49 protein-coding genes, 6 tRNA genes and 2 pseudogenes (1 of these 57 running past the window's edge) are annotated in these 57,671 nt (G+C 61.7%); 21 read left to right on the top strand and 36 right to left on the bottom strand.

The window, feature by feature from the left end; all coding sequences use genetic code 11:
* The 16 genes from ruvB to ACRQEG_RS04350 form a co-directional block, all read right to left on the bottom strand.
* Positions 1-76, bottom strand: the 5' portion of a protein-coding gene (gene ruvB, locus ACRQEG_RS04425; protein ID WP_126134827.1) for a Holliday junction branch migration DNA helicase RuvB. It extends 944 nt beyond the left edge of the window; only the first 76 of its 1,020 coding nucleotides appear in the window; it begins with the start codon at positions 74-76; its stop codon lies off the left edge, out of view.
* Positions 73-669 (bottom strand): Holliday junction branch migration protein RuvA, encoded by a 597-nt coding sequence (ruvA, locus tag ACRQEG_RS04420; RefSeq protein ID WP_126134826.1) that lies wholly within the window; start codon positions 667-669, stop codon positions 73-75. The genes ruvB and ruvA overlap by 4 nt, the downstream gene beginning before the upstream one ends.
* Before the next feature lie 22 nt (positions 670-691).
* Positions 692-1,330 carry a crossover junction endodeoxyribonuclease RuvC gene (gene ruvC, locus ACRQEG_RS04415; RefSeq protein WP_274733606.1) on the bottom strand — a complete coding sequence of 213 codons (639 nt, stop codon included), beginning with the start codon at positions 1,328-1,330 and terminating at the stop codon, positions 692-694.
* Positions 1,330-2,085: a YebC/PmpR family DNA-binding transcriptional regulator gene (locus ACRQEG_RS04410; RefSeq protein ID WP_274733608.1), complete on the bottom strand. Its 756-nt coding sequence runs from the start codon at positions 2,083-2,085 to the stop codon at positions 1,330-1,332. The genes ruvC and ACRQEG_RS04410 overlap by 1 nt, the downstream gene beginning before the upstream one ends.
* 106 nt (positions 2,086-2,191) lie before the next feature.
* The gene (locus tag ACRQEG_RS04405; protein WP_274733610.1) at positions 2,192-2,698 is read right to left on the bottom strand and encodes an NUDIX hydrolase; all 507 of its coding nucleotides are present in this window, start codon (positions 2,696-2,698) and stop codon (positions 2,192-2,194) included.
* Positions 2,699-2,707: 9 nt separating this feature from the next.
* The gene (locus ACRQEG_RS04400) at positions 2,708-3,301 is read right to left on the bottom strand and encodes a hypothetical protein (protein ID WP_274733612.1); all 594 of its coding nucleotides are present in this window, start codon (positions 3,299-3,301) and stop codon (positions 2,708-2,710) included.
* Positions 3,298-4,422, bottom strand: a complete 1,125-nt coding sequence (locus ACRQEG_RS04395) for a glycosyltransferase family 4 protein (RefSeq protein ID WP_126134821.1) — start codon at positions 4,420-4,422, stop codon at positions 3,298-3,300. The genes ACRQEG_RS04400 and ACRQEG_RS04395 overlap by 4 nt, the downstream gene beginning before the upstream one ends.
* Complete coding sequence (locus tag ACRQEG_RS04390; protein WP_274778336.1) at positions 4,419-5,426, bottom strand: phosphatidylinositol mannoside acyltransferase; 1,008 nt, start codon at positions 5,424-5,426, stop codon at positions 4,419-4,421. The genes ACRQEG_RS04395 and ACRQEG_RS04390 overlap by 4 nt, the downstream gene beginning before the upstream one ends.
* Complete coding sequence (gene pgsA, locus ACRQEG_RS04385) at positions 5,423-6,103, bottom strand: phosphatidylinositol phosphate synthase (protein WP_274778337.1); 681 nt, start codon at positions 6,101-6,103, stop codon at positions 5,423-5,425. Before pgsA ends, ACRQEG_RS04390 begins: the two co-directional genes overlap by 4 nt.
* Entirely contained in the window at positions 6,103-8,082 is a 1,980-nt protein-coding gene (gene thrS, locus ACRQEG_RS04380; protein WP_435733791.1) for a threonine--tRNA ligase, read from the bottom strand. Before thrS ends, pgsA begins: the two co-directional genes overlap by 1 nt.
* A gap of 246 nt (positions 8,083-8,328) precedes the next feature.
* Complete coding sequence (locus tag ACRQEG_RS04375; protein ID WP_016442663.1) at positions 8,329-8,775, bottom strand: Dps family protein; 447 nt, start codon at positions 8,773-8,775, stop codon at positions 8,329-8,331.
* A 1,060-nt stretch (positions 8,776-9,835) separates the two neighbouring features.
* Positions 9,836-9,910: transfer RNA gene (locus tag ACRQEG_RS04370), tRNA-Val, on the bottom strand.
* A gap of 1 nt (position 9,911) precedes the next feature.
* A tRNA-Gly gene (locus ACRQEG_RS04365) sits at positions 9,912-9,984 on the bottom strand.
* 71 nt (positions 9,985-10,055) lie between these two features.
* Positions 10,056-10,130 (bottom strand) — tRNA-Val (locus tag ACRQEG_RS04360).
* A gap of 4 nt (positions 10,131-10,134) precedes the next feature.
* Positions 10,135-10,205: transfer RNA gene (locus ACRQEG_RS04355), tRNA-Cys, on the bottom strand.
* A 59-nt stretch (positions 10,206-10,264) separates the two neighbouring features.
* Positions 10,265-10,337 (bottom strand) — tRNA-Gly (locus ACRQEG_RS04350).
* Between the two features lie 213 nt (positions 10,338-10,550).
* Here ACRQEG_RS04350 and ACRQEG_RS04345 point away from each other — a divergent pair.
* The 4 genes from ACRQEG_RS04345 to treZ all read left to right on the top strand — a co-directional run bounded on the left by ACRQEG_RS04345 (position 10,551) and on the right by treZ (position 17,310).
* Positions 10,551-10,622 (top strand) — tRNA-Val (locus ACRQEG_RS04345).
* Between the two features lie 52 nt (positions 10,623-10,674).
* Positions 10,675-12,837 carry a glycogen debranching protein GlgX gene (gene glgX, locus ACRQEG_RS04340; RefSeq protein WP_320757469.1) on the top strand — a complete coding sequence of 721 codons (2,163 nt, stop codon included), beginning with the start codon at positions 10,675-10,677 and terminating at the stop codon, positions 12,835-12,837.
* A gap of 10 nt (positions 12,838-12,847) precedes the next feature.
* Positions 12,848-15,463 (top strand): malto-oligosyltrehalose synthase, encoded by a 2,616-nt coding sequence (treY, locus tag ACRQEG_RS04335; RefSeq protein ID WP_320757470.1) that lies wholly within the window; start codon positions 12,848-12,850, stop codon positions 15,461-15,463.
* The gene (gene treZ / locus ACRQEG_RS04330; protein WP_320757471.1) at positions 15,463-17,310 is read left to right on the top strand and encodes a malto-oligosyltrehalose trehalohydrolase; all 1,848 of its coding nucleotides are present in this window, start codon (positions 15,463-15,465) and stop codon (positions 17,308-17,310) included. The genes treY and treZ overlap by 1 nt, the downstream gene beginning before the upstream one ends.
* Positions 17,311-17,344: 34 nt before the next feature.
* Here treZ and ACRQEG_RS04325 read toward each other — a convergent pair whose 3' ends face one another.
* Positions 17,345-18,388, bottom strand: a complete 1,044-nt coding sequence (locus ACRQEG_RS04325) for a lipid II:glycine glycyltransferase FemX (protein WP_320757472.1) — start codon at positions 18,386-18,388, stop codon at positions 17,345-17,347.
* 66 nt (positions 18,389-18,454) lie between these two features.
* Between ACRQEG_RS04325 and ACRQEG_RS04320 the strand changes: the two genes are divergently transcribed.
* Entirely contained in the window at positions 18,455-19,021 is a 567-nt protein-coding gene (locus ACRQEG_RS04320) for a DUF3000 domain-containing protein (protein ID WP_274735724.1), read from the top strand.
* A 104-nt stretch (positions 19,022-19,125) separates the two neighbouring features.
* Positions 19,126-20,343, top strand: coding sequence for an HRDC domain-containing protein (locus tag ACRQEG_RS04315; protein WP_320757473.1), 1,218 nt, complete (start codon positions 19,126-19,128; stop codon positions 20,341-20,343).
* Here ACRQEG_RS04315 and ACRQEG_RS04310 read toward each other — a convergent pair.
* Both ACRQEG_RS04310 and ACRQEG_RS04305 read right to left on the bottom strand, forming a co-directional pair.
* The gene (locus ACRQEG_RS04310; protein WP_435733790.1) at positions 20,340-21,620 is read right to left on the bottom strand and encodes a class I SAM-dependent RNA methyltransferase; all 1,281 of its coding nucleotides are present in this window, start codon (positions 21,618-21,620) and stop codon (positions 20,340-20,342) included. The two genes, ACRQEG_RS04315 and ACRQEG_RS04310, sit on opposite strands and share 4 nt — an antisense overlap.
* Positions 21,617-23,401, bottom strand: a complete 1,785-nt coding sequence (locus tag ACRQEG_RS04305; RefSeq protein WP_493926376.1) for an APC family permease — start codon at positions 23,399-23,401, stop codon at positions 21,617-21,619. The genes ACRQEG_RS04310 and ACRQEG_RS04305 overlap by 4 nt, the downstream gene beginning before the upstream one ends.
* Positions 23,402-23,455: 54 nt before the next feature.
* Here ACRQEG_RS04305 and ACRQEG_RS04300 point away from each other — a divergent pair, with 54 nt between their 5' ends.
* Together ACRQEG_RS04300 and ACRQEG_RS04295 are read left to right on the top strand one after the other, a co-directional pair.
* Positions 23,456-24,103, top strand: coding sequence for a potassium channel family protein (locus ACRQEG_RS04300; RefSeq protein WP_435715980.1), 648 nt, complete (start codon positions 23,456-23,458; stop codon positions 24,101-24,103).
* Positions 24,100-24,822 carry a potassium channel family protein gene (locus ACRQEG_RS04295; RefSeq protein WP_320757477.1) on the top strand — a complete coding sequence of 241 codons (723 nt, stop codon included), beginning with the start codon at positions 24,100-24,102 and terminating at the stop codon, positions 24,820-24,822. The genes ACRQEG_RS04300 and ACRQEG_RS04295 overlap by 4 nt, the downstream gene beginning before the upstream one ends.
* Here the strand turns inward: ACRQEG_RS04295 and ACRQEG_RS04290 are convergent.
* The 4 genes from ACRQEG_RS04290 to ACRQEG_RS04275 form a co-directional block, all read right to left on the bottom strand.
* The gene (locus tag ACRQEG_RS04290; RefSeq protein WP_320757478.1) at positions 24,774-25,472 is read right to left on the bottom strand and encodes a DUF3159 domain-containing protein; all 699 of its coding nucleotides are present in this window, start codon (positions 25,470-25,472) and stop codon (positions 24,774-24,776) included. The two genes, ACRQEG_RS04295 and ACRQEG_RS04290, sit on opposite strands and share 49 nt — an antisense overlap.
* A 29-nt stretch (positions 25,473-25,501) precedes the next feature.
* Complete coding sequence (locus ACRQEG_RS04285; protein WP_320757479.1) at positions 25,502-25,753, bottom strand: hypothetical protein; 252 nt, start codon at positions 25,751-25,753, stop codon at positions 25,502-25,504.
* A gap of 6 nt (positions 25,754-25,759) precedes the next feature.
* Entirely contained in the window at positions 25,760-26,509 is a 750-nt protein-coding gene (locus ACRQEG_RS04280) for a DUF3710 domain-containing protein (RefSeq protein ID WP_320757480.1), read from the bottom strand.
* Between the two features lie 125 nt (positions 26,510-26,634).
* A complete protein-coding gene (locus tag ACRQEG_RS04275; RefSeq protein WP_016442648.1) occupies positions 26,635-26,934 on the bottom strand; it encodes a DUF4193 domain-containing protein in 300 nt (99 codons plus the stop codon).
* 225 nt (positions 26,935-27,159) lie between these two features.
* Between ACRQEG_RS04275 and sepH the strand changes: the two genes are divergently transcribed.
* Positions 27,160-28,407 carry a septation protein SepH gene (gene sepH, locus ACRQEG_RS04270; RefSeq protein ID WP_320757481.1) on the top strand — a complete coding sequence of 416 codons (1,248 nt, stop codon included), beginning with the start codon at positions 27,160-27,162 and terminating at the stop codon, positions 28,405-28,407.
* A 32-nt stretch (positions 28,408-28,439) separates the two neighbouring features.
* Here the strand turns inward: sepH and ACRQEG_RS04265 are convergent, their stop codons facing one another.
* Positions 28,440-29,660 carry an alkaline phosphatase family protein gene (locus ACRQEG_RS04265; RefSeq protein WP_320757482.1) on the bottom strand — a complete coding sequence of 407 codons (1,221 nt, stop codon included), beginning with the start codon at positions 29,658-29,660 and terminating at the stop codon, positions 28,440-28,442.
* A 77-nt stretch (positions 29,661-29,737) separates the two neighbouring features.
* Here ACRQEG_RS04265 and ACRQEG_RS04260 point away from each other — a divergent pair, with 77 nt between their 5' ends.
* A complete protein-coding gene (locus tag ACRQEG_RS04260; RefSeq protein ID WP_320757483.1) occupies positions 29,738-32,170 on the top strand; it encodes a DNA gyrase/topoisomerase IV subunit A in 2,433 nt (810 codons plus the stop codon).
* A 95-nt stretch (positions 32,171-32,265) separates the two neighbouring features.
* On the opposite strand, the gene ACRQEG_RS04255 is transcribed toward ACRQEG_RS04260, so the two are convergent.
* From ACRQEG_RS04255 to ACRQEG_RS04245, 3 genes are all read right to left on the bottom strand, one after another.
* Positions 32,266-33,300 carry an N-acetyltransferase gene (locus tag ACRQEG_RS04255; protein ID WP_320757484.1) on the bottom strand — a complete coding sequence of 345 codons (1,035 nt, stop codon included), beginning with the start codon at positions 33,298-33,300 and terminating at the stop codon, positions 32,266-32,268.
* A gap of 55 nt (positions 33,301-33,355) precedes the next feature.
* On the bottom strand, positions 33,356-35,479 hold the full coding sequence (locus ACRQEG_RS04250; protein WP_435730843.1) for a DNA gyrase/topoisomerase IV subunit B: 2,124 nt from the start codon (positions 35,477-35,479) through the stop codon (positions 33,356-33,358).
* Between the two features lie 306 nt (positions 35,480-35,785).
* Positions 35,786-35,980: a DUF7455 domain-containing protein gene (locus ACRQEG_RS04245; protein WP_026428827.1), complete on the bottom strand. Its 195-nt coding sequence runs from the start codon at positions 35,978-35,980 to the stop codon at positions 35,786-35,788.
* An 81-nt stretch (positions 35,981-36,061) separates the two neighbouring features.
* Here ACRQEG_RS04245 and ACRQEG_RS04240 point away from each other — a divergent pair, with 81 nt between their 5' ends.
* On the top strand, positions 36,062-36,817 hold the full coding sequence (locus tag ACRQEG_RS04240) for a 3'-5' exonuclease (RefSeq protein ID WP_320757486.1): 756 nt from the start codon (positions 36,062-36,064) through the stop codon (positions 36,815-36,817).
* Here the strand turns inward: ACRQEG_RS04240 and ACRQEG_RS04235 are convergent.
* Positions 36,765-38,600 carry an RNA polymerase sigma factor gene (locus ACRQEG_RS04235; protein WP_320757487.1) on the bottom strand — a complete coding sequence of 612 codons (1,836 nt, stop codon included), beginning with the start codon at positions 38,598-38,600 and terminating at the stop codon, positions 36,765-36,767. The two genes, ACRQEG_RS04240 and ACRQEG_RS04235, sit on opposite strands and share 53 nt — an antisense overlap.
* A gap of 251 nt (positions 38,601-38,851) precedes the next feature.
* Positions 38,852-40,138, bottom strand: a complete 1,287-nt coding sequence (locus ACRQEG_RS04230) for a DUF4192 family protein (protein WP_320757488.1) — start codon at positions 40,136-40,138, stop codon at positions 38,852-38,854.
* A 106-nt stretch (positions 40,139-40,244) separates the two neighbouring features.
* Here ACRQEG_RS04230 and ACRQEG_RS04225 point away from each other — a divergent pair, with 106 nt between their 5' ends.
* Positions 40,245-41,285 carry a polyprenyl synthetase family protein gene (locus tag ACRQEG_RS04225; protein WP_320757489.1) on the top strand — a complete coding sequence of 347 codons (1,041 nt, stop codon included), beginning with the start codon at positions 40,245-40,247 and terminating at the stop codon, positions 41,283-41,285.
* A gap of 50 nt (positions 41,286-41,335) precedes the next feature.
* Here the strand turns inward: ACRQEG_RS04225 and ACRQEG_RS04220 are convergent, their stop codons facing one another.
* Entirely contained in the window at positions 41,336-41,677 is a 342-nt protein-coding gene (locus tag ACRQEG_RS04220) for an Rv2175c family DNA-binding protein (RefSeq protein WP_320757490.1), read from the bottom strand.
* 198 nt (positions 41,678-41,875) lie between these two features.
* On the opposite strand from ACRQEG_RS04220, the gene ACRQEG_RS04215 reads away from it, so the two are divergent.
* Both ACRQEG_RS04215 and ACRQEG_RS04210 read left to right on the top strand, forming a co-directional pair.
* Positions 41,876-42,373, top strand: a complete 498-nt coding sequence (locus ACRQEG_RS04215) for a lytic transglycosylase domain-containing protein (RefSeq protein ID WP_320757491.1) — start codon at positions 41,876-41,878, stop codon at positions 42,371-42,373.
* Positions 42,374-42,409: 36 nt separating this feature from the next.
* The gene (locus tag ACRQEG_RS04210; protein ID WP_320757492.1) at positions 42,410-44,125 is read left to right on the top strand and encodes a protein kinase domain-containing protein; all 1,716 of its coding nucleotides are present in this window, start codon (positions 42,410-42,412) and stop codon (positions 44,123-44,125) included.
* A gap of 26 nt (positions 44,126-44,151) precedes the next feature.
* Here ACRQEG_RS04210 and ACRQEG_RS04205 read toward each other — a convergent pair whose 3' ends face one another.
* Together ACRQEG_RS04205 and ACRQEG_RS04200 are read right to left on the bottom strand one after the other, a co-directional pair.
* Positions 44,152-45,510 (bottom strand): class II 3-deoxy-7-phosphoheptulonate synthase, encoded by a 1,359-nt coding sequence (locus tag ACRQEG_RS04205; protein WP_320757493.1) that lies wholly within the window; start codon positions 45,508-45,510, stop codon positions 44,152-44,154.
* A 198-nt stretch (positions 45,511-45,708) separates the two neighbouring features.
* Entirely contained in the window at positions 45,709-46,923 is a 1,215-nt protein-coding gene (locus tag ACRQEG_RS04200; RefSeq protein ID WP_016442634.1) for a pyrophosphate--fructose-6-phosphate 1-phosphotransferase, read from the bottom strand.
* A 69-nt stretch (positions 46,924-46,992) separates the two neighbouring features.
* Here ACRQEG_RS04200 and ACRQEG_RS04195 point away from each other — a divergent pair, with 69 nt between their 5' ends.
* The 4 genes and pseudogenes from ACRQEG_RS04195 to ACRQEG_RS04180 all read left to right on the top strand — a co-directional run.
* On the top strand, positions 46,993-47,502 hold the full coding sequence (locus ACRQEG_RS04195) for an SdpI family protein (RefSeq protein WP_320757494.1): 510 nt from the start codon (positions 46,993-46,995) through the stop codon (positions 47,500-47,502).
* 50 nt (positions 47,503-47,552) lie between these two features.
* Positions 47,553-49,457, top strand: coding sequence for a DEDD exonuclease domain-containing protein (locus tag ACRQEG_RS04190; protein WP_320757495.1), 1,905 nt, complete (start codon positions 47,553-47,555; stop codon positions 49,455-49,457).
* Between the two features lie 109 nt (positions 49,458-49,566).
* Positions 49,567-49,644: pseudogene (locus ACRQEG_RS04185) on the top strand (hypothetical protein); the annotation flags it as partial.
* Between the two features lie 33 nt (positions 49,645-49,677).
* Positions 49,678-49,809, top strand: a pseudogene (locus tag ACRQEG_RS04180) (Fe-Mn family superoxide dismutase); the annotation flags it as partial.
* A 165-nt stretch (positions 49,810-49,974) separates the two neighbouring features.
* Here ACRQEG_RS04180 and ACRQEG_RS04175 read toward each other — a convergent pair.
* Both ACRQEG_RS04175 and ACRQEG_RS04170 read right to left on the bottom strand, forming a co-directional pair.
* Complete coding sequence (locus tag ACRQEG_RS04175) at positions 49,975-50,976, bottom strand: FKBP-type peptidyl-prolyl cis-trans isomerase (RefSeq protein ID WP_320757497.1); 1,002 nt, start codon at positions 50,974-50,976, stop codon at positions 49,975-49,977.
* 64 nt (positions 50,977-51,040) lie between these two features.
* Positions 51,041-52,396, bottom strand: coding sequence for a dipeptidase (locus ACRQEG_RS04170; protein WP_320757498.1), 1,356 nt, complete (start codon positions 52,394-52,396; stop codon positions 51,041-51,043).
* Between the two features lie 191 nt (positions 52,397-52,587).
* Here ACRQEG_RS04170 and ACRQEG_RS04165 point away from each other — a divergent pair, with 191 nt between their 5' ends.
* A complete protein-coding gene (locus tag ACRQEG_RS04165) occupies positions 52,588-53,283 on the top strand; it encodes a DUF3043 domain-containing protein (protein ID WP_320757499.1) in 696 nt (231 codons plus the stop codon).
* A gap of 59 nt (positions 53,284-53,342) precedes the next feature.
* Here the strand turns inward: ACRQEG_RS04165 and ACRQEG_RS04160 are convergent, their stop codons facing one another.
* Positions 53,343-53,756 carry a hypothetical protein gene (locus ACRQEG_RS04160; protein WP_155875934.1) on the bottom strand — a complete coding sequence of 138 codons (414 nt, stop codon included), beginning with the start codon at positions 53,754-53,756 and terminating at the stop codon, positions 53,343-53,345.
* Positions 53,757-53,849: 93 nt separating this feature from the next.
* Entirely contained in the window at positions 53,850-54,164 is a 315-nt protein-coding gene (locus tag ACRQEG_RS04155; protein WP_016442626.1) for a P-loop NTPase family protein, read from the bottom strand.
* A 125-nt stretch (positions 54,165-54,289) separates the two neighbouring features.
* Here ACRQEG_RS04155 and lpdA point away from each other — a divergent pair, with 125 nt between their 5' ends.
* Positions 54,290-55,663, top strand: a complete 1,374-nt coding sequence (lpdA, locus tag ACRQEG_RS04150) for a dihydrolipoyl dehydrogenase (protein WP_320757500.1) — start codon at positions 54,290-54,292, stop codon at positions 55,661-55,663.
* 18 nt (positions 55,664-55,681) lie between these two features.
* Entirely contained in the window at positions 55,682-57,433 is a 1,752-nt protein-coding gene (gene sucB / locus ACRQEG_RS04145; protein WP_320755922.1) for a 2-oxoglutarate dehydrogenase, E2 component, dihydrolipoamide succinyltransferase, read from the top strand.
* Positions 57,434-57,671: the final 238 nt, after the last annotated feature.

Here is a 57,671-nt window from a genome sequence, read left to right as displayed (position 1 = left end):
CCGCTTCGGCGGCGCGCTCTGTTTCGTTGGCTTCCGGGGAGACCAGGCCCGCTTCGAAGGAAAAATCATCACTCATGAGCGGCGGGCCCCTAGTATTTGGAGACTGGCGCGCAGTAGTTGGGCCACGGTGCCCTGGGGTACGTGGGTGCGCGCTTCTTCATAGGCGGCGACGGCGTCGCTTTCCTTCCACCCCAGTCCCACCAGACCGGCCACCACGGCATCTGGATCAGCCCCGGCGCTGGCCACCTCACCCGCCGCTACCGGTGCCGGACCGAGCTTATTGCCCAGCTCCAAAATAATGCGCTGGGCGCTTTTCTTGCCGATGCCGGGGACCCGAGTGAGGGCCGCTTCGTCCTTGGATTGCACGGCAGCGCGCAGGGCGTTCGGGGTATGGACGGAGAGGAGTGTGAGCGCGACTTTGGCGCCGATCCCGGAAACCGTTTGCATGATTTCGTATACGTCGCGCTCGTCCGCCTCGCTAAAACCGTAGAGGGAGGGGAGATCATCGCGGCTGGCAACCAGCGAGGTGTAGAGAAAAGCTTCCGCTCCTTCGCGCAGCGTGGCGAGGGTAGCCGGCGTCGCAAAAACTTTGACGCCCCACCCGCCCACTTCCACCACCGCGAACGTGGTGGTGACACGGCTGACAGTTCCGCGAATACTTGCAATCACTCAGGTCTCCTTCCTCATGACTCTAACCGCTAGCGGAGCGCTGCGGGGAGACCGCGCCGGCGCGCCGACTCATGCGCTCAGCTCCCGCCCACATACGCTGCGCGGGGGTTAAATCCGCACCTTCAGCGCGCGGGAGAGTGCCGGCCCCACCGTGCTGACCGTTATCCACCGTGGCATCCAGGGCGTGGGCACCCCCGCGCCAGGCGTGGGTAATCGCGATGGCGAGGGCGTCCGCGGCATCCTTGGGGCGCGGGAGTTCGGCCAGACCTAGAATCCGCTGGACCATATTTTGCACCTGGAGTTTCCCGGCGCGCCCCGAGCCGGTGACCGCCGCCTTCACTTCGGAGGGCGAATGCAAGCCGAGGGGCAGCTGGGCACGGGCGGCGGCCAGCATCGCGATGCCGGCCACCTGCGCGGTCGAGGTCACCGAGCGCACATTTTCCTGCGCGAAAACGCGTTCCACCGCCACGACCTCGGGGGAAAATTCCGCGATCACCGCGTCAATCTCATCCGCGATAAGGAGGAGACGCCGATGCGGAGCCAGATCCACCGGGGAGCGCGCCACGCGCATATCTACCAAACGCACCCGCCGCGTTACCTCAGCGTCAATGGTCCCCAGCCCGCAGCGCGTGAGTCCCGGGTCAATCCCCAGAATGCGCACTACTCACCCTCGAGCTCAGCGAGGATCTCATCGGCAATATCCGCGTTGGTGTAGACCTCTTGAATATCGTCCACATCATCGAGGGCATCGGTGAGCTTGAGGAGCTTTTCCGCACCGGCCCGGTCAAGGGGAACATTGGTGGAGGGCACAAAGCGCGATTCTGCCGAATTGTAGTCAATTCCGGCTTCCTGAAGCGCGGTGCGCACGGCTACCACATCGCTGGCCGCGCAGTAGATGGTGAAGGTTTCGCCGTCGTCCTCAATTTCTTCGGCACCGGCATCCAGCACCGCCATGAGAACATCATCTTCGGAGTTATCCCCCTTAACCGCTTCCACCACACCGCGACGGTTAAAGAGATAGGAAACCGAACCGGGATCCGCCAGTGTTCCCCCATTGCGCGTGAGTGCGGTACGCACATCCGAGGCAGCGCGATTGCGATTATCGGTCAGGCACTCGATGAGGATAGCCACGCCACCCGGACCGTAGCCTTCATACGTAATGGCTTCGTACTGGATGGAATCATCAGTTTCACCCGAGCCACGCTTGACGGCGCGATCAATATTATCGGCCGGCACCGAGTTCTGCTTGGCTTTGCGGATCGCGTCAAAGAGTGTGGGGTTACCCGCGGGATCGCCACCACCGGTTGCCGCTGCCACTTCAATATTCTTGACCAGACGCGCGAAAAGCTTGCCGCGCTTGGCGTCATTAGCGGCTTTCTTATGCTTGGTGGTTGCCCACTTGGAGTGTCCTGACACGTGTCCTCCCGAGTAGATAAAAACTTCCGGAGCCATTGTACGCGGTTCAAGGGCTAGGAACTATTACCTGGGCCGCAGCGCGCCTTCGCTGTACTGTGCCGGGAGCTTAGTTCTCCCAAAGTTCGTGGCAGGTTCCATCCCAGCCTGCATGGACGTGAGCCGCCAGCTGCGCGAGGCCCGCCGGGTAGACCCGCTCGCGCGGGGAGCCGTTGAGTTGCGCGGCGCAACGCCAGTCGATAGCGTCTAGCAGCTCTTTTTCCGCAGCGGTCCAGGCCCGCCCGCTTCCGGTCACCGCCGCGCGGGCGCGCACCGCGTCCAGGCGCACCGCGAAAAATACTTCGTCTTGGCTGAGGGTGGCACGCGCGAAACGAAAAGTTGCGTGCCGGCGCAACACCGGCCCGATGAGTTCTGTTTCTGTTACGACGACGCCGGTTTCTTCCAGAAATTCCCGCACCGCGGCCTGCCGGGGACTTTCCGTATCTTCCAGTCCCCCACCGGGCGTGAACCACCACCGGTGCGTGGGGTCGTCTCGGTCGTGCCCGCGGATGAGGAGGACTCGACCGGCTTCATCCAGGGCGATAATGCGCGCAGCGCGCCGGGGAGTGCGGGTCATCGGGAACTCTTACTCATCGTCAATATCGATGGTTTGCGGGACCGGGGCGTGCCCGGCGATGGGGAAAATGGAGAGGACTCGGGAGTTGCGCACCCGGCGGGCCTGGTCCACATGCGAATTATGGAAGGAGCGCGTCATACGCACATCGAGGCGGGCCCGCGCGAGCCGCCGGTAAAACTCGCGGGCGGCCGGGTCGGTGATATCGCCGGCATCTAGTTCATCCACGGTGAGGCGCAGGGCGCGGGAAAGTTCGGATTCCACCGCGCGCCGCTCCCGGGCTGCCGCGGCCGGATCGGGAAGATCGCCGCGCATATCACCGGGCAAGGCTTCCAATCCGTCCGCCACCACCGGAAGCATGGAGGCCGATAGGACCCGCTGGGCGCTATCGGTGAGGATAAGCGCTCCGGCCATATCCAACTCCCCGGACATAGCCATATCGTAGGCGGTGCGGGCGCGAGCGGCGAGCGCCTGTTCCACCGCGCGGCGGGATTTGAGGAGGGTGGTGTGGAGGCGGTCGAGGCGGCGGGCCGCCCCGGCCGCACTCAGGCCGAGAAGGAGAAGTACCACACCGGCGACGAGCGCAAGCCACCACCATAGATTCACTGCTCTACCTCCATCTGGGCGGTGCGAACCGCTGTTTCGTACACGGCAAAGACTTGAGAGGCAACCGTGGACCAGTCGTAGCGTTGCGCTTCGGCCTGACCGGCCTGCGCTACCCGGGTCCGGCGTTGCGGATCGCGCAGGGCCGCCACGGCCACCCGGGCCAGATCCTCCGGGTCTTCATTGGCGAAGTGGTCCCCGAAGGTTCCTCCGCCCAATACCGCGCGGAAGGCGGGAATATCTGAGGCGAGCACGAAACCGCCCGCGCTCATCGCTTCGATAAGAATAATTCCGAAAGATTCGCCCCCGGTATTGGGTGCCACGTAGAGATCCACGCTCGCGAGCATCGCTGCTTTATCGGCATCGCTGACCGGCCCGAGGAAAGTCACCCGGGCGCCCGCAGCCCCGAAGAGCTCCCGCGCTGCTTCCTCATCGCCTTTACCGGCAACGAAGAACCGTGCTCCCGGGAATTCGCGCAGGATCAGCGGGGCGGCAGCGGCCAAAACCGGCAGGCCTTTACGCGGTTCGTCCAGGCGGCCGAGGAATCCGAACGTGGGTGAGTCGGGCGTGCCGGTGAAGCGGGCGTCTCGCGGTACTTCGAAATCGGCGGTATAGACGCCATTGGGAATAATAAAAGCGTCCCCGCCTAAATACTGCACCGTGGTGCGGCGTGCTTCTTGGGAGACCGCGATGCGCGCCTGGATCTTTTCCAGGATCGGACGCAGGACCGGAGAAAAGAGGTCAAAGGCCCGGGAGCGATCCATGGCGGTGTGGTGGGTGGACACCACCGGGCATTCCGCGCTCATCAGGGCGAGCATAGAAACGGAAGGAACGAAAGGTTCGTGCACGTGGAGCACATCGAAATTCCCTTCCCGCAGCCAGCGCCGCACCGCGCGATTGACGCGTGGCCCGAAAGAAAGGCGAGCCACCGAACCGTTGTAAGGAATCGCCACGGAGGCTCCCACCGGTACCACGTAATCGGGTAGTGCCTCGTTTTCTTCACTCGGGGCGATCACTGAGACGCTGTGCCCGCGGGCGATGAGCTCCTCGGCCAGATCCCGGATATGGAATCCCACTCCCCCGGGCACGTCCCATGAATAGGGGCAGGCAATCCCGATGTTCACGGCGTTCCTTCCTTCGCGTCGTACTCCGCTTGGCGGCGCGCGAGTTCTCGAGCGGCTTTCTCGCGGTTGGTGCGGTAGCGCTCACCGTCCAAATCAGCAACGAAAACAGGCTGGAGCATATGCCAGTCCTCCGGGTGCTCGGCCAGCACGTTTTCAAAAGCCGCGATCCACTCCTGGGTGATTCGCGCTATTTCCACGTGGCGCTCGCGCGGGGAGGCCGAGGCGTCCACCCGGGCGCGGATAGGTGCGCCGCTGCGCAGAACCATGCGCCACCGGGTAGGTACGTGCCGGGTACGTTCCTTTTTCACGTAGTAGGAAAAGATAGGAACGACGGCGCAGCCGGTATCTATGGCGAGGATGGCAGGCCCGGCAGCGGCGAGCATCTTCTCCCCGAAGAATTCCACTTCCACACCGGAAGCGGTGAGATCGCGATCAGCTAGAACCGGGGCGAGAATGGGGGCCCGGCGGGCATCCTCCGCGAGGCGGTGGATCGCCCCGCCACCTTTAACCACGGGATAGATAACCATGCCAATATTTTCACGAAGCTGAACGAATCGTTCGAATACCTCGGCGGGTTCTAGTTTTTCTACCAGGGTGTGCACAGGGGCGAGGAAATAGCGCGACCACGCGCCGGCCACATCCCAATTGCCCATGTGCATGAGCGCTCCGATGAGGGCGTTGCCGCGGGCGAATTCCGCTCGGGCGGAATCGAGGCCGTCCTCGATAACCCGCGCTGCTAAATCATCGGCTTCCCACGTTGCCAGGCGCAGGGCTTCATAGTAGTAGCGCATATAGGAACGCAGCGCGGCGCGGGTGAGACGGCGGGCGGCCCCGCCGCGCATATCTGGGCGTACCCGCGCGAGGTTGCGGCGCAGCTGCTGGGTTCCGCGCAGTGGCAGGGTTCCGGCAAGCGTCCCGACCGCGGCGAAAAGACCGCGGCCCACCGGTTCGGGGAGTCGAGCCAGCGCCCCGGTAGCGCGAAAAAGAAGATTGCCGAGATTCACTGGCCGCTCCCCTGGCCGGCCCGTTCACCGGCGGCCCGCTCGCCGGCACCGTACTCCGCGCGGGACTGCCGGTACACGGTGACCATGCGCTGGGCCACCGTGATCCACCCGGCTACCGCAAGATAACCGAGTGCCACCAGCAACACCCAGGCGCTGGCTCCGTAGCCGGTTATCAGTGCCCCGAGCAGCACGATCACCAGCCGGTCAGCGCGTTCGCTGATCCCCACATTCGCGGTGAACCCCACCGCTTCGGCGCGGGCCCGCGCGTAGGAGGTGCATAGCGCGGCCGGGAGAGCCGCCAGGCAGGCCAGTGCCAGCCAGTCGGTGAGCCCGGCCCCCGCCCCGATGTTCCAGCGCGTGATCCACAGCAGAATCCCGCAAAATATCGCGGAATCTGCCAGGCGGTCCAGGGTGGAATCCAGGAAGGCACCCCAGCGGGAGGCAGTTCCGGTCAACCTCGCAATTTGGCCGTCAAGACTGTCGAAAATCACGGTGATGCCGATAAGCCAGGAGGCCCAAACCGGGTGCCCGAGGGGATAGAGGACGAGCGCGCACGCCACCACCGCCACGGTTCCGGTGATCGTCACCGCATCGGCGCTGATCCCCGCACGCACGCACAGGCGCGCGATGGGACCGAAAATTGCCTGGGCCAGGGGCCGCCCGCTCCGGGAGAGCATTAGAACTTCTCCGCTTCCGGTTCGTTAGCGCGCCGTCGTACCACATCCACGATATGCGCGATCGCCTCGTCAATAGCGACCCCGTTATGCTGTTCCCCGTCACGGAAACGGAAGGACACGGCGCCGGCGTCGACGTCGTCCCCACCGGCAATGAGGGTGAAGGGGATTTTCTCTTTCGCGGCGTTACGAATCTTCTTGCCGAAACGGTCATCGGAGGTATCAACTTCCACGCGAATATGCTGCTCGCGCAGGCGCCGAGCAATATTTTCGCAGTAGTCGTTGAAGGTATCAGCCACCGGAACCAGCCGTACCTGCACGGGGGCGAGCCAGGCGGGGAAAGCCCCCGCGTAGTGCTCGACCAGCACGCCCAGGAAACGTTCGATAGAACCGAAGAGGGCTCGGTGAATCATGACCGGGCGCTGGCGCGAACCGTCCGGCGCGGTGTATTCCAGGCCGAAGCGTTCGGGGAGGTTGAAGTCAAGCTGGATGGTGGACATCTGCCAGGTCCGGCCGATGGCATCGCGTGCCTGCACCGAGATCTTGGGACCGTAGAAAGCTGCGCCTTCCGGATCGGGCACCAATTCGAGGCCGGAAGATAACGCCACTTCTTCCAGGGTGCGGGTGGCTTCTTCCCACAGGGCGTCGTCGCCAATGAACTTCTTGGGGTCCTTCGTGGACAGTTCCAGGTAGAAATCGTTGAGACCGTAGTCCTTGAGGAGGGAGAGCACGAAGGTGAGCAGGGAGGAAAGTTCCTCGCGCATCTGCTCGCGGGTGGTGTAAATATGGGCATCGTCCTGGGTGAAGCCCCGGGCGCGGGTGAGACCGTGGATGACGCCGGACTTTTCGTAGCGGTACACCGTCCCGAATTCGAAGAGCCGCAGCGGTAGATCGCGGTAGGAGCGCCCCCGCGCTTTATAGATAAGGGAGTGCATGGGGCAGTTCATCGGCTTGAGGTAGTAATCCTGATCCTCATCCACCCGCATGGCCGGGAACATACCGTCCTTGTACCAGGACAGATGCCCGGAGGTCTGGAAGAGCTGGCCCTTGGTGATATGCGGGGTATTGACGAAGTCGTAGCCGGCTTCGATATGGCGCTGGCGAGAATAGTTTTCCATTTCCATGCGGATAATACCGCCCTTGGGATGGAAGACCGGGAGCCCAGAACCAATTTCGTCAGGGAAGGAGAAAAGATCTAATTCGGTTCCCAGCCGGCGGTGGTCCCGGCGTTGGGCTTCCGCAATACGGGTCTGGTAGGCATCCAGTTCTTCTTTACTCGGCCACGCGGTGCCGTAGATACGCTGGAGATGATCGTTATTCTGATCCCCCTTCCAGTAGGCGGCCGAGGCGCGGGTGAGTGCAAAACCATTGCCGATGAACTTGGTGGAAGGCAGGTGGGGCCCGCGGCATAGATCGGTCCACACTACATCGCCGTGGCGATTGACATTGTCGTACATGGTGAGCCCGCCATGGCCCACTTCTACGTTCGCCCCATCCGCATCGTGACCCTTGGTGGTGATGAGCTCAAGTTTATAGGGCTGGGAGGCTTCTTCCTGGCGAGCCTCTTCTTCGGTGACCTCGCGCCGCACGAAACGCTGATTTTCCTTGACGATGCGCTTCATGCGCTTTTCGAGTTCTTTCAGCATATCCGGAGTAACCGGGTCAATATTGCCGAAATCGTAGTAGAAGCCATCCTCAATAAAAGGACCGATACCCAGATTGGCATCCGGGTAGATCTGCTGGACTGCCTGGGCTAGCACGTGGGTGGCAGAATGGCGGAGAATATTGAGCCCGTCCGGGGAATCAATGCGCACCGGTTCCACTTCGGCGCCGTCCAGCGTGGTCAAATCCGTGGCCAAATCCTTGAGTTCCCCGTTTACTTTCAGGGCGATAATCGCGCGATCCGCGGCGAAATAGGCGGTTCCCGGGCACGGTTCGTCAAGGGTGACGAGGGTGCCGTCCACGGATAGACGTGCGGGCATAGTTTTCTCCTTAGTTCTATTTTTCACGGCATCCAAACCGGGGATGCCCGCCCACCAGGATACCTGTTTCACTCCGGCCACGCCCGCGCGGCCCTACCGCGAACACGGCGAAGGGGACGCACCTCACGCCTGGTGAGATGGTCCCCTTCGCTATGAGTCACGGCTGCGGCGCAGCGCGGTGCCGGTGTGCGCTAACGCGGTACAGGCGCGCGCTAGCGCCGACACCTGCCGGTAAGCGCCAGCAATTTAGTTTTCGACCGCGGAGGCCTTCATGAACCAGCCCTGCAGCTCCAGGTTGCGAGCGACCCCGATGAGTAGGTCACCGCTGAGCGGATCGGCTTCGTCCACCTTGGACAGGTCATTCTGAATACGCCGGGACGCTCCGTAGAGCTTTTCTGCCATCACGGTATAAACATCGTCCACATTGAAGGGACCGGTACCAGCATCATCGAGACCGCTTTCCTTGGCCACGGTCACGGCCCGGCCATCCGGGAAACCACCGATGGTTGCGATACGTTCGGCAACCTCATCAAGGTCAGTGCGGGTGACGGATACGACTTCATCAAGAGCGAGGTGCAGAGCACGGAAACGCGCACCCTGAATATTCCAGTGGTACTGCTTAGCCTGCAGGGAGAGGTCAATAAGATCGGTCAGCGTGCGCTGAAGAGCATCGATAACAACTTTTTCGGCCATTGATCCATCCTTTCGTTTACGTATATAGGTCTACCCGCTCTATTGCGGAAAATATAGTCAGGAAGACCTAACGCACGGCCGCGCGCGGTACTTTTTTCACCCGCTTTTTCCGCACGACGACGCCATTTTCCCGCGTGGTTGCGCGCTTTTACGCTCATGGCATGATTGCTTCTAGCCCGAAGCGGCCACCCGGGACTTTAGTCATGCCGTACCCGCATTCCGCGCGCCGCACACCACAGACACGGGCGGGTAGAGAGGCGTCAAAGCGTGTGCGTTGCGGGCTGTTAGGGACGCAGAATCTACGTCGCGAATATAGAACCGCAGAAAAACTGTTACCCACCTACATTCTCTTAGCTGGCCCTACCGTGATCACTCGATCAACATGGGCAAGCATGGATGACGTGAGGTGATGCCCCTAAATAGCAACGCCACGACGTCAAGCCCCGCAGGATGCAACGCGTCGACGTCGGCCCTACAGGATGCGCCCTCCCGGCAGGAGGCCCCACAAAAAGCAACTCCACGACATCAAAACAATTTCTTAATGTAGCTGCCGTTGCGCTTTGATGTCGGGCTGATGCGGCTACCTCCCCACGAGAGTCTCAAGAGCCTCACAAGCTTCAATAGTCACACCGGTACCTGGGAAGGGGGTATCTGTTTTCAGAGCTGTACTGCGCTTGTCGTACATGCGAAGTACATCCCGGAAAAACACACCTTCCTCACCGGCGCGGACGCGGCGGCCCTCAAGCGTCAGTTCAAGCTGGATATTAGACACCTTCCTCACCGGCGCGGACGCGGCGGTGAGGCAATGGCCGATGCGGGGTCCGGTGCAGTGCTCCAGTGCGGTGGTCCGGTGCGGTGCCCCCCCTCGCACTTTGTTCCCGGGCACGGTTCATGCAGCTCCAGACCGGACCCAAGCCAACGCCACAGCGCCATTAAATATTTCTGTCCATTATCCCATTCACGAAGGTCACGAGGGGTACGCCGCAACTTTGGAGCCACCGGGCAGCTGAGGCATGACAGGTGGGAAGCCCTTGAAGTAGCGATCTGTGGGGAATATATGTGGTGGGCGATACTGGGATCGAACCAGTGACCTCTTCCGTGTCAGGGAAGCGCGCTCCCGCTGCGCCAATCGCCCGAGCGGATGACGGGGCTCGAACCCGCGACCTCAACCTTGGCAAGGTTGCGCTCTACCAACTGAGCTACATCCGCACTGTTTCACAGCGAGCCACTATTTTACCCAACCGTGAGAGCCGGGTCAAAATGGCGCTGCGAGGAAATAATGGTGGGCGATACTGGGATCGAACCAGTGACCTCTTCCGTGTCAGGGAAGCGCGCTCCCGCTGCGCCAATCGCCCCGCGAGGTGGGTACGGGATTCGAACCCGTGTACACGGCTTTGCAGGCCGTTGCCTCGCCTCTCGGCCAACCCACCGTCCGGATACGTGAGAGGAGTATGGGCACCGTGTGCCGCTTTGCCTTTCTTCACATCCGAGCGGATGACGGGGCTCGAACCCGCGACCTCAACCTTGGCAAGGTTGCGCTCTACCAACTGAGCTACATCCGCGCGGCCACTCAACAATCACTAACCAAACCTGCCGGCCAGGCTATACCGTGGCGGGAACCGCCGCGGCGACGTCGATGACATCGAAAAACTATAGCGACTTTCCGAGCGCCCGGTCAAACCGGGGCAGTGAGGTGCACACCACGTTAGTTAAATTTGAGTTTCACCGCTCGCCCCCTATAAGCTTGCGTGATGCACGGGCCGTTACGGTCGCCCGGGCGATTAGCTCAGTGGTAGAGCGCTTCGTTCACACCGAAGAGGTCACTGGTTCGAACCCAGTATCGCCCACCGTTTCACTAGATTTTCAGTATATTCCCACTTTCGTATGAGATACTCAGGTATGAGAATTTGGCCTGGACACCCGTATCCGCTGGGCGCTACTTTCGACGGCACCGGCACGAATTTCGCGATCTACTCCTCCGTGGCTGAGAAAATCGAGCTCTGCCTGCTTGACGATAACAATAAGGAAACCCGTGTGGAACTGCGGGAAGTCGATGCCAATGTTTGGCACTGTTACCTCACCTCGATTCGACCCGGGCAGCGCTACGGATATCGCGTGCACGGCCCCTACGATCCGGCCCACGGTCTGCGCTGCGATCCTTCCAAATTCCTTCTAGATCCGTACGCCAAAGCGATCGAAGGTAATATCACGAATGCCCAGGAAGTCTTTTCCTATGATTTCAACGATCCTTCGCAACCATGCACCTTGGATTCGCTGGGCCACGTACCGGTCTCCGTGGTCATCAGTCCCTATTTCGATTGGGGTTATGACCGCCCACCCAAGCATGAATATAACGAGACCATTATTTATGAAACGCACGTGAAGGGCTTCACCCAGCGCCACCCGGATGTTCCCGAAGAATTGCGCGGTACCTACCAGGGCCTGACCCACCCACCCGTTCTCGACTACTTCACCTCGCTGGGGGTGACAGCTATTGAGCTTATGCCGGTGCACCAATTTATCAATGACACCTCGCTCCAGGATCGAGGGCTGAGCAATTACTGGGGTTACAACACCATCGGCTTCTTTGCACCCCATGATGGCTACGCCACCAGGTCGCGCGGGGAGCAGGTCGATGAGTTTAAGGCCATGGTCAAAGCTTTTCACGAAGCTGATATTGAGGTCATCCTTGACGTGGTCTACAACCACACCGCGGAAGGGAACCACATGGGCCCCACCCTATCCTTCAAAGGTATCGATAACCGGTCCTACTACCGCCTGGTTCCCGATGACCCACGGCACTATTTCGATACCACCGGGACCGGGAACTCCCTGAATATGACCTCCCCGCACACCCTCCAACTGATTATGGATTCACTGCGGTACTGGGTGACGGAGATGCACGTGGATGGTTTCCGTTTCGATTTAGCCTCCACTCTGGCCCGGGAACTTCACGCGGTAGATAAGCTCTCCTCCTTCTTTGACATCATCCAGCAGGATCCCATCATTTCCCAGGTCAAACTCATTGCCGAACCCTGGGATGTGGGCGAAGGTGGCTACCAGGTAGGAGGCTTCCCCCCGCTATGGACAGAATGGAACGGCAAATACCGTGATACCGTGCGTGATTTCTGGCGCGGGGAACCCGCTGCCCTTCCGGAATTCGCCTCGCGCCTGACGGGCAGCGCAGACCTGTACGAATCCTCCGGGCGCCGCCCCTTTGCCTCCATTAATTTCGTGACCGCGCACGATGGTTTCACCATGCGCGATCTAGTTTCCTATAACGAGAAACACAACGAAGCCAACGGTGAGAACAACGCGGATGGAGAATCTAATAATCGCTCCTGGAATTGCGGGGAAGAAGGCCCCACGGACAATCCCGATATTCTCGATCTGCGCGAACGCCAAATCCGTAATTTCATCTCCACCCTGCTACTTTCTCAAGGCGTGCCAATGATTTCCCACGGTGATGAAATTGGGCGCACCCAGGGCGGTAATAACAACACCTACTGCCAGGACAATGAGATCGCCTGGGTGGATTGGGATCTCGATGACCGCCAGATGGATATTTTACAATTCACGCGGGCAGCGATTGCTTTCCGCAAGAACCACCCGGTCTTCCGGCGCCGGCGTTTCGTTTCCGGTTTCGATCCTGTTTGTGAAGGATGTCTGCCGGAAATCGAATGGTTCCGCCCCGATTCCAGCCAGATGGAAGATTCCGATTGGGATTCCGGTTTCGCGCGTGCCCTGATGGTTTTCCTCAACGGCGCTGGCATCCGCGAACCTGATGAGCGCGGGAACCCAATTATTGATGATGATGTCCTCCTCATGTTCAATGCGGGCGACGACGAAGTTGAGTTCGCAATCCCCGGCGGCGACTACGCCCGCGAATGGACAGAGGTGGTTAATACCGCGGCGGAGGTGAATCCCCAGCTGATTTTCGCTTCCGGGGATACCACCAGTCTGATCGGGCGCTCGATGCGCGTTTTCGTGCATGAGCCCTCCGAAGAAGATATCGATGATGCCCTGGCCGGTGCTCAGAAAACTACGCCGACCGTGCGCTAAGCTCGAAAGTATGACCGCAATCACTGATACCTCCAGTATTCCAGCTCTACGTTCCCACGTACCCGGCGCCGGGCAGCGCCAACCCGTGTCCACGTATCGACTGCAACTCGGTCCCCATTTCACCTTCGCGGATGCCACCGCCCTGCTCCCCTACCTCGTGCAGCTCGGGATTACCGATGTGTACTGCTCCCCCATCCTCCAGGCAGCCCCGGGATCCACGCACGGCTATGACGTAGTTGATCACACCCGGATTTCCGAGCCGATGGGTGGGCGGGACGGTTTTGAGGCTTTTGCGAATGCGGCGCACGCTGCTGGCCTCGGCATCATCGTTGATGTGGTTCCCAACCATATGGCGATGCCCACCCCGCTCTACCTCAATCGAGCCATGTGGTCCCTGCTGCGCGACGGGCCCGAGTCGCCCTACGCTTCCTGGTTCGATATTGACGTGGAGTCCAGCGACGATGGGATCCTCATCCCGGTGCTGGGCGAACGCGTGGGTACGGCGCTGGCCCGGGAGGCAATTGCGCTCGATCACGTCGTCGTACCAGGTTATGAGGACGACGGCGAAGTTCCGGTACTGCGCTACTATGACCACATTTTCCCGGTCCGGAAAGGCACCGAATTTCTACCGCTGGCAGAACTGCTGCTACGCCAGCACTATCGGCTCGCCTATTGGCGAGTAGCTGAAGAAGAACTTAATTACCGACGATTTTTTGATGTGGATACCCTCGCGGGGATTCGGGTAGAGGATCCCGAGGTATTTCACGCCTCCCACGCGCTGCTGCTGGAGCTCTTCCACGCCGGTTTTATTGATGCATTCCGTATCGATCATCCCGATGGGCTCGCCGATCCGCGCCAGTATATGGAGCGCCTGTACGAGGCAACCGGCGGGGCGTGGATCGTAGCGGAGAAAATCCTAGAAGGTAATGAGAAACTCCCCTCGGATTGGAAATGCGCGGGGTGCACCGGGTACGAAACATCCTGGCGCATTGGAGCACTGCTAACAGACCCGGAGGGAGTGCGCTCCCTCACCGCGAATTTCGTGCATCTTTCCCATACCACCGAGCCGTATCCGGTTCTGGAGCGCGAGGCGAAACATCAGATTATGCATTCTTCTCTCCAGGCGGAAGTAGAACGGATGGCGCGACTCATGGCGGAAGTATGCCACGACGACCTGCGCCTGCGCGATCATTCCCAACGCTCCTTGCACGATGCTGTTTCCGCGCTCGTCATCTGCATGGACCGCTACCGAGCGTATGTGGTTCCCGGCGAAAAACCGCATGCCAGTGCCGAAGCTGCACTCCTCGAAGCCGCGGAACGCGCCCGGGGACTACTTTCCGAGGATCGCTGCGAAACCCTGGATGTTGTGGTGGATATTTTGCTCGGGCGAGAAATTGGCTCGGCCGCAAAACGCCACGACGCCTCCCGGAATGAGGCAATTATCCGTTTCCAGCAGGTATGCGGAGCGGTCATGGCCAAAGGTGTGGAGGACACCGCTTTTTATCGCTATACCGCGCTCACCTCGGCAACGGAGGTGGGATCCGATCCGCGGCGTGCATCGATCACCCCTGATGAACTGCATACCTGGACCCGGCAGATGATGGCCGATTGGCCTGCGATGATGACCACGCTCACCACCCATGACACCAAACGGGGAGAAGATACTCGCGCCGCTATTGCCACCCTGGCGGACTACCCCACCGAATGGATTGAGCTTCTCAAAGGGCTACGTGAACGGCACGCCACCTCCCGCCCGGCTGAGCTCGATGGCCAGATCGAAAATCTCATGTGGCAAACAATTATCGGAACGTGGACGGATAACGGACCGATCGAAGCTGATCGCCTCATTGATTACCTGCGCAAGGCCGCCCGGGAACAAAAAACTTGGACCACCTGGACGGAGCCGAATGAAGCATTGGAAACCGGACTTTTTACCTATGCTCGTTCGGTGATTTCCACCCCGGAATCGGTGGCTGAGCTCACGGCCTGGTGGGAGCATACCCGGCCGGCGCGCCGCGCACGTATCCTCGCCGCGAAGGTGCTGGCTCTCACCCTTATCGGGGTGCCCGATACCTATCAGGGAGAGGAAATTACCCGGAATTTGCTAGTCGATCCTGATAACCGCCGCCCGGTCAATTACCAGCGCCTTGTCGATATTCTCGACCACCTAGATGCCGCGGAGGCGCTACCCGCGCAAGCGAGCGTCGATGAAGAGAAAATGTGGGTGACCTCGCGCCTCTTACGCCTGCGTCGCGACCGCCCTGATACTTTCGTTTCACTGCGTTCAGGTTACGAGCCGCTAGCTGCTACCACCGGGAATATTTTTGCATTTACCCGCACTCTGGACGGAGAGCCGGATGTTATTGTGCTGGTCTCGCGTCTCGCGCACCGCCAGGAACTGGCCGGCGGCTGGGGCGATGCGCATATCGTCCTCCCGCCCGGCCGTTGGCGCAATGTTCTGGCGGACGGCGAGCTCGAGGGGCCTCAGCTCTTCGTCCGGGATGCCTGCGCAAGCCTGCCGGTGGCGGTCTATGCCCGCTGCGAAGCCGAAATTCCGCGCGAAACTGGATCCGGACACCGCACCGAAGCGCATCCCGAAGCCGGCACCGAAAGGAGCGGCGATTAATGGAACCGCTGAGCGTGTGGGCACCGGGACGCGCGAGCGTTGATGCCCTCGTGGACGGGGAACGCCTCCCCTTCCGACCGGTCACAGCCTCAGATATGACGGCAGCTCGCTCTGGGCGCGACGGCGCTGCTCTAGCTAGCGGACCGGGATGGTGGATTCTCGATACCGCCCTCCCCGCCGGCACCCGCTACCGCATCAGTCTGGATGGCGGAACGGGGCTGCCTGATCCGCGTACCCGGCGCCAACCCGAAGGAGTCATGGGTCCCTCCGAAACTGTTGATCTCGACGCTTTCGAATTTTCGCCCTTCCCCGGGATTGATCCGCTCGGCAAAGTGTTTTACGAACTGCATATCGGCACCTTCACCCCGGAAGGGACTTTTGAGGCAGCGGCGCGAAAATTCGGGTACCTGCGCGACCTCGGGGTGGATATCGTCGAGGTCATGCCGATTTGCCCGGTGCCCGGCACCCGCAATTGGGGCTATGACGGCGTGGATATCTATGCGGTCACCGAAAATTACGGCGGCCCGGCGGGTTTCGCACGTTTCGTAGAGACCGCGCACCGCGCCGGACTGGCGGTGTGCCTGGATGTGGTCTACAACCATTTCGGACCGGACGGGAATTTCCTGGCGGAGTTCGGCCCCTACACCACGGATCGCTATTCTTCCGTGTGGGGCCCGGGCGTGAACGTGGACGGCCCGGATTCCGGCCCGGTGCGGCGTTATTTTATCGACAATATGCTCCAGTGGGCCCGTGACTACCACGTGGATATTTTTAGGCTTGACGCCGTCCACGCGATCCGGGACCGTTCCGATCACCACATCCTCGCAGAATTATCCGACGCCGCCGCGGCTTTCGCCGCGGAGAGTGGGCGGCATATCGCGCTCGTGGCAGAATCGGACCTCAATGATGTGAGGATGCTGCGCCCCACCCGTGAGGGTGGCTACGGTATGGATATGCAATGGGCTGATGATATCCACCATGCCCTACATACCTATGCAACCGGGGAAAATTTCGCCTATTACGGGGATTTTGCGTTACCCGGAGCCCTGGAGAAGGCCATGCGCCGCGTCTTCGTGCACGACGGTAATTTCTCTACGTTCCGGAATCAGAATTGGGGTTCTCCGGTGCCCGATGCGCTTGATTCGCGCCGTTTCCTTGTCTATACCGAAAATCACGACCAGGTGGGTAACCGCGCACTGGGAGACCGCCGCTCCCATACCCTGAGCGCCGAACGCGCCCTCGTCGCCGACGCGCTCATGCTGCTCTCCCCCTTTACGCCCCTCCTCTTTATGGGCCAGGAGTGGAGTACTTCCACACCTTTCCAATTCTTCACCGATCACACTCCGGAGCTGGGAGAACGTGTGGACGCGGGGCGGATTGCGGAATTTCGCGACTGGGATTGGGGTGAACACGCCGGTAAAATTCCCCCGCCCCAGGCGCTTTCCACTTTCACCCAATCGCACCTGAACTGGGCAGAATTAGAAGAACCTTCCCATGCTCGTTATCTCGAAGTGACCCGGGAGCTAGTGCGGCTGCGGCGTGAGCACCCAGATTTTGCTTCCCCGCAGCGAGAAGATTCAGAGATTGTACGCTTGGGCACTGCGGGTTATTACCGGCGCGGAGCGAGCTTCGTGGTTTTCCATGTAGGGGCAGCGACCTCCCCGCTCCCCGGCGAAACACCGGCCCGCACGCCGGCCACGGAAACCGCGCTTCCTACCCGGGTGCAGCTACCACCCGAGGCAGGGCAGCTGCATACGCTCCTCATCTGGGGCAGCGTTACCGTGGCCGAATCCTACGTTGATTTTTCCGGTCCTGGCTTCGCGGTTCTCAGCCCCCACAATACCTAGGCCCGAGACGCGACTCGCGCTGAGGAAGCTTTGCCTACCTGCTGCGCCCCAGACGTTCGCGCGCGGCACGCACCGTGCGCGCGACGGCGCGCTTCGCGTGCAGGGCGAACTTGAGCGCCCGGTAGTAGCGCGGACGCAGCGGAACATCCCAGGCCCCGGCCACCTCGGTGAAATCCGGGGCAAATTTTTGTTTGTATCCGGTCACGCCTTCCAGTTGCGGGGCGCGCTCCGAATGTACTCCCATAAGATCATAAGATTTCCGCCCGGTTTCGCGCAGCCACGTCATCGTATGCATATCCATGAACATAGAAGCGTGGCGCTGGCGTGCCTCCGCATTGGTCGCCCCGTAATAGGCCTCCCCGAGATCATCGGTGGCGAGCACAATCTGCCAAGCTAGTGCCCGCCCCTCCGCGCGCGCCACGAATAACCGGGCGTTATCCGGGCCCAGAGATTCCAGCATCGTCACGTACTGGCTCATCGGTGCCGCCCCGAAATCATCACGGGTAGCAGTTTCGGTGAGGATGGCGTACAGCTCCGGGAATACTTCCCGGGCCCGCTCCGTTTCGTCACAAAATTCCAGGCCTTCCGCCTCGGCTTTACGTGCCTGACGGCGTCCCGACTTGGAGAAACTCGCCCGGATCTCCGCATCCGGGCGTGCGACGTCGACCACCACGGTGCGATCATAGGTAACCGTCTGCAGTAATTCGTGCAGATCCGGAGCCCGGTGCCAGGCGTGAATCCTCATAAAAGCGAGACCGCGGTCCGCGCGCCGCACCAGCTGCGCCAGCGCGGTCCGAAACTCCAGTTCTTCGCCGGCCGTGGGCCGTTCCCCCAACCACACCGGGCCTTTTTTCGCCCACAGGTAAGTAAAACCGCGCCCTTCCATCCGGGTGAGAGAAATAAGGGCACGCGGCTGGCCGGCGCTATCACGCCACAGGAAACGCCCGAAAGGTGCGTGACCGGGAAGTGCATCCTCATAGCGATCCCAGGCGGGTAGCTGCTCAAGGGGCAATCCGTGGCCCGCGGCCAGGTCCAGGTAGGTGGTGTCATCGATCCGCGACAGCGAGAGTGTAGACATGCCGCCATCCTACCCGCGCGGCGCGCCTGGCTAAAACCCATGCACCGGCGCATTACGGTAACTAACGTGTCTCAGATTCATGCACCCGAGGACTTCCTCACCGCGCTCGATAGCCTGCGCGGGCACGAGTTTCGTCCCGAGCTGCACATCGTGCAGATACCGCCGCCCAAGCGTATAGCCCCGTGGGCCGTTGCGCTTCAAGCTGAGATTAACGATTCGACAGCGATGGAACCGGATAACTACCGCGGAGGAGCCCGCTTCGTGGTGCTTCATGACCCGGCCGGCCAGGAGGCCTGGCACGGAACTTTCCGGATCGTATGCCATATGGGGGCGCCGATGGATGCGGCCATGGCCGGCGATCCGCTGCTCGGCGAAGTAGCCTGGGCGTGGTTGGCCGATACTTTGGATGCGCACGGAGCTGACTACCACCACCTGGTCGGCACCGTGACCCGCATGTACAACGAAACCTTCGGCGGGCTGGAACTCTCCTCCTCCCTGACCGAAGTGGAATTACGGGCCTCCTGGACGCCGAACAGCCCCGATCTTTATCACCACGTGCGCGCCTGGGCAGATTTTATTGCGCTGGCCTGCGGCCTAGCTCCGGAAGGAACGACGGCGCTGCCAGCTCGCTAGGTGCGATCCCGCTAGGAGGTGGCACTCCTGCGCGTGGCAACCCCGCGCCTGCGCAGTCCCGCTAGTATTAACCGCGATCCCTAGTCTGATGCAGTTGTGAGGTTATGACGTCTTCTTCTATTCGCTGGAGCGAAGATCCCACCCGGGTCCATGTGGATACCCCGCGTGAAGGTATCCCCCCGCTCACCACCGGTTCCGCCTATCGCCCCGCACTTGCACGGTTGCGGCGCGGCAGCGGCCCCGTCGCGGTAGATGTGGAACGCGCCATGGGAATCCGTTATTCTGCCCGGGCCTACCTGATTCAACTGCGCCGCGAGGGCTCGGGAACACTGCTATGCGATCCGGTAGGAAATGAGGAGTACTACCCGGAGCTGGCCGCGATTCTTGGCGATGCCGTGTGGATTTTGCACGCTGCCGATCAGGATTTGCCCTCCCTGGCAGACCTGGGTTTACGGCCGGGACCGGGCAAACTTTTTGATACCGAAGTAGCCGCGTTGCTCTTGGGTGATGAACGTATTTCCCTCCAGGCTCAGCTCGCGGAAAATCTAGGATTGCTCCTCGCCAAAGAACATTCGCAAGCGGATTGGTCAGAGCGCCCGCTCGCCGATGAGCTGCGTTCTTATGCCGCGCTCGACGTGGAATTGCTCGCTCCCCTGCGCCACGTGCAACTCGAGCGCCTGGAGCGGGCCGGGCGCCTGGAATGGGCGGCCCAAGAATTTGAAGAGATCCGCACCCGGCCTCCCAAAGCAGCTCCCGCAGAACCGTGGCGGCGCGCCACCCACCGCCAGGATTTTTCTTCCCGGCGCGATCTCGCCCTGGTGCGGGCCCTGTGGCAGGCCCGGGATCGCATCGCCCAGACCACAGATACCGCCCCGGATCTGGTACTTTCCCGCGCCGATATCGCGGCCCTGGCACGGCGTCGCCCGCGCTCCCTGGCTGATGTGCGTACCTCCAGGCCGTTGCGTACCTGCGGGAAACAGTATTTGGCTCCGGCCTTGTGGCAGGCGGTGGCCCAGGCCTGGGCACTGCCGAGCGCTGAACTTCCCGAACTCGCCCCGGCCCGCCCCTCCCGACGCGCCGAACGCGGAATCCCGCACCTACTTGACCACGTGCGCAGCGCGGTTCAGGAACGCGCAGCGGAGCTGGGAATCCGCCACGATGTACTCCTCAAACCTGCCGTGCAGCGTGAGCTGGCGCGTCTGTTGCGCCGCCGGGTAGCGCATACCGCCCCCGCCATTGGTGATGCGCTGGCCGAGCTGGGGGCACGCCCCTGGCAGGTGGAGAATACCGCGGCCTGGATTGCCGCAGCGGTGCGCTCTTAGCACAGCGCTGTCACCACTTCAAAGTGGTGGGTATTGGGGAAGAGGTCGGCAGCACGCATGGACTCCACGCTTCGCCCGGACTCCACCATCGTGGCCACATCACGGGCCAACGCGGCCGGATCGCAGGAAACGAGAACTATCCGGCGGGCCCGGCTCGCTGCGGCGCGCCGATCCTGGGCCCGGGCCGCCGCGATTCCCAAGCCGCTCCGGGGAGGATCGGCGAGGAGGATATCGGCGTCGTCGATATCACGCGCGGAAATAGCAGCGGTACGGGCACGCGCCCACGGGTAGGGCCGCAGATTCGCCCGGGCGTCCTCCACCGCGGTACGCGCACCTTCCAGGCTTTCCACCCGGCCGGTTTCCCCGACCGCGCGAGCCAGCGGCACGGTAAGCAAACCGGCACCCGCGTAAAGTTCGAGAATATGGTCGCCGGGCTCCGCGCCGGTGGCGCGGGTCACCAGATCGATAAGGGTGGCTGGCGCATCGCGGTGCACCTGCCAAAAACCGGAGGCTCGCACCCGGTAACAGTAGTTCTCCTCCCCCACGTGCACCTCTTCTCGCACAAAGGGGGAGCATTCCGCGCCGGTCGCATCGAAGGTGCGCCCGCCGACGCTCACCGCGAGCGGACTGGCCGAGGGCGCGAGGATACGCACCCGCTGGCCATCGCGCAGCGGGCCGAGGCTGCGGGCGAGCCGGGTGAGGTAACGTCCGTCCCACAGCCCCAGCTCCTCGATCTCCTGGACGGCGAGGGGCATAGAAGTGATGGGCAGAACCTCACGGCTGCCTTCGCGGAACATTCCGAAACGTCCCGAGGTCACAGTCACGTCAATGCGAGTGCGGCTCGCCCAACCGCCGCTAGCGCGGTCGGATTCCAGAGCCGTGACCGCAGGAACGATCCCCTGTGTTTCCAGATGATCACTGAGAGCTTGGCCACCAATCCTACGGAGAGTTGAGCTAAGGACCCGGGTTTTCCACTCGTGCTGGTAGTCAAACACAACGTGTCCCAGGTCTGCACCGCCCACTCCCCCGGGTCCGGCTTCCGGCCAGGGATGGGCCTGGCGGTACGGCGACGGATCGCCGAGGACCTCAATCACATCCCCGCGGGCGAAGCGGGCGCGTTCCTCGGTAAGGGCCACCCGCACGCGTTCCCCGGGCAGCCCGAAGCGAGCCAGAATCGCTTTGCCGTCGGCACGCCCGATGGCAATACCGCCGTGGCCGATATCTTCCAGGGTGATATCGACGGTCGAATAATGAGCTTGAGCAGCGGGTGTGGTCACAGGTCTTCTCCCGAGTGGATTTGGTAGGGAACTTGCACCAGCATGAGGCGCGAGTCATAGGACAGGTCAGCGAAAAGTGGGGGTACGGATCGGCGCAGGTACACCCGATGCCACAGGGTCGTGGATACCACTTTCGGCGCGATAACCAGCACAATATCCTGCGGGTGGGTGTCGAGGAGGAAACGAATGTAGTCCACGAGCGGCCCGCGCGCCCCGCTCGTGGGACTACCCAGCACGGTCAGGCCCACCGGCAATTGGGATTGGCTCCAGGCGGCGCGCAGCGCGGCGGTACGGCTTTCGCTCAGGTCCACGGTGAGCGCGGTCAAGGTGGAGGGCCGCAAGGCCCGCGCGTAGGTAACCGCCCGCAAAGTCGGCAAATTGAGTTCTTGAACCAATACCACCGCGTGGGTACGGACCGGAAGTCTCCGCCCCGCTCCTACATCCAAGGGTTTGAGGTGGGCGCTCATCTTTCCGCGCCCGCGCTGGGCGATGAGCATCCCCGCGGTGGGCACCGCCACCGCCGCGAGCGACGTGAGGGTCCAGGCAGGTTGCATGGCCACCGTGACGAGGAGGACAACGAATCCCGCCAGCGCGAAGAAAGCGAAACCCCAGCGCGAGGCATGCGCAGCCCGGCGTTCCTCCCGCCGCTCCGAAGTTTTAAGGATCTGCCCACCGCGCAGGGAGAGCGCCGCGCAATGCAGCGTAAATATAAGGAAACATACAAAGACAAGGGCGACGACACCGGCGTGCGTCGTCGACAAAAATACCCCGAGAGCGCCAGCGAGAACCGCAACCAGCAGCACAACACCGCTGCGGGCCCGGAAAGCTTCCGGGGCGGCGAGGCGAGCGGGCAGGGCGCCGTCGAATGCAAGTTCCCGCAACAGCCGCGGGAGGCGCTCGTAAACCACGAAAACGCAGACTAACCCGAGGAAGCCGAAGGCAATGGCGGTGACAATACGACCGGTACTTCCCCAAAACGCCGTACCCATAACGATACTGGGTAGGCCCACCGGGACCGTGAGGATATCCAAGCGCATTTCCAGATAGAACGTGCCCGAAAGCACCACCGCGGCAACACCGGCAATGGTGCTCAGGGCGCGCGGCCCTAAGAAACGTTCGCGCCCGGTACCGATGCGCCCACCAACCAGCAGGACCACCGCGGCCAGGAAGCACATAATGACAAAAGTATTTCCGAGCGGGTGGATAGCTTGGGAACCGGGTAGTTCTTCGGCGCGGTTGGTGATGAGGTCCGCGAGGGAGACGGTGCCGCGGGCTTCGCGCACCAGCCCGGTGACAAGGGTTGCGATAATCACCCCGCTCGCCGCGAGCACGGCGAGCAAGGCGCCCGCCAGCGGTAAACGCCAATGCAGCAGCGCGGGCAGGGCGCAGACCACGACCAGCGGGATCTGAATGAGACGCCCGTCCACTGCCAACGGGGTGAGCGCATTCACCGCCATACCTACCAGGCCAGCGGCCAGGACCAGGAGCAGCGCGAAAGCCGCGAAACGTGCGGCAGCGGCAACCGTCCCGAAAGCTGGTGAGATATAGCGTGAAACGACCTGGTGCGCGGCTTTGCCTGGCACCACGCGAGAAGCCGCGATGGTGGCCGCCACCACGAGCGCAAGCACCGCGGCCCCCGCCAGCGCCATGGCGCCCACGAGGGTGGGGTTCGCGAATGGTGCCCCGCGTTGAATACTGCGTGGGAGCAACACCACCGCCAGGCAGACGCAGGTAGCCGCGCCCACGTACTGGGACATCCCCAGGAACGATAATTTTCTCATCACTAGGATACGGTACCCGCTTTGCGGTAGCGTAATGTAGTGCACTTCGTAATTATGGGATGCGGGCGCGTGGGTGCCGCGCTGGCGCTCTCGCTTTCCGCCATTGGCCATTCGGTGGCCATTATCGACCAGGACGCTGAAGCTTTCCGCAAGCTCCCCGAAGATTTCCCGGGGCAGCAGATCACCGGCGTGGGTTTTGATCGCGATGTTTTAGCGCGCGCGAATATCGACGACGCCGCCGGCTTCGCCGCCGTATCCTCGGGCGATAATTCGAATATCATCGCAGCCCGGGTGGCGCGCGAAACTTTTGGCTTGACCAATGTGGTGGCTCGTGTCTACGATCCCACCCGCGCGATTATCTACGAACGGCTCGGAATTGCCACGGTGGCCCCGGTGCGCTGGACGGCGGACCGGGTGCTGCGCGAACTCATTCCGCTGGGACCCCACCACGAATTCCGCGATCCCCTCGCCCGGATTTCCCTGATTGAAGTTGCGGTGGATCGCCGCTGGTTCGGGCGCACCGTGGCGGATGTGGAAGACGAAACCGGGGCGCGGGTCGCCTATATTATCCGTAGCCTGGCCGGGCTCCTCCCCCACAGTGACACCGTTATTCAGGACGGGGATACTCTCAAAGTGCTCGTGGCTTCCGCGGACGCCTCCGGCGTACAACATATGCTGCTCAAATCGGAAGGTGCGCAGTGAATATTCTCATTATTGGGGCTGGCGCCGTCGGGGTGTCGGTGGCCCGCGAACTTCTCAAATCCGAGCATTCGATCTCTATCGTGGATAAAAAGCCCTCCGCTATGCGTATTTCGAGTGCTTCGGATGCGGATTGGCATCTGGCTGACGCCTGCGAAGTTCCCGCATTACGCGAAGCGGGCGCGGCGGAGGCCGATATTATCGTGTGCGCCACCGGGGATGACAAAGTAAATCTGGTGGTGTCTTTGCTGGCAAAAACCGAGTTCGGTATCGCCCGCACCATCGCGCGTGTCAATAACCCGCGTAATGAATGGTTGTTCACCGATGCCTGGGGTGTGGATGTCACGGTTTCCACCCCGCGCATTATGGCTTCCCTGGTGGAAGATGCGGTCTCGGATGGGTCGCTCACCCAGGTCATGCGTTTCCATCGCAGCGGGGCGAGTCTGTGGCAAGTTTCGGTATCCGCTGATGCCCCGGTGGTGGGAAGCGCCATCAGCGATATTGAGCTGCCCTCCGGAGTCGCCATTAACGCCATTATTCGTGATGGTGTGCCACTGACCGCCGATGCCGATTTAATCGTGGATGTGGATGATCAGGTGCTCCTCATTGATGGCGGGGACGATGTGGATATGTCCGCCCTCAAGGGCTATTTCCGGCCCCGCCCGGCCCCCGCTCAAGATGCGGAAGGAGAGGCCGCCGTAGATTCGGAAGGCTCCAGGTAGGTCCTGGCCGGGGGCAGGCCACGCACCAGTAGCCAGGTGGCCCAGAGGATAAGGCAGAAAAGCACCGGGCCGGCAATAATTTTGATAACGCCCAGCGCTGCGGTATTGCCGCTGATAAAGAAGGGCAGTTGTACGACGACGCGGCCGGCGAACATGGCGAGCCACAGCCATGTAATGCGGGTATAGCGCCGGTAGGTGAGCCGAGCGGCCGGGTGGGTGGCGTTGCGCCACGAGGCAATATCCCCGCGCAGCATCCCGATAATATATCCCATGATGGGCCGGCGGATGAGAAGGGAAATAGTCACTCCTACCGCGTAAGCGGCATTGGTGAGGAAACCGGGAAGGAAATAGGTTTCCGCGCGTCCGGAGCGCCAGGCGAAAAAGGCCGAGATTCCAACCACAAAAAGCCCGCCGAGGGCCGGCATCACGTCGATCCGCTGGATGAGCCGCACCACGATAGCCAGAACGGCCATGCCCAGAGGAACGAGGACCGCCAGGGGAATATTGCGGGTAGCTAAATAAATAATCACAAAAACAAGGGCGGGAACATTAGCTTCGATAACGCCGCGCACCCCGCCTATTGCTTTCCAAGCGTCGAATTCTTCCCCGAGAACCGCGCGCAGACCGCCGCCGGGTGTGGTGGTATCCATGTGGCCTCCCGGCTGTTCAGGGGTGCTCGCTAAAGCACGATATATTCCGGGTTATATGCTACCAGCACGCCCCTGCGCCGCAATGGCACTACCCGGGCACGAATACGGTCCCCGACCCGCACGCAGTCGATGGTGCGCCGCCCTTGGAAAATAAGGGTGAGGAGCCCCGCGGTGGTTTCCACAGCGATACGTACTTCCGGGGTATGGGCGCCACTCCCTCCGGGTGCGCCCGGGTACGTGATGGCGATAATATCCCCCGTCACCCACACCGGTGTAGCCATGGGTATCTAGTGGATCTCTTGGATTTCCGGGCCGCGCTTGGGGAGCTCGATTCCGGTATCAGGAGTTTCTGGTTCCGGCTCACCCTGCTGGGGAAGAGCGAGGGGAAGCAGTTCGCGCGGCGGGATAGCTTGAGAACCACGCACCACCACCAGATCATCGAGGACGCGGTGGAGTACCTCGGTACCGCGCTCCGGATCTACCGCCCCGCGCCCGGTCACGGCTACCCGCAGCAGCCAGCGCGGGCCGTCAATACCGATAAAGCGCACCGGTACCCGACCGTTCTCCGCGGGCATCTGGGCCTGGATTTCCGGGCCGTATTCCCCTTCGGCTTCCTGGAAACGCCCGCCCTGGTTGGCGATGGAGGAAATCACTTCTACCCGGATATCCTCCCACAGGCTAGCGGATTTCGGTGCGGCGAATACCTGCAATTGCACCGCGGAATCCCCCATCACGTAGACCACGCCAAGCACGACCTGACGTTCGCGATCCACGGAGAATTGCATGGTGGCATCGGGCAGAATCGGTAGTCGCAAGGCACCGCCGTCAATAAGAGCGGGATTCTCCGGGGCCTCGGATTCATCGTAGGGGCCGCGTTCCTTCGGGCCTACAGCGCGAGCTTCAGCTCCGGCAGCGGCCTCTCCACCACTTTCCACCACGCCGGAATTTTCCGCAGCGAGGTTCTGGCCGGTTTCTTCACGTTCTTCCAGCTGCGATGCCGCGGTCGTGTTTTTCTTCCGCCGTGAGAACCATGCCATAGCTTTATACTCCTCGTCCCGATTCCTTCATTCCCTCTAGTCTAATGAGGGAAGTCGCACCGTGTTGAGATGCGCTGTGGTGAGATACCGCGGCCCGAAGGGCCGCGGCGTCGTCGTACTTCCGGTTAGCCCGCGCAATCCACGCAGACGGGCAGGCCGTCTTCCACGTGATCCAATTGGGAGCGATGGTGAACCAGGAAACACTGTGAGCAGGTGAATTCATCATCCTGGGCGGGAATCACATTGACGGATAGCTCAACATTGGACAGGTCCGCGCCGGGAAGCTCAAAGCCTTCGGCCGCTTCGACTTCGTCCTCGTCAACCGCACCGGATTGCTGGTCCGAGCGCCGCCCGGCGAGCTGTTCGAAAGAATCCTCGCGGAGCTCCTCGTCTTGCTTACGCGGAGCATCGTAATCTGTTGCCATAAAGTCACTCTCCAAAAGTGCCGGGGTCCATGCGGTGGATTCCGCACGAACCGGCGTCCACCCGCGAGAAACGGATCTTTCCGCCCTCGCGTATGGTCCTGACGGGTGGTACTGCGCGCTTAGTGTAACAGCACGCGCGGCACTTGGAAACACACCCGCGCCCAATACCTGCTTTTCGGGCCCGGAGGTGGCACCCTAAGAGTGGTACCAAGAGTAAGGGAAGAGATGAAAAAGCTGGAGCTGCTCGGCTTGCAACCCGACGGTCACAACCTCACGCTCAACGATGAGGAGGGTAATCGCTATTTGCTGCCCGTCACCGATGATCTGCGTGCTGCCCTGCGCAAGGATCCCCATCCCAGCACTCCCGATGAGGAGATCACCCCGATGGGGCCGCGTGAAATCCAAGCTCTCGTGCGTGCCGGCCGTAGCGTGGACGATATTTCCGAGATGGCCGCGCTGCCTCCCTCACGCATCTCCGCCCTGGCGTATCCCATTATTGCCGAACGTAACTACACCGCCGCGCAGGCCCGTAACTACACTCTCGGGCGCGACGTGGGCGGTTTCACAGTTGAAGAACTCGTCACATCCCGACTTGTTGCCCGCGATGTGGATACCGCCTCGATCACCTGGGATGCGGTGCGCGAAGCGGGGCAACCCTGGGCGCTGATCGTCCGTTTTGTATCCGCCGGGCGCGAGCACGAGGCCCGCTGGTTTATCGACACGGATCGCCATACTCTTCAGTCCCGTAATGATGAGGCCTCGTGGCTGTCGGAAACGTCGCTCACGGCCGATGCTGGCCCGTGGCGCCCGGATCACACTCCCGCGGTGGTGGCAGGAGCTGCGGATACTGTTTTTTCCGGTACGACGCCGCCCGCGGCGGTTCCCGCCGCGGTACCGACCTCCCCAGCTGCCCTCCCGAGCGCGGCGGATACTCCCCCGGCCCGGGCCTCTATTGATGAGGTGCTGGCCTCGCTTGATTCCCAGCGGGGTAAGTCACGCCCCATGCCGGATGCCGATCATGATATTGATCCCGATGAGTGGGACGGGGCGCACCGGGCTCCCGAAGATGAGGAGGAGTTGCGGGCTCCGGCCACCATCGTTTCCCTGCCCTCGCGCGAGGGGCAGCTACCCGGTCAGCGGGCGCTGCTGGAGCCCGAGGAACTCACCCAGGCCCCGGTGCTCCGCCCGGCTTCCGTTTCAGATGAGAGCGGGGCCGCTGGCTCAGCCGCGGGCACGGTTTCTGGTGCGGGTGCTGCCTCCGATGCCGATGGCGGACCGTCCGATGCCTCAACTGAGGCGAGCGGTGCGGCTGGCGCTGCCTCGGCTAGCGTGCCGGCTGCCGAAAAAACCGCGCCGGCAAGTGCGCCAGAGAAAACAGCGCAGGCAGGTACCGATGCACGGCGCGGGCGCAAGCGCACCGATCGGCCGACCATGCCGTCCTGGGATGAGATTGTCTTCGGTAAAAAAGACTAGCTTGGGCGGGTACACCGCTACGCATTCCGGCGCTACTTGAGCTCCAAAAGCAAGGGAATAAGCATTTCCGTGGGAGTAAGCGAACCGTGGACCCCGCGCATAAAGGTGGCCCCCGGCTGCATGTGCCCGGTGTGGACCACGCTCAGGTGGCCACGCTGGAAAGCGAGCACATCGCCCATAGCTTCGCGTGACTGCGCGGTAACCTGCCCGAACATGCCGGTCGCGATGGCTTCTTCTTTGGTGTACACCCAGGAGCGCCCCCCCAGGTAGTCCCGCCAGCGCGCCGCCACTTTTTCCGGTTCCCGGGTGTAAAGATGAACCGCGCGTTCCTCCCCCGAATATAGATCCACGCCTTCGCTTAACACGGGCGTGGTGGCCACATCTATACGTTCGCTCGGATCAACCATGCCGTGATCTGCGGTGAGGACCAGCAGAGTATCCGGGGGGAGCAATCGGGTGAGCAGGCGGATACCGGCATCCAGATCTTCGAGCGCCATGGTCCATTCCTCACTGGTGGCTCCCCAGCGGTGCCCGCGGTGATCAACCTCCCCCCAATACAGGTAGGCGAAACGCCCACCCTCGCGCAGGAACCGGGCGGCCAGGTGGACCCGGTCATCGAGGGCCAGCCCCCCGATAGCGGTAAAGCCACGCCAGGCCGCCCGAGTCAGCCCCGAACCGATATGGTCAGGATCTTGGATGGCACCCAGCTGCGTGGCCGTGCCGGGGCGGGCGACCTCCAGGCGCTGCGCCCAGGTGGGCACCGGCTGCCATTCTTCCGGGTCAAGCCCGCTATCCTCCCAGCTAATCAGGGAAAAGTTACGGCCGGTACGCGGGGAACGCAGGGAGTAGGACAGCATCGAGGTACACCCGGGGAGCGCCCCGGTGCCCAGGGTGGTGAGCGCTGCGGCGGTGGTAGACGGTGCCGTGGAGGTGAGTGGTTCGCGCGCGGTCAAGGCACGCAGGGTGGGCGCGTGGCCGATGCGCACCGCCAGGTTTTCCGCTCCTAAGCCATCCACGAGGACGAGGCAGACCCGGCTGGCCCGCGGCAAGTCCAGCACGCTCGCCCGCTGCGTATCAGGCACGCCCTCCCCCCGCGTATGTGGCACGCTCGCCCGGCCCGCTGTGGGGCCATCCACCCGTTCCGTTTCAGCCGCCGGGTTTTCCGTTTCGGGCAGCACCCCGCAGGCGGCCAAACATTCACCCAAGACGGCACGCAGGGAGCGCGCCCCGGGCAACACAGGAAGCTCAGTCATGCCTCTCAGTCTACTTTCCGCCCCGACACTCCTGTGCCGCCGCCCCGCGCGCGGCCAAAAAGCGGGATAATTGAGCAATGCCCAAGAATACGAGCCCCGCGGAACATATCGTCGATATTAACGTGTCGGAGGAGATGCGCACGTCCTTCCTCGAGTATTCCTACTCGGTGATTTACGCGCGTGCCCTGCCCGATGCTCGCGACGGTCTCAAGCCGGTGCAGCGCCGTATTCTCTTCCAGATGGGGCAGATGGGCCTGCGCCCCGACCGCGCGCACGTGAAATCTTCGCGTGTGGTGGGTGACGTAATGGGACGCCTCCACCCCCACGGTGATACCGCTATTTATGATGCGATGGTGCGCCTCGCCCAGCCTTTCACCATGCGGCTACCGCTGGTGGACGGTCACGGTAATTTCGGATCGCTCGACGACGGGCCAGCTGCCTCGCGCTACACCGAGGCACGCCTAGCTGCCCCGGCCATGGCAATGATTTCCTCGCTCGACGAGGACGTTGTCGATATGGTCCCCAATTATGACAACACGCTCCAACAGCCCGAGGTACTCCCGGCCGCGATCCCGAATTTGCTGGTCAACGGCTCTTCTGGCATTGCGGTGGGAATGGCGACCAATATTCCGCCGCATAATCTTATTGAGGTTATTAACGGGGCGAAGCACCTGCTGCGCCACCCGGATGCGAGCCTCGACGACATTATGCGTTTTATCCCCGGTCCGGATCTGCCCGAAGGCGGCAAAATTATTGGCCTGGACGGAATCCGTGAAGCATACGAAAGCGGGCGCGGGATTTTCCGAACCCGGGCGACGGCGCGCATCGAAAAAATCACCGCGCGTAAGCGCGGCATCGTTATTACGGAGCTGCCCTATCTTGTGGGTCCGGAAAAGATCATTGACAAGCTCAAGGACGCCGTTAACGCCAAGAAAATCCAGGGCGTCTCCGGGGTCCAGAACCTGACGGACCGGCACCATGGTATGCGGCTCGTCGTCGAAGTAAAAAATGGGTTCCACCCCGAAGCAGTACTCGCCCAGCTGTACCAGCACACTCCGCTCGAGGATTCTTTCGGTATTAATAATGTGGCTTTGGTTGACGGCCAGCCGCAAACCCTGGGACTGCTGGAGCTGCTGCGGGTGTGGATTGCGCACCGTATCACGGTGACGCGCCGGCGCAGTGAGCACCGTTTACGGGCCGCGCAATCTGATCTGCACCTGGTGGAGGGCCTACTTATTGCCGTCCTCAATATTGATGAGGTGATCGCGGTTATTCGTTCTTCGGATGATACCGCGGCGGCCCGCGAGCGGCTCATGGCGGTTTTTGATCTGTCCGAGGCTCAGGCTGATTATATTTTGGAGCTGCGGCTGCGCCGCCTCACGAAGTATTCGCAGATTGAGCTGGAAGGGCGCCGTGAGGAGCTGGAACGCACGATTGCGGAGCTGGAAGAAATCTTGGGGTCGCCCGAACGTTTGCGGGAGGTAGTGGCAACTGAGATGACGGAAGTGGCCCAGCAATTTGGGACTCCGCGGCGCACCGTGCTCCTGGAATCGGATGGGGCGGCCAGCGCCGCGGCCCCGCAAGCTCTCCCCCTGGAGGTTTCCGATGATCCGACGTGGGTGTTACTTTCGGGGACCGGGCTGGTGGCGCGCACCGCGGGTGGCGATGCTCCCGAACGCGGCGGCCCGCGTCGAGCCCACGATGCGATTATTTCGCGGGTTGCCACCACGGCCCGCGGGCATATCGGAGTGGTGACAAGCCACGGGCGCATGATCGACCTGGATGTACTTACTGTCCCCGCACTTCCGGATACCGCGGGGGCACCCTCGCTAGCCGGGGGCACCCCGGTGGCCGATCTTGTTTCTCTGGACTCCGGGGAACGCATCATCGGGCTGGCTCCTCTCACCGCCGCAGAGGGTGATCCAGTGCTCACCCTCGCCACCGCGCACGGGAGGATTAAGCGGGTGAACGGTGCTTACCCGAATAGGGAGAGCTGGGAAGTTATTACCCTGGCTGAAGGCGATAGCGTGGTGGGCTGCGCGCTGGCCCGCGATACCGACCAGGTGGTACTTATCACCAGCGATGCGCAGTTATTGCGCTTTGAGGCATCATTGGTGCGCCCGCAGGGCCGGGCCGGCCAGGGCATTGCCGGGATTCGCTGCGCGGAAGGTGCCCAGGTCATTGCCCTCGGGGTGGTGCCCGGTGATGATCTTGCCGGTTCCCTGGTGGTCACGATTGCCTCGAATGCGCAGGCGCTCCCGGGTACCGAACCGGGTAGTGCCAAGGTCACGCCCCTGGATCGTTTCCCCGCAAAAGGCCGCGGTACGGGCGGGGTGCGCGCCCAGCGTTTCCTGCGCGGGGAAAATGTTGTGGCACTGGCCGCTATCGGCCCAGAGCCGCTGCGCGCCATCACGGCCTCCGGCCAGCCGGTTGAACTACCCGCGGTTGAGGAGAAGCGGGATGCTTCGGGCAGTGCCCTGACGGTCCCGGTTGCGGCTATCGGAAGCTAGCCACGCGGCGCGAGCGCCCGCCTTAGTGTACGTGCCTTCGTACGTGCCTTCGCACACGCGGCTAGGCACCGCGCGCCGCCGCGGAACGCGGCTTCTTACGACCGCGCTGGCATATCCGGGAGCGGGTGGTGGACTACCCGGGTGCGTTCGGTAACCTCGAAACCGAAGCTTTCATACAGGCTCAGGCGCGCCGCACTGTCGGGGGTCAGGCAGGTGCCGTCCGGCTCGTAGTGGACGGTGAGATCCAACGTGGTGGCATCCATGCCGCTATCTGCCTGGGCGGCAATACTGGCGGCCAGCAGGCGGGCATTGACCCCGTCCGGGCTTTCGGCCCGCACCGCGAGCTCATCAACATAGCCCTCCCGGAATCCCAGCCCGGGCCAATCCTGCTCATAGGCGGCGGTCATAATGCACCCGAGTACCCGGGGCCGATCCCCGCGGGTATCCACCGCCAGGAAACTCCATTCGCGGCGCATAAAAGCACATTCGATGCGCCACTGCTCCCGGGTGTAAATCGGGTAATTCAATTTATCTGCGTAAAAAGAATTATGGGCAAGAAGTGCGGCGTCGTCCCAATCGGGGGTCAGGGGAACCAGCTCCACACCATTGTTTTCAGCATGCGCGGAAGGCGGCAAGGGCAGCGGTCCGCGGGTGAGCGGCCGACGCATTTGCAGGTAGGAAAGCCGGTCGGTGAAGCCGGCAGCCGCCAGGGCCATCCCCCGTTCCGGATCCCAACTTTCCACATTCGCCACGGCCACGGGGTGGAGAGTTCCGGCCGCCAGGGCCGGAGCTCGGCGCAATTGTTCGGCGAGCACCCCGCGAGCTGCCTGTTCGCGCAGCTCCGGGCTCAGCCCGGGGTGCACACTAGCTGAAAGGGTAACCGTGGGATGCGCGGTGCGCGCATCGTAGAGGCGCACGATACCGAAAGCAAGGAGGCGCCGGACCGGTGCTGCGTCGTCGTACCACCCGAAAACACTATGCGGAACCGAGGGCTCAAACATGAGATCAATTTCTTCGCGCGAGGTGCGGAAGCTGGAGTTCACGGCACTCTGGTGGGTATCGAGCAGCGTGAAAATCGCGCGGCCATCCGCCGCTGTGAGATCGCTCCACAGTATCGCGCCGTTACCCATGAGCCCTCCTTTACGGGTATGACTCTCAAGTGTAGCGAAGCGCGGGCCCGGAATCTTAGGCATCGATCTTGTCGTAGGAGATATCGTCGGCGCCCTCGACAATAAATTCGCGACGCGGAGCCACCTCGTTACCCATCAATACTTCAAAAACGGACTCGGCTTCCCGCAGCGCGGCCTCGTCCTCGATGCGGATGCGCCGCAGGGTGCGGTGGGCGGGATCCATGGTTGTTTCGGCGAGCTGGTGCGCGTCCATCTCCCCCAGGCCCTTGTAACGCTGGATGGGTTCCTTATAGCTTTTCCCGGCGCGTTCGAGCTTCTTGAGTTCCCGATGCAATTCCTCTTCGGAATAGGTATAAATATACGAGCCCTTTTTCCCGCCACGCCCGGCCACCTCGATGCGGTGCAGTGGCGGCACCGCGGCGAAAACCCGCCCGGCTTCCACGAGGGGACGCATATAGCGGAAGAACAGCGTGAGCAGGAGGGTGCGGATATGGGCGCCGTCCACGTCCGCATCCGTCATCATAATAATTTTCCCGTATCGCGCCGCCGCGAGGTCAAAAGTGCGCCCGGAACCGGCCCCGACCACCTGAATAATGGAAGAGACCTCCTGGTTACGCAGAATATCCGCGGGCGAGGCACGCTGGACGTTAAGAATCTTGCCGCGGATGGGCAGCAGCGCCTGGAATTCCGAAGAACGCGCCAGTTTCGCGGTGCCCAGCGCCGAATCACCCTCGACGATAAAAAGCTCGGTGTGCTCAATATCATCGCTGCGGCAATCGGCGAGCTTGGCGGGCAGGGTGGAATTTTCGAGCGCGTTTTTCCGCCGCGAGATTTCCTTATGGACGCGCGCGGCCACCCGCGCCCGCATTTCCGCCACGATTTTTTCGAGGAGCCTGGAGGTTTCAGTTTTTTGGTCACGTTTCGTGGACGCGAGGATACTGTGAAGTTGTGCGGCGACGACGCGCGCCACGATGGGGCGCACTGCCGCCGTCCCCAGGATCTCCTTCGTTTGCCCCTCGAATTGGGGTTCGGCTAACCGGACCGTGACAACAGCGGTCATCCCGGCCAAAATATCGTCTTTTTCGATTTTGGCGTCTTTGGCGGTGAGCTTGAGACGCCGCGAATTGGTATCGATCAGGGCCCGTAGGGTTTTCACCACGCCCTGTTCGAAGCCGCTCTGGTGCGCCCCTCCTCCGGGCGTGCGAATAATATTCACAAAAGATTCGGTGGTGGTGTCATAGCCGGTTCCCCAGCGCAGAGCCACATCTACTTCGCAGGTGCGTTCAACTTCCTGGGCGCGCAAATGCCCGCTTTCCGAATCGAGGACCTGCACGTTTTCGGTGAAGGTTTCACTGCCCGTGAGGTGCATGGTGGCGGTGAGGGCCGGATCGGTGGCCAGGTAGTCCACGAAATCGACGACGCCCCCCTCGTAATGGAACACTTCCTCATAGGGGCCGTTCTCCCCGGGGGTGCCCGCCAGGCCGCGTTCATCACGAATGGTGATGGTCAGGCCGGGCACCAGGAACGCGGATTGGCGTACCCGTTCGGTGAGCAGATCATAGGAGAATTCTGCTTCGGCCAGGAAAATCTGGGGATCAGCCCAGTAGCGCACGGATGTGCCGGTATTCTTCTTCGCTACTTTCCCGACCGTGTCAAGTTCACTGCCGTGGGTGAAGGCTTCAAAAGGAGCCTCCGGGGAGGGCTGAGTACCGTCCTGGAAACGCCCCGGTTCGCCGCGCTTGAATTGCATCTGGTAGACCTTGCCGCCGCGCCGGACTTTCACATCCATGCGCGCGGAGAGTGCGTTAACTACCGAGGCACCCACGCCGTGAAGGCCGCCGGAAGCGGAATAGGATCCGCCTCCGAATTTCCCGCCGGCATGCAGGCGGGTGTACACAACTTCCACTCCGGAAAGCCCCACTCCGGGGACGGTATCCACGGGGACACCGCGGCCGTCGTCGGTTACCTCAACCGAACCGTCGGCGTAGAGGGTGACGGTGATATGGGTAGCGAATCCTTCCAGCGCTTCGTCGATACCGTTGTCGATGATTTCCCAGAGGCAGTGCATGAGTCCGCGCGAATCCGTGGAGCCGATGTACATACCGGGGCGTTTGCGCACGGCTTCCAGACCTTCGAGGACTTGGAGATGGCGAGCTGAGTATTCTTCGGAAGTTGACACACCGGTAGTTTACGCGAACGGTTGTTCGCGAGCCGGTGCGGCGCGCGTGAAAGTACGTGAAAGTACGTGAAAGTGCGTGAAAGTGCGTGAATCCCACGGTTCACACCAGCCCCAGCGGGGGTTCTATGCGTTTTCAGAGCTGTAGTGCATTTGTCGTACACGCGCAGTACACCTCGGAAAAACACCCCGCCACCCCCACGCAGCCGGCGACGAGGGTGCCAGCCGGCATCAGCTGAGAGCCACAGTAGGAACGCGTTAACTCAAAAGCGGCCCGGGTGGGCCGCTGGTGGTGAGATCGAAGAGAAGCTAGGCGATATTTTCGCGTTCGTCTTGAATCTCAAGGGCATCTTCACGCAGCTTATCGAGATGCTGGGAAGCATGATGGCCGCAGAAGAAAAGTTCTCCATAGGGCAGGCGTACCCGAACGTAGGCCTGGGCTCCGCAGGCATCGCAACGATCCTGCGCGGTCAAGGGAGCTAATTCAGTCAATGTAGTACTCACATACCTATCAAAGCATAAAAGGGCGCGCTTATTCCTGAGGAGAAGATCACCTCAGGCCCGTGCTCTCGGTAAGCTGAACGCATGGCTCTCTCTCACGCACACGGTAGTTCTTTGGGCTATGCCGCCCTCGATCTGGAAACCACCGGTTTAGATGCGCGCACGGACCGCATTGTGGAGATCGGGGTGGTGCTTCTAGATGAGCAGGGCAACCCAGAGTGCGAATGGGACAGCCTGGTGAACCCACTGCGGCCCATGGGAGCCACGGATATCCACGGAGTACACGCTGCAGAAGTGGCACAGGCGCCGTCGTTCTCACAACTGCTCCCCCACGTGGAACGGCTGCTGCACGGGCGTATCCTCGTGGCGCATAATGCCCGCTTTGATCTGGGTTTCCTCAACGAGGCTTTTCGCCGCGCCGGAAGCCCGCTACGTATCCCGCTCACCGCTGCCGTGTGCACGATGGATCTTTCGCGCATTTATGTTCCCGAGGGGCGCCATTCCCTTATGGCCGTGGCCCAGCGTGCGGGAATTGAGATAGAAGAACACCACCGTGCCATCACGGATGCGCGCATGTGCGGGCGGCTCCTGGCTGAGTACCTGCGCCGAGAGGCACGCGGGGAGCGCTACGCCACCCGCGCACATAGTAGAGACGGGCGGGAAATAACAGCAGCGGCGTGGGACGATGCTCGCCTCCACGCCGCTGAGATTATTTGGCCCACCCCGCTATTCGAGGTGGAGTTCCCCGGTGTGCGCCGCGCGCGCCGGGAACCTGCCGCGCCTGGTTTTACTCCAGATAGTCACGCAGCACCTGCGAACGGCTCGGGTGGCGCAGCTTAGACATGGTCTTGGATTCGATCTGGCGAATGCGTTCGCGAGTAACCCCGTAAACCTTGCCGATTTCATCCAGGGTTTTCGGCTGGCCGTCGGTGAGGCCAAAGCGCATGGAAACCACCCCGGCCTCGCGTTCGGACAGGGTATCGAGAACGCGATGGAGCTGCTCTTGGAGCAGGGTGAAGCCGACGGCATCCGCCGGGACCACCGCTTCGGAATCCTCAATGAGGTCACCGAATTCGGAATCACCATCTTCACCGAGCGGGGTGTGCAAAGAAATGGGTTCCCGGCCGTACTTTTGAACTTCGACGACCTTTTCTTCGGTCATATCCAGTTCTTTCGCCAGTTCCTCGGTGGTTGGTTCCCGCCCGAGTTCCTGGAGCATCTGACGCTGAACCCGCGCGAGCTTATTGATAACTTCGACCATATGCACCGGGATGCGGATAGTGCGGGCCTGGTCCGCCATCGCGCGGGTAATGGCCTGGCGAATCCACCAGGTAGCGTAGGTGGAGAACTTGTAGCCCTTGGCGTAGTCAAACTTTTCGACGGCGCGCACCAGCCCCAAATTCCCTTCCTGAATAAGATCAAGGAAGAGCATGCCGCGGCCCGTGTAGCGCTTAGCCAAGGAAACTACCAGGCGAAGATTCGCCTCAAGGAGGTGGTTCTTGGCGTGCTTGCCATCGCGGGAAATAATCCGCAGTTCACGGATATAGGCGTGGTCTTTCTCCTTATCGAGATTACCCTGGTCCAGCAGGTGCTGGGCGTAGAGCCCGGCCTCGATTCGCTTAGCGAGTTCCACTTCTTCCGCGGCGTTAAGCAGGGGCACTTTGCCGATCTGCTTGAGGTAGTCCTTGACCGGATCCGCGGTGGCACCGGCAACGTGAACACGTACCGCCGGCTCATCGGAATCATCGGAATCTTTGACGGTGAACCCGCCTCGGGAATTACGCCCGGTTGTTTCCGTTTTGGCGGCGTTATCCGTTTCCTTATCGGCTTCGTCCTCTTCTTCCTCGGGTTCTTCTTCGGCGTCCTCCGAATCGTCTTCGTCATCCTCGAGATCGTCGTCTAGATCCTCGGCGTCAACATCCTCAGCATCGACGTCGAAATCTTCATCCTCGAGATCCTCATGTTCTTCAGGATCTTCCGGCTCTTCCTGCTTAGCGGTAGCACGCTTCGACGTAGCCTTCTTCGAGGTGGAAGCCTCCTTGGATTCGGCTGCCTTAGACGTGGTCTTCTTCGCGGCAGTCTTACGGGTGGCCGGCTTCTTAGCGGCCGGCTTCTCCTCCTTGGCTTCCGCTGCGACCGCGGTCGCCTCCGTGGCAGCCGCAGCAGGTTCCGGAGTTTCGCTTTCAGCGGTGGCTTTCTTCTCGGCAGTCTTCTTCGCCGCGGTGGACTTTGAGGCGGCGGACTTCGTAGCAGCTGACTTCGCGGTGGTGGCCTTCTTCGAGGAAGATGCCGAAGAAGCGGCCTTGGATTCAACCGACTTAGATTCGGTCGACTTAGATTCGGTCGACTTAGATTCGGTCGACTTCGGTTCGCTTGCCTTGGAGATGGTCTTCTTGGTGGCAGCCTTCTTGGTAGTGGTGGTCTTGGCCGCACTGGCCTTCTTGGCAGCCGGCTTCTTCGCCGCCGTGGTGCTTTCAGAAGCGGTAGCTGCCGAGGTGGCCGATGCCGTGCGACTGGAGGAGCGAGAGGCCGCCTTCTTCTTCGTACCCGAAGCGGATGCGGACACCGCGGTGTCCTTTTCCGCGGCAGCGGTTTCTTGTGCACTGGCAGACTTTGTGGCCACGTGAGACCTTTCCCTAGTGTTATCAACGAATGCCGAAAACCGGCACGGGGTATCCACCCCAAAGAGCTATTTAGCGGAACGCACCCCACCCACTTTTTGTTCCCCACCCTCCCTAAGGTGCCGATCATCACATAGCATTCTTATGCTCGGGGACTATAGTTCGCCCACTTTCCGCCGGTATGAACTTCCCGCCAGCGCGCACTTCCCGCCAGCGCGAATACCATCTTCACGCACGTAGCTACGTAGGTTCTTTAGGCTGCTTGGCTACCCGGCCCATATCGATCCGCGGCTTCCGGCTCACTAGCTGCCAAACCGCAGGGCGTGACCTCGTCACCGGCACCGTCACTATCCACTTCCCCTTGATCGCCACTATCAGCTGTGGCGCGTGAACACCTCTCACCTCCGTTCGGGCCTAGCAACCAGGGAGGCAATGCGTTCCATTCGGCCGCATCTTTGAGCATGCGCGCCAAGCGCGAGCCGGGATTGATTTCCAGGGCTTCTTGAGCGCGCAGCGCGGTCATGGAATTTTGCCCCACCCACCAGGCTAAATACGCCGAGCACGCGTAGGGAACCTCCACTCCTTCCGGAGCCAGCCGGGCTAATTCATCCAGAAGAGCCATCATTCCCAAAGCGCGCACAATATTGGGACGCTCCCCCACCCCGGTAGCAAAACCCACCGCGGGATCAACTGATGACATCGGTAGCAGCGGATCATGCTCAAGGGAGACCTGCAAGATTTTATCCCGAATAGGGATGCGTAAGAGCCCGGCCAAGGCTCGCCCCGCTTCGCGGGTGGTGATGCGCGGTGGGCCGGCTTGGCGGCGGCGCGCCACCCGAGCAAGGAGCATATCCCAATGCTCTTCCAGTGCAGTGACTTCCTCCCCGCGCGCTTCTTCCAAGGCTACGGCGGTATTACGCTTCCGAGTGGGGCTGGCCTTGACGATATCCCGGCGCGGTTCTTCTTCCAGAGGCGCCGAACCCTTGTAAACGAGAGCAGCCGCCGCCTCGGTAGATTCCAATTCTTCCCAGCGGCAAAATGTTTCTTCTCCCATATCCATAAACCCTTCGTTATCGGCAATAAAAAAATCACAACTCCACGCATCGCGAGTGCCCGGGTCACCGTCCCAGAGCCGGGAAAGAGCAGCGCAGAGCAGTTCCAGTAGGGCCAGCACCGAAGCAAATTCGCGGGTGTGAGCGAAGCGAATAAAACTTGGACAGTAGACCACCGCCACGCAGCTGAACATTCTGCAGGCAGCTACCGTGTCAGTTATTTGCCGGGCAACATAGGGCGAGATAGGGCCGGCACGCAGATCTACCCGAATGAGTGGCGTTTCACCCCCGGCCACGGCAACTTCCGGACGCTGCGAAGATTCCAGCGAACCGAACCATTGCGGTAGTTCCTCACCCTCCGGGCCCACGGCCCGATGCAATTCCGGGCTTCCCCCGAAGAGTACGAAGTGGTGGCGCGGGTGATAGCCCAGCAGATGGGGAATAACAGCGAGGGCATCGCGCGGATGATGAAGTGTGATTGTGTCCATAGGGCTAGATAACCAGCTTCGGCAACCGCGTGCTCGCGAGTGCCGGTACCCTGTGGATGGGGCGCGCACCTCACGGATCTGTGGATAAAGAAGCGGAGCAGGAGCAATGGAGTGGAGCACTCGCGATTTCACCAACGGGGTTGATAGCCGTATTGAGGCGCGTTTGGATTCGCTGCGCCGCTGGAATCAGCCCGAGGTGGAGGATTTCATTGATACTGTTACCGCGCTAGCGTCCGGCGGTAAGCGGACACGGGCGCGGTTGGTGCGGGCCGGGATGCTGGCCACTCTTCCGGAGTCTACTTGCCCGGATATGGTGGCGGCGGTGCGTATGGGCGCGGCCGTGGAGCTTTTCCAGCTCGCGGCCCTTATTCACGACGATATTATTGACGCTTCTGCCACCCGCCGCGGGGTCCCCACGGTACATGCGGAGCTGGAGAATTATCACCGCGTATCCGGTTGGGATGGTTCCCCCGAGCGCTACGGTTTCCGCTCCGGTTTGATTGTGGGCGATGCTGTTCTGGCGCTGGCGTCTCAGGAAGCGGTGAGCGCCGGGCGTAGTGCTCCCCTCGAGCCGTTTTTCACCATGTGCGAGGACGTGGGCATCGGTCAGTTCCTCGATATCCGCTGCGAATATGCCCGCGGGGCTACCCGGGAGGATATCAGCGCGATTATCACCCATAAAACGGTGTCGTATTCCGCGCTCTTCCCCCTGCTTATCGGGGCTGCGCTCGCTGAGTCGCCCAGGCCGGAAACAATCGCAGATTTGCGGGCTTTCGCCACACCTTTCGGTGAGGCTTTCCAATTGCGCGACGATATCCTCGGAATTTTCGGGGATCCAGCTGTCACGGGTAAACCTGCCGGCGATGACCTCACCGAAGGGAAAAACACCTTCCTCTTCCTCGAAACGCTGGAGCGGGTTAGCGAGGTGGATGCCCGGTGGTTGCGGTCCTTGCGTGGGAAGCCTTTGGAGGGCGACGACGTCGCTCGCGCTCGGGCTCTCATGGAGGACTCTGGAGCGCGGGCTCACGTGGAAAACATGATTCGCCACCGTGAGGATAGTGCACGAGCTATCTTGCCGCGCCTGAATGATGCCGCCCGCGACAGCTTAGGGGAACTCCTCCAGCGTCTGCGCTCGCGCACCCACTAGGTCCGGCGGCCCCTGCCAAGGTGGCCCGCACCAAGGTGGGCAACCACGAGCTAAAAAGCCAGGCCGGCGATGACGCGTCGAACCGCGTGGGTGTGCCCGGCGATGAGTGCACCCAACGGGGTATCACGTAGTTCCGGTTCGAAGCGCCGCAGCCATTCTTGGGCTTCGTCGTCGTTATATCCGGCATCGCGCAGGGAAATAATGGTGCCGCGCAACGAGGGCAGCGGCACGCGCTGCCCGTCTTTCATCACAAACTGTCCCGCGTCGGCGTAAAGGGCGTTATTTTCCCCGCGCCGCACCGCCAGGAAACGGGCATCGCGCAGCTGGGAGCGTACCGTACGCAGATCGGTCTCGAGGTAATCGGCCAGCTCCGGAAGGCTCAACCACGTCACAGTTGTATTCTCTTTTTCCACGCTTCCCATCTTAATGCCGCGGCCGCGCAGGCGCGCAGGTGGGCAAGGGTGCGGCGTCGTCGCCATTACAAAATCGTCACATTCTGGTGACATTTTCACAACAGTGCACTATTGTCACAAGTGGAACAGCGGCCGGGGCGCAATCGAATGTCCCCCGCACCGGCCAGGAAGTGAGAAATGGTGGGATCGAAGGCGAATCTGGCGCGTTTGCGGGCGCAGGTACCGGCCCCGCACTACGAACTTTCGCACGCGGAAATCGCGGCGCGTTTGAATGCGATTATCGCCCCGAGCCGGGCGGAAACGCAGAAGATGGTGCGTGATACGGCGGCGCTTATGGGCGTCAATCCTCGGCTTGCAATGGCGCATGCCTATATCGAATCCGGTTTCAATTCTCGCGCCCTCTCCCCGAGCGGTGCGGCAGGTGTGATGCAGCTGATTCCCGCGGCCTCACGGTGGGCGGGGCGGATGGTCGGGCGGGATCTGGACTGGCTTATTCCCGCGGATAATATCACCGCGGGTATCGCCATTATTCGGTATTTGCAGCGCCACACCGCCAGTACGCATGAGGCTATTGCCGCCTACTACCAGGGTTTGGCACGCCTGCGGGAAGCTGGGCCGTACCCGTCTACCCAAAAGTACGTGCTGCGGGTCTTGCGCGCAGCTAAGAGTTTCTAAACGCGGCGTTTTGAGGCGGCGCGCTACCCTAGGTGTGTGACTATTCCTTCCCTGCCGGCCGGGTGGCTTGAGGGCCGCTACCGTCTCGACGCCCCGGTGGCGCGCGGCGGGATGGCCACGGTGTACCGCGGCTACGACACCAATCTAGATCGCGTGGTGGCGATCAAGATTATGCACCCCGACCTGGCGACCCTTGATGATTTCACCCGGCTCTTCCAGCGGGAAGCCCGGGCGGTCGCCGCGCTGAGTAGCCCGCATATCGTCACTATTTACGACCGTGGGGTGTGGAACGACGGCGCAACCGAGCGTGCCTACCTCGTCATGGAATACGTGCCCGGACCCACGCTGCGCCACGAGCTGGAGCGCCTAGGGTCCTTCCAGCTCGGCACCGCCCTGGAGATTTGCGATCAGGTCCTCCAGGGCCTGGCAACTGCCCACCGGACCGGAATTATTCACCGGGATATCAAGCCGGAAAATATTTTATTCGACGCCACCTGCCCGCCGCCCTCCCCCGTGCGCCTGCCACAGCTCACCGTGACGGTAACTGATTTCGGACTCGCCCATGCGGTGAGCGCATCCTCGGGGGCGCTGCCGCGCTGGGGAACCCTGGCCTATACCGCACCGGAAATTCTGGAGCAGCGGGCGGCGAGCCCGGCTAGCGATGTTTACGCCACCGGCCTGGTGCTCTTTGAGTTAATTGCCGGGCGCCTGCCCTGGGCCGGATACTCAGCCGCCCAGCTCGCGGCGGCACAAGCACGGGAAGATTTACCGCGCCTAGCGGGGGATAATCCGTGGTTGCCGGCGGAGGTGGATTCTTTTATCGGGGTGCTTACCGCTAAAAATCCGGCGGATCGCCCGGCGAGCGCCGGAGAGGCCCGGGAGTTGCTGCGGGCGGTGCGGACCCGGGTTCTTGACGATGCCGCGCTACGGCGTATTCCGGTTACGCCGCGCCGCCCACAACCGGTTCGGGGCGAAGAGACGGCGGGTGAAAGTGGGGGTGCCGAGCCGGCGACCGCGGCTGGAGAAGGAGTCGAGCACGCTGTCACGATCAATGCTGCCGCGACTGGAGCGCCCACGCTGGATGCCCCCACGCTGGGTGCCGACGCGACTGTTCCGGTGCACGCACCTGAGCACCGTGCCCCGTCAATCCTCCGCCCCACCCGGAAACTAAAGGTAAGCCCGGTTAGCTCGCAACAAGGTACGGGCCGACCGCAGCAGCACCCGGGAAAACCGCGGCAGCGTAGCGCTGGGCGGCGGCGCGCCCGCGCGTGGTGGATTGCCGCCTGGGTATGCGCAATCGCGTTGCTTGCTGGGGCAGGCGGCGCGACGTGGGCTCTCACGGCGGGCCCGTGGGCACGGGTAACGGTACCCGAGCTTGCCACCGGACTCACCCAAGCGCGTGGCCAGATGGAGGCCCTCGGGCTAACAGTGGAGACGGAGGTGCGGGGCGGGAGCGGAGCGCTACCGGGTACCGTGCTGGGTAGCGATCCGGAGGCAGGTAGCCGGGTGCGCCCGGGGAGCACAGTTGAACTTCTTATTGCCGGCGCAAGCCGTGATACAGCCGTTCCCGACGTGGCAGATATGGCGGAGGCAGAGGCACGCGCCGTGCTCGAACAAGCGGGATTCCAGGTGCAGGTGCGCTACCGGGAAACCCGGGCTGCCGCGCCGGGCACCGTGTTGCGCCAGGATCCCGGACCGGGAGTGAGCACCGCAGCCGGGCAGAAAGTCACGCTCATTATTGCGGCGCGCTAGCCAAGGCGCGCTAGTCCCGCCCCGTTTTACAGGTGGACGTCGCGCAGCATTTCGGCTAGCTGGTAGGCCAACTCCAGGGACTGCTGGTGGTTGAGACGCGGATCGACCAAGGATTCGTAGCGTTCGGTCAGGGTCTCTTCGAAGATTTCTTCCGAGCCACCCAGCACTTCTGTCACGTCATCCCCGGTCAGTTCCACGTGGATACCGCCCGGGTGGCTACCTAAGGCTTCGTGAACCGCGAAGAACCCGCGGATTTCCGCCATGATATCGCTCAGGCGGCGGGTCTTAATTCCATTGGATGCCTTGATGGTATTTCCGTGCATGGGGTCGGATACCCAGGTAACCGGGCGCCCGTCACGCTGCACCGCTTCCACCAGGGGCGGCAGAGCTTCTTCTACCCGCCCGGCCCCCATGCGGGTAATGAACGTGAGTCGGCCCGGTTCGCCTTCCGGATTGAGCTTGTCAATAAGGGCGAGGGCGGTATCTGGCGTCGTCGTCGGACCTAATTTCACCCCGATCGGGTTACGTGCGTGGGAGAACATCTCCACGTGGGCACCATTGACGTCGCGGGTGCGCTCCCCGATCCACAAGAAGTGGGCGGAAGTGAGGTAGGGCTCGTGAGTGCGCGAATCAATGCGCATCATAATTTCCTCAAAGGGTAGTACGAGACCCTCGTGGGAAGAATAAATTTGCGTTTCTGCCAGCTGTGCGCCATCGACCCCGGCCGCGGTCACGAAACGCATGGCGCGATCAATCTCGCTCGCTGTTTTTTCGTACCGCACGTAAGCCGGGTTGGCAATAAAACCGCGGTTCCAATCGTGGACCGAACGCAAGTCGGCGAAACCACCGCGCGTGAACGCACGCATGAGGTTGAGGGTGGCCACCGAGTACAGGTACGCCTCCTCCAAACGGTGCGGATCGTGGCGGCGCGCCGCGGCCGTGAATTCGTGCCCGTTAATGGAATCGCCCAGGTAGGAGGGCAAGGTGGTATCGCCAATAGTTTCGGTGGCCTGGGAGCGCGGCTTAGAGTACTGGCCGGCCATCCGCCCAATTTTCACTACCGGCACCGAAGCCCCGTAGGTCAAAATAACCGACATTTGCAGGAGAGTGCGGACCTTGGCACGGATGCGATCCGCGGTGATTTGCTCGAAAGATTCTGCGCAATCCCCACCCATGAGGACGAAAGCTTCTCCGCGTTGGGCAGCGGCGATCCTCTCACGGAGCCGATCGCATTCACCCGCAAAAACGAGGGGCGGCATTTTCGCCAAACGCTGCATGACGGCAGTAAGCTCTGCTTCATCCTCGTAATGGGGTTGGTGCAAAGCAGGCTTATCGCGCCAGGTGTGGGCCAGCGCAGCAATTTTATGCGTATCGTCCTCAAACATAAACGAAATCTTAGCCCGGAACGGGGGCACGGGCAGAATTGCGTCAGCGCCATGAGACGCATCCGGGGCTCACACGCGCGCACCACACTAAAAATGATCTGCACACAAGCTCGCCCCGCACCAGATAACCGGTACGGGGCGAACATTCACGTGTGGATACAGGGCACCCGGGCAGCCCGGGCCCACGACGCAGCCGCATTAGGCGTGCGGGCGAACCTCCTGGCCGATGGCCTGCATGGTCTCCACGAACCAATCCTGGGTGATATCGAAGGCCTTGTGGCCCTTCACCCGCGGGAAAGCGATATTGGTGAGGACGTTACCGTTCTCCTCATCGTGCCCGATGAGGCCGGGCTTACCTTCCAGGGCGCACTGCACGGCCAGGTCCACCATGCCCTTGATGAGGCGCAGGTCCTCAGCGTTGGCGTGCCAGGCGCGGGAGAAGTACCCGGACTTTTGCACCATGACCTTTTCCGCGCCGAGCTTCTGCGCGAATTGCTCAGCGAACCAGCGGCCCGGATTGACCTTATCGAGCTGGACGTGTCCGAAGGGATCGCGCGGTACTTCCTGGCCAGCGGCTTCCATTTCGGCCACGATTTCATCCACGCCCGCACCCTCGGAAAGGAAGATATTGACGTTGCCGATCTCATCCATAATCTTCTTGAGGCGTTCGGCTTCCCCGCTGATATCCAAGGCCATTTCGGGCAGGAACACGGCGTGCACATCCCAGCGTTCCTTGGTCAAGCCCAGCGCCGGAGCCCATTCCTGCTCCTGGACCCAATCGTGGTAGTACTTGGAGGCCTGCGCGGTAAGGTAGCCGCAATTACGGCCCATGACTTCGTGAACGATGAGCATACGCGGGTTGGAGCGATGCTCACCAATAATATGCTGGGCGTAGAGCGAGGCTTCTTCCGCGGCGGTCCAGGCGCCCAGGGACTGGCGCACCGGAATAATGTCATTATCGATGGTCTTGGGCAGACCCACCACCACGAGGTGATGCCCGTTTTCTTCCAGGTAGGCAGCCAGATCAGCCGCGGTGGTATTTGTATCATCACCGCCGATGGTGTGGAGCACATCCACACCATCTTCCACGAGACGCTGAGCGGCGAATTCCAGCGGGTTCACGCCTTCTTCCACGAGGCCACGCTTGACCAGATCCTCGGTATTGGTCAGCTTGACGCGGGAGTTACCGATGGGTGAACCGCCGAAACGGTGCAGGATATGGGCTTGTTCGCGCCCTTCTTTATCGATGGTGATGTAATTCCCGGTGAGCAGCCCGTGGTAGCCATGCTGGTAGGCGATAATTTCCACATCGGGCGCAATTTCCGTATAGCGCTCAATGAGGCCACCCACGGCCGAGGACAAACACGGGGCGAAACCTCCGGCGGTCAAGAGCGCAACGCGGCGGACAGTCATCGTTAACCTTCCGTTTCTGATTGGGGGATTATTCCGCTGTTGATTATACCCGCAGCTATAGTGTCTTTCATGGGAGAAGGACCTACAGGCAAGCACTCGGATAATAGCTTCGATGCGCAATGGGACAAGATCGCGCGCGAGCTGGAAGCCGAGGGGGTGGGAGCGAATATCAATACCACCCGGGATAGTGATGCCGCGCTGCCGCCGGTGGATGTTTCTCCGCGCTACACCGATGCCGCCTGGGCGCTGGGTGGCGGGCGAACGGCCGGTCCGCGCGATTGGTCCCCGGCCCCGGAAGATTCAGATTTTTCCGACGACGACGCCACCTTCAACCCGGCCTCCCGCGAAGAATATTATGTTCCCCAGGCCCCTGCCCACCGCTACGCGAGCCTCGCCTGGGTGGCCACCGGGGTGCTGGTTCTCATCAGTGCGCTCATGTTTATCGGCCTGCTGCCCGCCCCGCGCCTGACCGCGTGGATCCTGGCCGGTGGAGCCCTGGTGGGCGTTGTGGTCGCCATTATTTTGACGGCACCCGCCCGCGAAGATACCGATCCGTACGACGACGGCGCCCGCCTGTAGCGCGCTACTTCTCCGCGAATTCATCGTAGCTCCGCGCTAGGGTAAAAATCATGACAGCACGGCATATTCCGCGGCCCGGCACCCGGGTCGATACCGAACCTATTGAGGTGTATCGGTCCGGCCGCATCTTGGCTCCCCGCCAGTTGGAATTTGCGGATCTGGGGACTCCTCTGGATGAGGTTACTTTCGTGGTGGTAGATGTGGAAACCACCGGAGGGAGGCCCGGGGCGCATGCGCTCACCGAAATTGGTGCGGTGAAAGTGTGCGGAGGGGAGGTGGTGCAAGAGTTTTCCTCACTCGTTAATCCCGGGGTGCCCATCCCGGCCCAGATCACCGTACTCACCGGAATCACCACCGCAATGACGGTGAGCGCTCCCCCGCTGAGCGAGGTCCTCCCTGCTTTTCTCAATTTCCTTGAGCCCGATGCCCCAGCGCTTGACGGTGGAGCGTCTGTTCTAGGCAGTGGAGTGCCTGTTCCCGGCAGCGGAACTCTCGCTTCTAGCAGTAGAGTACCTGCCCGAAACCGGGCGGCGGATCCACCGGTGCTCGTGGCTCATAATGCCCGCTTCGATATGTCCCATTTGCGCGGGGCGTGCGAAGCGATAGATGTGGCGTGGCCACGCCTGCGGGTCCTCGATACCCTCGGGCTGGCGCGGCGTATTTTCACTCGCGATGAAGTCCCCAATCACAAATTAAGCACCCTCGCTGGCTACTGCCGGGCCGCGGTACAGCCAAGCCATCGTGCCCTCGATGATGCGCGGGCTACCGTGGATGTGCTCCACGCGATGATCGGGCGGCTCGGCCCGCTCGGCGTCACCCATATTGAGGATCTGCTCACCGCCTCCAACCCGGTTCCGGCCCGCCGGCGCCGCCGCGCCGTGCTCGCCGATCAGGTACCGCACAGCCCGGGCAGCTACCGTTTTATCGGCCCGAATAACGAAGTACTGTACGTGGGTAGCTCCGGGAATATGTACCGGCGGGTGCGCCAGTATTTCACCGCCGCGGAAAAACGCCGCCGCATGGCGGAGATGGTGGACCTGGCCACCCGGGTAGAAACCACCCCCACCGCCACTCTCCTGGAAGCACGGGTGGTGGAGCTGCGCGATATTACTCGCTTCGATCCGCCCTTTAATCGCCGCTCGCGCCGCCCGCACACTCGCACCTGGATCAGCCTGGATACCACGCCTGTGGCGCGCCTGAAAACTACGCGCAGCTGTTCGGCAACAGAGGTGGCACACTCACTGGGGCCTTTCGGCTCCCGCAAAGCTGCCCGGCGCGCCGCCGAGCTCATCGGAGATGAAGCCGGGCTCAATCCCGCCGGACTCAACGTGCCACGCAAGGCCGATCTGAGCGATTGCCCGTGCCACTTCGCTTCCCACGCACCTTGCGCGTTGGCCCCGCGGGGCACCGTCAATACCGGAGCAGTGGCCCTCTCGCGCGCCCGGCGGCTGTTAGCTGGTTCCCTTGCCGAAGTATGGGATCACCAGATGGATCGCGTTGCCCGCCTGGCCGCCCAGGAGCGTTTCGAAGAAGCGATGGTGGAACGCGACCGGCTTTCGGCGCTCCTCACCGCAGCCCAGCGGCGGGACTTGCTGGTTCCGCTGTGGCGAGCAAGCTGCGTCGTCGCCGCGTCTAAGCGAGAGGATCATTGGGAAATTATCCTCACGAGTTACGGCAGCCTGCTTGGTACCGCAACTGTCACCGAAGCCCGCGAGGTTCCCCAGCAGGCCGCGGCGCTCCGCAGCGCGACTCCCCTCCTCCCGGCTTCCGCCCGCGCGTCTGAGCACGCGCACCCGGAGGAAACCCTGCTCCTTGCCGCCTGGCTTTCCGATCCCCGCTCGCGAGTGCTCGCCATCGAGGGCGAGATTCCCCTCGCGGTTCCCCTCACCTCAGCCCACCGTTTCCCAGCTTTCTTCCCGGGATCGGAAGAATCACCCGGCTTGGCTGAGCGTTAAACTTCCCCATTTCCACCACGTATGTGACGAGCGTCCCATATACTGGCCCGCATTCGCATTCAATTACCATTCGGAGATTCCGAATGTATCTAAGCGGGCTGGCACCGCGATGCCCCCCCCGAATTGGAGTATGAGAATGGCAACCTACATCCTCCCCGATCTTCCCTACGCTTACGCGGCACTCGAACCGCATATTTCCGGAAAGATCATGGAGCTCCACTTCTACCTTGACTACCTCAATGTCAAGGCCGATTACGTCAAAGCTATCTGGAATATCGTCAATTGGGAAGAAGTCGGAGCGCGTTTGGCAATCGCACAGGAGCAGTCCACCGGCCTTCCCATCCGCGCATAAGTCAGGCGCAAACCGCGCCGCCGATATTCATGGATAGCGGCGGCTAACGCGGCATCATCTCTGGATAGCACAAGGGCGAGGCTCCTCTTCAGAGGCCCCTCGCCCTTCGTGACTATCAGGTGTATTTTTCGGTCCTCTCAGACCCAACCGGTAGCTACCCGGCAACTACACCGCAGAAAGAATATCCACGACCACGGCAATAGCCTGGGCCGGATTATCCTTGCTAGGCACGCTCAGCAGAACTCGCGAGCCGACCGGCACCCCCGCCAGGGGCGCGAAAATCTGCTGAGTGGAAGGTACCGAGCGCGGCCCTGCCGGATAGTTCGCAGTTGTGGGGGCCCAGGTATTTTCCGCGTGGGCGTTATCCCATTGGGCGGCCGCGAACTGGAGCACATAGGTGCCCTTCTCCGGGAGCGGAGCCCCGCTGCCGCGGGCAATAACCGTGGCCTTGAGTTCCGCGGGAGCTTCCGCACCTTCTTTCACCCGGATATCGGTAATGGGCTGACCCAACTCACCCGTGTAGTCCACCGGGAGCGCATCGGCCTCGGTTTCCACCGTAGCACCGGCCTCGCCCGCACTCTTCGCGTTCCAGGCATCCAGAATTTCCACGTAGAAAGCAATGGTATCCGTGGCCCCGATGGAACCATCCTTGGTACCACCCGAAGGCCCGTAACCCCACTTGGCCGGGATGGACAAAATCAGCTTATCCCCCACGTGGGCTTTGGCCAGGGTGTGGCTCCAGCCCGGGATCACCTGGGCGAGCGGGAAGGTCGCCGGGGCGTTGCGCGAATAGGAGGAATCGAAAGGCTCGTTCTTCCCCCACACTTGGCCCACGTAATTGACCTTGGCCACCGCATCGGCACCCAATTCCGCGCCGCTGCCCTGTTCCAGCACCCGCACGCGCACATCCGCCGGAGCGTCCCCCTTCGGGAACTCCAGCAGCGGCGCCTGCGCCGTGCCACCCAGGGACGGCATGCCCTCCTCTGAGTACACAATCTCAGGCGTTTCCCCGGGGGCGGGGCTTTCCACCGCGCCGCTTGCCTCAGCGCTCGCGGATTCCGAAGCAGCCGGTGTTGAACTAGCTGCGCCGTCGTTCCCACCCGAACATGCCGCGAGGCCGCACGCGAGCAAAGCCGCCGTGCATCCCGCAAGAATTTTCTTTCCCATCAACGTCACTTTCTTTGTCCCGTTCGCGCCGCTCGGGCGCGCCACGGCCTTCGCGTACCCGCGCTTAGCGGCTTTCGCCCTGTCCCAGCTTCTCCAGGAGCAGCGCCTCCGCCAGAATAGCGTTACGCCAATCGCCCAGATGCAAGGATTCGTTATGAGCGTGAGCACGTGCGTCCGGATCTTCCACGCCGGTCACCAAAATCTCCGCCTCCGGGAAGACTTCCGCGAGGTCAGAAATGAAGGGGATAGATCCACCCGTTCCGATATCCACCGATTCGTGACCGAAGGCTTCGCTGAGCGCTTCACGAGCCAGATGCATAATGGGGGTATCCTCCCCGGCTTTGAAACCGGAACCCGCTTCCGCAACTTCGGTGACCACGGTGGCTCCGAAGGGCGCCTGCGCTTCGATGTATTCGGCCAGTAGCTCGCCGGCGCGCTGCGGATCCTGACCGGGGGCCACCCGCATGGACAGGAAGGCGCGCGCGGAGGGAATCACGGTATTGGAGGCTTCCGCTGTGGAGGTCACATCCATACCGATAACGGCAATAGAGGGTTTCGTCCACATACGCGAATTGAAAGAGCCGGTCCCCAGGAGCTGCATGCCGGGCAGAATCGCGGCATCGCGGCGCAGGTGTTCTTCTTCGTAATCGACGTCGGCATCGTCCCACGCATCCAAACCGGGAACCGCAACGTCACCGTTCTCGTCGTGCAAGGTCGCGATAATCCGCGCGAGTGCGGTCACCGCATCGAGGGTGGGCCCGCCGTACTGTCCCGAATGTACACCGTGGGTGAGAGTGGACACTTCCACGCCCAGGCGCACGACACCGCGCAGCGAGGTGGTCAGGGAGGGAACCCCCACCTTCCAGTTACCCGAATCGGCCACCACAATGGCATCGGCTTGCAGGCGATCCCGGTAGGTTTCCAGGAAAGCATGGAAGGTAGGCGAACCGATTTCTTCTTCACCTTCGATAAAGAGGGTGACGTTCACGGCTAGATCATCGCCGAGGGCCGAGATCGCAGCCATGTGGACAAGCACGCCCGCCTTATCATCCGCGGTACCGCGCCCGTAGAGGCGCCCGTTCTTTTCTACCGGCTCGAAAGGATCGGATTCCCAGCCGTCCAGGGTTCCCTGCGGCTGCACATCGTGATGCGCGTAGAGAAGAATGGTGGGCTTATCGTCACCGACGTGCTTATGGGCGAGAATCGCCGGGCGGCCCTTACCCTGGGGCGTTTCCAATTCAATAATATCGACGTCGAAGCCGCGTTCGCGGGCCATACGCGCCACGAATTCCGCGGATTCACGCACTTTCGCCTGGTCAAATGCATCCGCAGAAACGGAGGGGATACGGACAAGGTCCTCAAGCAAAGCGCGATGGACGGGCAGGGCCTCATCCACGCGCGCAACAAGATCACTACTCATACGTCCTAGGGTACCGGGTTCGCGCCGGCGGCCGCGCGGGTGGGTGATGGAGGCGGTGGCGCAGGTCGGGCGCGGGCGGCTTCGTGTGAGCGGCTACGGGCAGTACGCGTGAGTAATGGACGGGGCGGCCGCGCGCGAACGGTTAGACTATTCTCGTTCAAGGCATAGTTGGCGACGACGCAGGAGTTGAGATGGCATTCGGCCGCAAGAAAGAGGCACTAGAACAGGCGCAAGAACAGGTAGCACCCGCCCCCACCCACCCCAAGGGATATACACCGGGCAAGGGCGCACCTACCCCGAAGCGTAAGGATGTGGAAGCGCGCCGCCGTCGGCCGATTATTTCTGACAAGTCTTCGATGACGCGGGAGGAAAAGAAAGCCCGCAAGGCCGAGGAACGCGCCCGTTCCTCCGAGCGCTGGGAACGCGAACAAACCGCGATGAAAACCGGGGATATTCGGAATATGCCCCTTGCCCACGCGGGCGTGCAGCGAGCTTTCGCGCGCGATGCACTCGATTCGCGCTTCCAGTTCTCCTCGCTCATGCTCTTTTTGGCCATCATTATGATCGTGGGCGTTTTCACCCTCACCCGCTATCCGCTGGTCTTCAATGTATTTGTTATTACCTGCTACGCGGTTCTGGTGCTCATGGCCGTGGAAGCATGGTGGCGCGCCCGCCAGGTCCGCGCCCTGGTGGAATACAAATTCGGGGAGGATAAAACTCCGGATCGTCTGGTCGGGCAGATGATGTCACGCGGCTTCACCCCGCGGCGTTGGCGTATGCCCCGCCCCATGGTGAAATTCGGTGAGTACCCTGAGGGCGGCACTCCCGCGGATCTGAAGAAAGCACGAGAGGCAAAGAAAGAAGCCAAGCGCGCTGCCAAAGGCTAGACTCGCCACTCAAAAATGAGACCTCGGGTGCAGGAAAAGGCCTCAATTGCAACGCAAATCTAAAGATTGCGCTGGGCGATGCTGGCTGGCCGCGACCACATAATCCACGCCAGCCCGGCAATGGCCCCGAGGGTGGGAAGGTAATAATAGGTGGCACCGGCCTGATACCAGGGACTCACCTGGTGGAAAAGATCCGGGATCACCACACCCACCACGGCCATCACAATATTGGCACTCCAGCAGGCGGTGGCCACCCAGCGCATCCGCCGCCCGTTGTGGAGAGAGCCAGCGCAGGCAAGTACCCAGATAAGCGCCGCCACCAGGGTGGTGGCCATGCGCCAGGGATAGCCCAATTGAAAATCTTCGGTGCCCGCGACGATGGCTCGCCACACGAAAATAGCGGCCCCCAGGCTCAGCGCAATGAGGAGGAAGAGAGGCCAGCCCACGGCAGTGCGCCTCTCGTCTCGAATCATTTCACTATTCACCTGGCTCCTCCCAGAATCCTGCACCGGTTTCGCGTCTCCTTCGCGAGAACGACCGCGGAGACGACGTACCATCATAAACCTTTAAGCGCGCCGGTGCTCCGCATTCCAACGGCGCACCGACTCGGGGTAGCCGGTGCGATTAATTTCGTAGAAAGGTATGCCCAGTTCCCGGGCAAGTTGCGCTCCGGCAGCCAGATCGGGCACCCGCCGGCGAGTCCACTCCCCGGTGCGAGCAACGAGGAGAAGAGCTGCCGGCTCACGCGGAGTTTCCACCTCAAAATAAGCTTCCACCCCCGCCCGGGTCTCGATGAAATCAGCGAAGTGTTTCGCCGTTGTCGAACGGCGAGCACCGCTGTGAGCAGCACGGGAACGGGAGCGACGCGAAAAAAGACCCATACGGTGATTTTAGCGACCCTCGCTGGGAGCGTGATGCGTTCCAGATAACACCTCGGCATGGCAGAATATAGGTATAGCGGCTCTTGTACCGCATTCCAAAATGTTGTATTGCGAAGGGAAATCCTGTGGCAGAAACGAAAGAGTACGACGTCGTCATCCTCGGTGGCGGCAGCGGCGGCTACGCGGCCGCACTTCGTGCCGGTCAGCTGGGCCTGACCGTTGCTCTCATTGAGGCTGACAAGCTCGGCGGTACCTGTTTGCACCGCGGGTGCATCCCCACGAAAGCACTGCTGCACGCCGCTGATGTTGCCGATGAAATGCGTGAAGGCCCCTCCATCGGTGTGAAGGGCTCCTTTGAGGGCATTGATATGCCTACCTTGCAGGCTTACAAGAATGGCGTCATCGAGAAGATGTTCAAGGGTCTGACCGGCCTGGTCTCCTCGCGCGGAGTAGAAATTGTGCAGGGCTGGGGCAAGCTCGTTGCGAAGGACACCATCGAAGTTGATGGCGTGCACTACCGTGGCAAGCACATCGTTCTTGCTTCCGGTTCCTACTCGAAGACCATCGGCCAGGACATCACCGGCCGTGTACTCACCTCAACCGAAGCGCTGGAACTGGGTGAAGCCCCCGGGTCCGTGATCGTGTTGGGCGGCGGGGTCATCGGGGTGGAATTCGCTTCCGCGTGGCGCTCCTACGGGGCAGAAGTCCAGATTATTGAGGGCCTGCCGCGCCTGGTTCCCAATGAAGATCCGGAAGTTTCCAAGAATCTGGAACGCCAGTTCCGCAAGCGCGGTATTAAATTCGCCACCGGAACCATCTTTGATCGCCTCGAACAAACCGATCATTCCGTCAAGGTTTTCACCCAGGACGGCAAGGAATTCGAAGCGGATTACCTGCTCATCGCTATCGGGCGCGGTCCGGCCACCGCGAACCTCGGCTACGAAGAAGTCGGGGTGAAGATGGATCGCGGTTTCGTCCTCACCGATGAGCGCCTGCGTACCAACATTGACGGAATCTACGCGGTAGGCGATATTGTGCCCGGTCTCCAGCTGGCACACCGCGGTTTCCTCCAGGGTATTTTCGTTGCGGAAGATATCGCGGGTCTCAACCCCAAGGTGATTGACGAAACGAAGATTCCGCGCGTGACCTTCTGCACCCCGGAAATCGCCTCGGTGGGTCTCAATCAGGATAAAGCTGAGGAAGAATACGGCAAAGAAAATATCACCACCGCCACTTTCAACCTCACCGGTAACGGCAAGTCCCAGATGCTGGGGGCGGCCGGTTTCGTTAAGCTGGTCGCGGTCAAGGACGGACCCATCGTGGGCTTCCACGCTATCGGGGCCCGCATGTCCGAACAGATCGGTGAAGGTGAACTCATGGTGGCCTGGGAAGCTTATGCCCAGGACTTCGATGGCCTTATCCACGCCCACCCCACCCAGAACGAAGCAATCGGAGAAGCGGCACTGGTCCTCGCGGGCAAGCCGCTCCACAACCACTAAATCGAGGGAGAAAACTCTATGTCTGAACCGTTGAAGATGCCCGCCCTGGGCGAATCCGTCACCACCGGTACCGTGACCGCCTGGCTCAAGCAGGTGGGCGATACCGTTTCGCTCGATGAGCCGATTGTTGAAGTGTCCACGGATAAGGTCGATTCGGAAGTCCCCTCCCCCGCGGAAGGTGTTATCGAACAGATCCTCGTCCAGGAAGACGAAGAAGTTGAAGTGGGTGCGATCCTCGCCTATATCGGTGATGGCTCCGGTCTGGCTGCTCCGGCAGCTCCCGCCAGCAACGCGAACCACGCGGAAGCTCCAGCCCCGGCTGCCGCCCCGGCGGCCCCGGCTCCGGCCGCGCCGGCTCCGCAGCAAGGCAGCTCGGCTACCACCGGTGTGGAAGTGAAAATGCCGGCCCTGGGTGAATCGGTCAGTGAAGGAACCGTCACCTCGTGGCTAGTGGCCGAAGGTGACGAAGTCGAAGCGGACCAGCCCATCGTGGAAGTCTCCACGGATAAGGTCGATTCGGAAGTCCCGGCCCCGGCCGCTGGCACCATCCAGAAGATCGTGGTCCAGGAAGACGAAACGGTTGCGGTGGGCACCGTGATCGCTTATATCGGCGACGGCGCAGCCGCGCCCGCTTCCGCGGCTCCCGCCGCCGGAACGGCCCCGGCTGAAGCACCGGCCAGTGTGGCGGCGGTCCAGGAACCGGCTTCCGGTACCCCGCAGCACGGTACTCCGGCCCAGCAAGAAAACCAGGCACGCACGCCGGATCTGGATTCGGCTGCTACCGGTACCGGGTTCTCCGAACCCGATGCCTACATCACCCCGATTGTGCGTAAGCTCGCCAAGGACTTGGATGTGGATCTCTCCGCGGTCAAGGGCTCCGGTGTGGGTGGGCGTATCCGCCGCCAGGATGTGGAAGAGGCAGCCGCTGCCGCGAAGAAGGCTGCGGAAGAAGCCGCGCGCGCCCAAGCCGCTGCTTCTCAGCCGGCCCCGGCCGCAGCTCCGGCACCCGCCCCGACCAAGAAAGCCGTACCGAGTGCACCTTCCGCTGAGGCAGCTCAGCTACGCGGTACTACCGCGAAGATGACACGCCTGCGTCAGACCATTGCCAAGCGCATGGTGGAATCCCTCCAGATTTCGGCGCAGCTGACCACCGTTATCAAGGTGGATGTCACGAAGATCGTCAAGCTCCGCGAAGCCAATAAGGCTGCTTTCGCAGAACGTGAAGGCACCAAGCTGACCTACCTGCCCTTCTTCGTCAAGGCTGCTATCGATACCCTGAAGAACCACCCGAAGCTCAACGCCACCATCAAGGACAATGAGGTGGAGTACTTCGATTACGAGAACATCGGCATCGCGGTGGATACCCCCAAGGGCCTATTCGTCCCGGTTATCAAGAACGCGGGCGATCTCAATATCGCCGGCCTGGCCCGGGCAATCAACACCGGTGCGGCCAAGGTACGCAATGGTGAAGCAGCTGTCGATGACCTCACCGGCGGTACTTTCACCATTACGAATACGGGCTCTAACGGCGTCATGTTTGACACCCCGGTCATCAACCAGCCCGAGGTAGCTATTCTGGGTATCGGTGCGATTATGCGCGAACCGGGTATCGTCAAGGATGCGGACGGCAACGAATCCATCGGTATTCGTTCCTACCTATACCCGGCGATCACCTACGATCACCGTTTGGTCGATGGCGCAGATGCCGGCCGTTTCCTCAAGGAATTCAAGGCTCGCCTGGAAGAGGCCGATTTTGAAGGTGCGTTCTAAGGAACTCGGTTATTGGGTTACTCAGCACCTAAGTAGCTAACTAACCCAATAACACAGCCTCAGCCACGCACGTAATCTGGCACATAACGATGCTCCCCGGTTCCGATATTGCTCATGGCAATCCGGATACCGGGGAGTTTTCGGGTTAATAGGGGCTTATAGGACAAAAGGGGGTGCGGACGGTTTCCTAGAGATTTTTAAGGAGAACGTTCAATGAGTAAGCGTACGTATACGAGCG

Source organism: Actinotignum stranguriae, from assembly GCF_051265215.1.
Lineage (GTDB): Bacteria > Actinomycetota > Actinomycetes > Actinomycetales > Actinomycetaceae > Actinotignum > Actinotignum schaalii_C.
This window is presented reverse-complemented; position numbering and strand designations above follow the sequence as displayed.

Bases quoted from the DNA above. Each gene is read 5' to 3' on its own strand.
- ACRQEG_RS04275 (WP_016442648.1), bottom strand. From the start codon at position 26,934: ATGGCAACAGATTACGATGCTCCGCGTAAGCAAGACGAGGAGCTCCGC.
- ACRQEG_RS04195 (WP_320757494.1), top strand. From the start codon at position 46,993: ATGGGAGAAGGACCTACAGGCAAGCACTCGGATAATAGCTTCGATGCG.
- sepH (WP_320757481.1), top strand. From the start codon at position 27,160: ATGAAAAAGCTGGAGCTGCTCGGCTTGCAACCCGACGGTCACAACCTC.
- ACRQEG_RS04205 (WP_320757493.1), bottom strand. From the start codon at position 45,510: ATGTTTGAGGACGATACGCATAAAATTGCTGCGCTGGCCCACACCTGG.
- ACRQEG_RS04155 (WP_016442626.1), bottom strand. From the start codon at position 54,164: ATGGGTCTTTTTTCGCGTCGCTCCCGTTCCCGTGCTGCTCACAGCGGT.
- ACRQEG_RS04280 (WP_320757480.1), bottom strand. From the start codon at position 26,509: ATGGCATGGTTCTCACGGCGGAAGAAAAACACGACCGCGGCATCGCAG.
- ACRQEG_RS04405 (WP_274733610.1), bottom strand. From the start codon at position 2,698: ATGACCCGCACTCCCCGGCGCGCTGCGCGCATTATCGCCCTGGATGAA.
- treY (WP_320757470.1), top strand. From the start codon at position 12,848: ATGACCGCAATCACTGATACCTCCAGTATTCCAGCTCTACGTTCCCAC.
- ACRQEG_RS04265 (WP_320757482.1), bottom strand. From the start codon at position 29,660: ATGACTGAGCTTCCTGTGTTGCCCGGGGCGCGCTCCCTGCGTGCCGTC.
- ACRQEG_RS04375 (WP_016442663.1), bottom strand. From the start codon at position 8,775: ATGGCCGAAAAAGTTGTTATCGATGCTCTTCAGCGCACGCTGACCGAT.
- ACRQEG_RS04300 (WP_435715980.1), top strand. From the start codon at position 23,456: ATGGGATGCGGGCGCGTGGGTGCCGCGCTGGCGCTCTCGCTTTCCGCC.
- glgX (WP_320757469.1), top strand. From the start codon at position 10,675: ATGAGAATTTGGCCTGGACACCCGTATCCGCTGGGCGCTACTTTCGAC.
- ACRQEG_RS04160 (WP_155875934.1), bottom strand. From the start codon at position 53,756: ATGATTCGAGACGAGAGGCGCACTGCCGTGGGCTGGCCTCTCTTCCTC.
- ACRQEG_RS04285 (WP_320757479.1), bottom strand. From the start codon at position 25,753: ATGGCTACACCGGTGTGGGTGACGGGGGATATTATCGCCATCACGTAC.
- ACRQEG_RS04315 (WP_320757473.1), top strand. From the start codon at position 19,126: ATGACGTCTTCTTCTATTCGCTGGAGCGAAGATCCCACCCGGGTCCAT.
- ACRQEG_RS04190 (WP_320757495.1), top strand. From the start codon at position 47,553: ATGACAGCACGGCATATTCCGCGGCCCGGCACCCGGGTCGATACCGAA.
- pgsA (WP_274778337.1), bottom strand. From the start codon at position 6,103: ATGCTCTCCCGGAGCGGGCGGCCCCTGGCCCAGGCAATTTTCGGTCCC.
- sucB (WP_320755922.1), top strand. From the start codon at position 55,682: ATGTCTGAACCGTTGAAGATGCCCGCCCTGGGCGAATCCGTCACCACC.
- ACRQEG_RS04240 (WP_320757486.1), top strand. From the start codon at position 36,062: ATGGCTCTCTCTCACGCACACGGTAGTTCTTTGGGCTATGCCGCCCTC.
- ACRQEG_RS04175 (WP_320757497.1), bottom strand. From the start codon at position 50,976: ATGGGAAAGAAAATTCTTGCGGGATGCACGGCGGCTTTGCTCGCGTGC.
- ACRQEG_RS04200 (WP_016442634.1), bottom strand. From the start codon at position 46,923: ATGACTGTCCGCCGCGTTGCGCTCTTGACCGCCGGAGGTTTCGCCCCG.
- ACRQEG_RS04170 (WP_320757498.1), bottom strand. From the start codon at position 52,396: ATGAGTAGTGATCTTGTTGCGCGCGTGGATGAGGCCCTGCCCGTCCAT.
- ACRQEG_RS04165 (WP_320757499.1), top strand. From the start codon at position 52,588: ATGGCATTCGGCCGCAAGAAAGAGGCACTAGAACAGGCGCAAGAACAG.
- ACRQEG_RS04305 (WP_493926376.1), bottom strand. From the start codon at position 23,401: ATGAGAAAATTATCGTTCCTGGGGATGTCCCAGTACGTGGGCGCGGCT.
- ACRQEG_RS04260 (WP_320757483.1), top strand. From the start codon at position 29,738: ATGCCCAAGAATACGAGCCCCGCGGAACATATCGTCGATATTAACGTG.
- ACRQEG_RS04215 (WP_320757491.1), top strand. From the start codon at position 41,876: ATGGTGGGATCGAAGGCGAATCTGGCGCGTTTGCGGGCGCAGGTACCG.
- ACRQEG_RS04290 (WP_320757478.1), bottom strand. From the start codon at position 25,472: ATGGATACCACCACACCCGGCGGCGGTCTGCGCGCGGTTCTCGGGGAA.
- ACRQEG_RS04325 (WP_320757472.1), bottom strand. From the start codon at position 18,388: ATGTCTACACTCTCGCTGTCGCGGATCGATGACACCACCTACCTGGAC.
- ACRQEG_RS04225 (WP_320757489.1), top strand. From the start codon at position 40,245: ATGGAGTGGAGCACTCGCGATTTCACCAACGGGGTTGATAGCCGTATT.
- ACRQEG_RS04230 (WP_320757488.1), bottom strand. From the start codon at position 40,138: ATGGACACAATCACACTTCATCATCCGCGCGATGCCCTCGCTGTTATT.
- thrS (WP_435733791.1), bottom strand. From the start codon at position 8,082: ATGCCCGCACGTCTATCCGTGGACGGCACCCTCGTCACCCTTGACGAA.
- ACRQEG_RS04255 (WP_320757484.1), bottom strand. From the start codon at position 33,300: ATGGGTAACGGCGCGATACTGTGGAGCGATCTCACAGCGGCGGATGGC.
- treZ (WP_320757471.1), top strand. From the start codon at position 15,463: ATGGAACCGCTGAGCGTGTGGGCACCGGGACGCGCGAGCGTTGATGCC.